At 63.0% G+C, this 57671-nt stretch carries 47 protein-coding genes, 1 tRNA gene and 4 pseudogenes (1 of these 52 running past the window's edge); 25 read left to right on the top strand and 27 right to left on the bottom strand.

The annotated features are described in order from the left end of the window. Positions 1-8: 8 nt before the first annotated feature. From ASE49_RS11675 to ASE49_RS11690, 4 genes are all read left to right on the top strand, one after another. Positions 9-85, top strand: a tRNA-Met gene (locus ASE49_RS11675). A 137-nt stretch (positions 86-222) separates the two neighbouring features. Continuing rightward, the gene (locus ASE49_RS11680) at positions 223-897 is read left to right on the top strand and encodes a TetR/AcrR family transcriptional regulator (RefSeq protein WP_235522963.1); all 675 of its coding nucleotides are present in this window, start codon (positions 223-225) and stop codon (positions 895-897) included. Between the two features lie 249 nt (positions 898-1146). Continuing rightward, the gene (locus ASE49_RS11685) at positions 1147-2382 is read left to right on the top strand and encodes an aromatic ring-hydroxylating dioxygenase subunit alpha (protein ID WP_235522964.1); all 1236 of its coding nucleotides are present in this window, start codon (positions 1147-1149) and stop codon (positions 2380-2382) included. 108 nt (positions 2383-2490) lie between these two features. After that, on the top strand, positions 2491-4770 hold the full coding sequence (locus ASE49_RS11690; protein WP_056772426.1) for a TonB-dependent receptor: 2280 nt from the start codon (positions 2491-2493) through the stop codon (positions 4768-4770). Between the two features lie 172 nt (positions 4771-4942). Here ASE49_RS11690 and ASE49_RS11695 read toward each other — a convergent pair whose 3' ends face one another. Next, positions 4943-5377 (bottom strand): nuclear transport factor 2 family protein, encoded by a 435-nt coding sequence (locus tag ASE49_RS11695; protein WP_056772430.1) that lies wholly within the window; start codon positions 5375-5377, stop codon positions 4943-4945. A 162-nt stretch (positions 5378-5539) separates the two neighbouring features. Here ASE49_RS11695 and ASE49_RS11700 point away from each other — a divergent pair, with 162 nt between their 5' ends. Continuing rightward, a complete protein-coding gene (locus ASE49_RS11700) occupies positions 5540-5830 on the top strand; it encodes a hypothetical protein (protein ID WP_156370288.1) in 291 nt (96 codons plus the stop codon). An 8-nt stretch (positions 5831-5838) separates the two neighbouring features. Here ASE49_RS11700 and ASE49_RS11705 read toward each other — a convergent pair whose 3' ends face one another. Beyond that, the gene (locus ASE49_RS11705) at positions 5839-6591 is read right to left on the bottom strand and encodes an SDR family NAD(P)-dependent oxidoreductase (protein ID WP_056772436.1); all 753 of its coding nucleotides are present in this window, start codon (positions 6589-6591) and stop codon (positions 5839-5841) included. A gap of 115 nt (positions 6592-6706) precedes the next feature. On the opposite strand from ASE49_RS11705, the gene ASE49_RS11710 reads away from it, so the two are divergent. Then, a complete protein-coding gene (locus ASE49_RS11710; RefSeq protein ID WP_056773182.1) occupies positions 6707-7615 on the top strand; it encodes a LysR substrate-binding domain-containing protein in 909 nt (302 codons plus the stop codon). Here the strand turns inward: ASE49_RS11710 and ASE49_RS11715 are convergent. Together ASE49_RS11715 and ASE49_RS11720 are read right to left on the bottom strand one after the other, a co-directional pair. After that, positions 7612-8190, bottom strand: coding sequence for a cytochrome b (locus ASE49_RS11715; RefSeq protein ID WP_056772437.1), 579 nt, complete (start codon positions 8188-8190; stop codon positions 7612-7614). The two genes, ASE49_RS11710 and ASE49_RS11715, sit on opposite strands and share 4 nt — an antisense overlap. Next, positions 8187-9266, bottom strand: a complete 1080-nt coding sequence (locus tag ASE49_RS11720; RefSeq protein WP_056772440.1) for a catalase family peroxidase — start codon at positions 9264-9266, stop codon at positions 8187-8189. The genes ASE49_RS11715 and ASE49_RS11720 overlap by 4 nt, the downstream gene beginning before the upstream one ends. A gap of 143 nt (positions 9267-9409) precedes the next feature. On the opposite strand from ASE49_RS11720, the gene ASE49_RS11725 reads away from it, so the two are divergent. Next, positions 9410-9946, top strand: coding sequence for a sigma-70 family RNA polymerase sigma factor (locus tag ASE49_RS11725; protein WP_200922029.1), 537 nt, complete (start codon positions 9410-9412; stop codon positions 9944-9946). Then, positions 9943-10716: an anti-sigma factor family protein gene (locus ASE49_RS11730; RefSeq protein WP_056772443.1), complete on the top strand. Its 774-nt coding sequence runs from the start codon at positions 9943-9945 to the stop codon at positions 10714-10716. Before ASE49_RS11725 ends, ASE49_RS11730 begins: the two co-directional genes overlap by 4 nt. Before the next feature lie 51 nt (positions 10717-10767). Here ASE49_RS11730 and poxB read toward each other — a convergent pair whose 3' ends face one another. Further along, complete coding sequence (poxB, locus tag ASE49_RS11735) at positions 10768-12516, bottom strand: ubiquinone-dependent pyruvate dehydrogenase (RefSeq protein WP_056772445.1); 1749 nt, start codon at positions 12514-12516, stop codon at positions 10768-10770. Positions 12517-13371: 855 nt separating this feature from the next. Here poxB and ASE49_RS11740 point away from each other — a divergent pair. From ASE49_RS11740 to ASE49_RS18970, 3 genes and pseudogenes are all read left to right on the top strand, one after another. Continuing rightward, positions 13372-14583 carry a hypothetical protein gene (locus tag ASE49_RS11740; RefSeq protein WP_056772448.1) on the top strand — a complete coding sequence of 404 codons (1212 nt, stop codon included), beginning with the start codon at positions 13372-13374 and terminating at the stop codon, positions 14581-14583. Between the two features lie 124 nt (positions 14584-14707). After that, positions 14708-15076 (top strand): annotated as a pseudogene (locus ASE49_RS18965) (ParB/Srx family N-terminal domain-containing protein); the annotation flags it as partial. Between the two features lie 650 nt (positions 15077-15726). Continuing rightward, positions 15727-15837, top strand: a pseudogene (locus ASE49_RS18970) (ParB/RepB/Spo0J family partition protein); the annotation flags it as partial. Positions 15838-15891: 54 nt separating this feature from the next. Here the strand turns inward: ASE49_RS18970 and ASE49_RS18765 are convergent. From ASE49_RS18765 to ASE49_RS11790, 10 genes and pseudogenes are all read right to left on the bottom strand, one after another. After that, positions 15892-16086: pseudogene (locus tag ASE49_RS18765) on the bottom strand (S26 family signal peptidase); the annotation flags it as partial. Between the two features lie 288 nt (positions 16087-16374). Continuing rightward, positions 16375-18465, bottom strand: a complete 2091-nt coding sequence (locus ASE49_RS11755) for an acetate--CoA ligase family protein (protein ID WP_056772454.1) — start codon at positions 18463-18465, stop codon at positions 16375-16377. Positions 18466-18570: 105 nt separating this feature from the next. Further along, a complete protein-coding gene (locus ASE49_RS11760; RefSeq protein WP_056772457.1) occupies positions 18571-19407 on the bottom strand; it encodes a p-hydroxycinnamoyl CoA hydratase/lyase in 837 nt (278 codons plus the stop codon). Positions 19408-19451: 44 nt separating this feature from the next. Then, entirely contained in the window at positions 19452-20891 is a 1440-nt protein-coding gene (locus tag ASE49_RS11765) for an aldehyde dehydrogenase (RefSeq protein ID WP_056772460.1), read from the bottom strand. Positions 20892-21175: 284 nt separating this feature from the next. Then, the gene (locus tag ASE49_RS11770; RefSeq protein WP_056772463.1) at positions 21176-22882 is read right to left on the bottom strand and encodes a CapA family protein; all 1707 of its coding nucleotides are present in this window, start codon (positions 22880-22882) and stop codon (positions 21176-21178) included. Positions 22883-22931: 49 nt separating this feature from the next. Then, complete coding sequence (locus ASE49_RS11775; protein ID WP_056772465.1) at positions 22932-24257, bottom strand: MFS transporter; 1326 nt, start codon at positions 24255-24257, stop codon at positions 22932-22934. After that, positions 24229-24420, bottom strand: coding sequence for a hypothetical protein (locus ASE49_RS18265; protein WP_156370289.1), 192 nt, complete (start codon positions 24418-24420; stop codon positions 24229-24231). The genes ASE49_RS11775 and ASE49_RS18265 overlap by 29 nt, the downstream gene beginning before the upstream one ends. An 80-nt stretch (positions 24421-24500) precedes the next feature. Further along, entirely contained in the window at positions 24501-25007 is a 507-nt protein-coding gene (locus ASE49_RS11780) for a DUF3237 domain-containing protein (RefSeq protein WP_082456438.1), read from the bottom strand. Between the two features lie 27 nt (positions 25008-25034). Further along, the gene (locus ASE49_RS11785) at positions 25035-26261 is read right to left on the bottom strand and encodes a spinster family MFS transporter (RefSeq protein ID WP_162234245.1); all 1227 of its coding nucleotides are present in this window, start codon (positions 26259-26261) and stop codon (positions 25035-25037) included. A gap of 380 nt (positions 26262-26641) precedes the next feature. Continuing rightward, the gene (locus tag ASE49_RS11790) at positions 26642-29542 is read right to left on the bottom strand and encodes a TonB-dependent receptor domain-containing protein (RefSeq protein WP_082456439.1); all 2901 of its coding nucleotides are present in this window, start codon (positions 29540-29542) and stop codon (positions 26642-26644) included. Between the two features lie 330 nt (positions 29543-29872). On the opposite strand from ASE49_RS11790, the gene ASE49_RS11795 reads away from it, so the two are divergent. The 4 genes from ASE49_RS11795 (at position 29873) to ASE49_RS11810 (ending at position 34483) form a co-directional block, all read left to right on the top strand. Then, on the top strand, positions 29873-31324 hold the full coding sequence (locus ASE49_RS11795; RefSeq protein WP_082456440.1) for an NAD-dependent succinate-semialdehyde dehydrogenase: 1452 nt from the start codon (positions 29873-29875) through the stop codon (positions 31322-31324). A 13-nt stretch (positions 31325-31337) separates the two neighbouring features. Next, on the top strand, positions 31338-32303 hold the full coding sequence (locus tag ASE49_RS11800; protein ID WP_082456441.1) for an amidohydrolase family protein: 966 nt from the start codon (positions 31338-31340) through the stop codon (positions 32301-32303). Between the two features lie 18 nt (positions 32304-32321). Beyond that, a complete protein-coding gene (locus ASE49_RS11805; RefSeq protein ID WP_082456442.1) occupies positions 32322-33806 on the top strand; it encodes a carotenoid oxygenase family protein in 1485 nt (494 codons plus the stop codon). A 71-nt stretch (positions 33807-33877) separates the two neighbouring features. Further along, positions 33878-34483 (top strand): TetR/AcrR family transcriptional regulator, encoded by a 606-nt coding sequence (locus ASE49_RS11810; protein ID WP_200922031.1) that lies wholly within the window; start codon positions 33878-33880, stop codon positions 34481-34483. A 237-nt stretch (positions 34484-34720) separates the two neighbouring features. On the opposite strand, the gene ASE49_RS11815 is transcribed toward ASE49_RS11810, so the two are convergent. The 7 genes and pseudogenes from ASE49_RS11815 to trmB all read right to left on the bottom strand — a co-directional run bounded on the left by ASE49_RS11815 (position 34721) and on the right by trmB (position 38784). Continuing rightward, the gene (locus ASE49_RS11815; protein WP_056772485.1) at positions 34721-35548 is read right to left on the bottom strand and encodes a zinc ribbon domain-containing protein; all 828 of its coding nucleotides are present in this window, start codon (positions 35546-35548) and stop codon (positions 34721-34723) included. Positions 35549-35696: 148 nt separating this feature from the next. Beyond that, positions 35697-35804, bottom strand: a pseudogene (locus ASE49_RS17830) (very short patch repair endonuclease); the annotation flags it as partial. 120 nt (positions 35805-35924) lie between these two features. Beyond that, complete coding sequence (locus ASE49_RS11820; RefSeq protein WP_082456443.1) at positions 35925-36299, bottom strand: XRE family transcriptional regulator; 375 nt, start codon at positions 36297-36299, stop codon at positions 35925-35927. Position 36300: 1 nt separating this feature from the next. Next, on the bottom strand, positions 36301-36669 hold the full coding sequence (locus ASE49_RS11825; RefSeq protein ID WP_056772489.1) for a type II toxin-antitoxin system RelE/ParE family toxin: 369 nt from the start codon (positions 36667-36669) through the stop codon (positions 36301-36303). Between the two features lie 17 nt (positions 36670-36686). After that, positions 36687-37694: a tyrosine-type recombinase/integrase gene (locus ASE49_RS11830; protein ID WP_235522965.1), complete on the bottom strand. Its 1008-nt coding sequence runs from the start codon at positions 37692-37694 to the stop codon at positions 36687-36689. Positions 37695-37735: 41 nt separating this feature from the next. Then, complete coding sequence (locus tag ASE49_RS18770; RefSeq protein ID WP_235522966.1) at positions 37736-37939, bottom strand: Arm DNA-binding domain-containing protein; 204 nt, start codon at positions 37937-37939, stop codon at positions 37736-37738. Between the two features lie 128 nt (positions 37940-38067). Beyond that, on the bottom strand, positions 38068-38784 hold the full coding sequence (gene trmB / locus ASE49_RS11835) for a tRNA (guanine(46)-N(7))-methyltransferase TrmB (RefSeq protein WP_056773198.1): 717 nt from the start codon (positions 38782-38784) through the stop codon (positions 38068-38070). Positions 38785-38899: 115 nt separating this feature from the next. Here trmB and ASE49_RS11840 point away from each other — a divergent pair, with 115 nt between their 5' ends. Both ASE49_RS11840 and ASE49_RS11845 read left to right on the top strand, forming a co-directional pair. Next, complete coding sequence (locus ASE49_RS11840; protein ID WP_056772492.1) at positions 38900-39256, top strand: CidA/LrgA family protein; 357 nt, start codon at positions 38900-38902, stop codon at positions 39254-39256. Beyond that, complete coding sequence (locus ASE49_RS11845; RefSeq protein ID WP_056772496.1) at positions 39253-39951, top strand: LrgB family protein; 699 nt, start codon at positions 39253-39255, stop codon at positions 39949-39951. The genes ASE49_RS11840 and ASE49_RS11845 overlap by 4 nt, the downstream gene beginning before the upstream one ends. Before the next feature lie 80 nt (positions 39952-40031). Here the strand turns inward: ASE49_RS11845 and ctrA are convergent, their stop codons facing one another. The 3 genes from ctrA to ASE49_RS11860 all read right to left on the bottom strand — a co-directional run bounded on the left by ctrA (position 40032) and on the right by ASE49_RS11860 (position 42543). Beyond that, the gene (ctrA, locus tag ASE49_RS11850; RefSeq protein WP_008832472.1) at positions 40032-40727 is read right to left on the bottom strand and encodes a response regulator transcription factor CtrA; all 696 of its coding nucleotides are present in this window, start codon (positions 40725-40727) and stop codon (positions 40032-40034) included. A 252-nt stretch (positions 40728-40979) separates the two neighbouring features. Further along, on the bottom strand, positions 40980-42341 hold the full coding sequence (locus ASE49_RS11855) for a putative O-glycosylation ligase, exosortase A system-associated (RefSeq protein WP_056772499.1): 1362 nt from the start codon (positions 42339-42341) through the stop codon (positions 40980-40982). Beyond that, a complete protein-coding gene (locus ASE49_RS11860; protein ID WP_056772502.1) occupies positions 42334-42543 on the bottom strand; it encodes a hypothetical protein in 210 nt (69 codons plus the stop codon). The genes ASE49_RS11855 and ASE49_RS11860 overlap by 8 nt, the downstream gene beginning before the upstream one ends. Positions 42544-42606: 63 nt before the next feature. On the opposite strand from ASE49_RS11860, the gene ASE49_RS11865 reads away from it, so the two are divergent. From ASE49_RS11865 to ASE49_RS11880, 4 genes are all read left to right on the top strand, one after another. Then, positions 42607-43848, top strand: coding sequence for a TIGR04063 family PEP-CTERM/XrtA system glycosyltransferase (locus tag ASE49_RS11865; protein ID WP_056772506.1), 1242 nt, complete (start codon positions 42607-42609; stop codon positions 43846-43848). Positions 43849-43894: 46 nt separating this feature from the next. Continuing rightward, entirely contained in the window at positions 43895-45613 is a 1719-nt protein-coding gene (locus ASE49_RS11870; protein ID WP_056772509.1) for a hypothetical protein, read from the top strand. A 264-nt stretch (positions 45614-45877) separates the two neighbouring features. After that, positions 45878-50515: a glutamate synthase large subunit gene (gltB, locus tag ASE49_RS11875; RefSeq protein ID WP_056772513.1), complete on the top strand. Its 4638-nt coding sequence runs from the start codon at positions 45878-45880 to the stop codon at positions 50513-50515. 19 nt (positions 50516-50534) lie between these two features. Further along, positions 50535-51968: a glutamate synthase subunit beta gene (locus ASE49_RS11880; protein ID WP_056772518.1), complete on the top strand. Its 1434-nt coding sequence runs from the start codon at positions 50535-50537 to the stop codon at positions 51966-51968. A 34-nt stretch (positions 51969-52002) separates the two neighbouring features. On the opposite strand, the gene ung is transcribed toward ASE49_RS11880, so the two are convergent. Then, entirely contained in the window at positions 52003-52692 is a 690-nt protein-coding gene (gene ung / locus ASE49_RS11885; protein ID WP_056772523.1) for a uracil-DNA glycosylase, read from the bottom strand. A 93-nt stretch (positions 52693-52785) separates the two neighbouring features. Here ung and ASE49_RS11890 point away from each other — a divergent pair, with 93 nt between their 5' ends. Genes ASE49_RS11890 through ASE49_RS11900 form a run of 3 tightly spaced genes read left to right on the top strand, consistent with a single transcriptional unit; the run spans position 52786 to position 54615 of the window. After that, positions 52786-53409 carry a ribonuclease D gene (locus ASE49_RS11890; protein WP_056772528.1) on the top strand — a complete coding sequence of 208 codons (624 nt, stop codon included), beginning with the start codon at positions 52786-52788 and terminating at the stop codon, positions 53407-53409. A gap of 28 nt (positions 53410-53437) precedes the next feature. Next, positions 53438-54085 carry an LPS export ABC transporter periplasmic protein LptC gene (lptC, locus tag ASE49_RS11895; RefSeq protein ID WP_056772530.1) on the top strand — a complete coding sequence of 216 codons (648 nt, stop codon included), beginning with the start codon at positions 53438-53440 and terminating at the stop codon, positions 54083-54085. Next, positions 54082-54615 (top strand): LptA/OstA family protein, encoded by a 534-nt coding sequence (locus ASE49_RS11900; protein WP_056772534.1) that lies wholly within the window; start codon positions 54082-54084, stop codon positions 54613-54615. Before lptC ends, ASE49_RS11900 begins: the two co-directional genes overlap by 4 nt. 41 nt (positions 54616-54656) lie before the next feature. Here ASE49_RS11900 and ASE49_RS11905 read toward each other — a convergent pair whose 3' ends face one another. After that, entirely contained in the window at positions 54657-56213 is a 1557-nt protein-coding gene (locus ASE49_RS11905; RefSeq protein WP_056772538.1) for a Na+/H+ antiporter, read from the bottom strand. Between the two features lie 457 nt (positions 56214-56670). Between ASE49_RS11905 and ASE49_RS11910 the strand changes: the two genes are divergently transcribed. Next, positions 56671-57671, top strand: the beginning of a protein-coding gene (locus ASE49_RS11910; RefSeq protein ID WP_162234246.1) for a TonB-dependent receptor. 1093 nt of this gene lie beyond the right edge of the window; the window shows 1001 of its 2094 coding nt (coding positions 1-1001); it begins with the start codon at positions 56671-56673; the stop codon falls past the right edge of the window.

The following is a 57671-nucleotide window of genomic DNA, read 5'->3' on the forward strand; positions in this document are numbered from 1 at the left end:
CATGGTGACGCGGGGTGGAGCAGCCCGGTAGCTCGTCAGGCTCATAACCTGAAGGTCGCAGGTTCAAATCCTGCCCCCGCAACCAATAAAACAAATATCAAACAAAATATATCTGACGCCGCCGGCATGATGTCTCCGACACACGCAGCCGACAGCGGCGTCGGCCATCGAGTTCTAAACCATCCTCTTGCGTGATCGCTCACGACGACCGACAAGCAGGCGATGGACATGCCACCAAGCGTTACGCCGGGGCCGCGGGGCCGAAAGGGCGACGTAACTCGAAACCAGATCCTTGATGCCTGCGAAATCTTGTTCGCCCGCTCCGGCTATCTGGGCACCTCTCTACGCGACATTGCCGCCGAAGCGGGGGTGCGGATGGGCGTGGTTCACTACCACTTCGGCAACAAGCATCTAATCATGGATGCCGCTGTAGAGCGCAAGCTTGACCTTCTGCGTCGCACTATCGTGGAAAGCTTCGACACGGCAAAACGCGGCGGGCAATCGTTGGACGCCAAAGACGCCATCACGGCGTTCATTTCCCCCTTTCTGCAGGCGGTGGCGGACAGGGAAGGGGCGTTGCAGAACTACATCGTCATGACATCGCACTTGATGAGCGGTTATCGGATACCGGAACTGCGGCCTGTCCTCTCGAAGCTGAGCGTCGTTTCACAAATCCTCATTGACCATCTGAAAGACGCGTTTCCTGGCGTATCAGACGAAGCGCTCTTGGCGGGTGTCTACTTCGTTGAGGCCGCCTTGATATTCATCGTGCAGGATCCAGGCTTTCTTGATGATCTGACTGGCGGGCATCACTCGGTGTTTCGGCTCGATGAACTGACCCGACGCGCCTTGCAGTTTTTTCATGGCGGGTTGTCCAGCGTGCTGACCAGCCCCTGACTGTTTCGATAGGTAGGGCGACCGACCAAATTTGTTATTCCTCCTTCATCGACATCGCCGGATGAGGGATGCGCATCACGAGAGGATCGACCGCACGCGGTCAGTGGCGCGCCCATCGTTCGGGAACGATCCCGAAGGGAAGAACGCATGGGCCGGCAGGATATCGAGGCGCTTACGCTGGACGGACGGGACGCGGCCAACCTCAGGGGCGATCCGATTACCGGCGATCGCTATACCTCCCCAGAGTTCATGAAGCGCGAGTGGGACAGGATGTGGACCCGCATCTGGCATGTGGCGGGGCGCACCGCCGAACTCGAGGCGGCCGGCGACTACATCGTCCACGATTTCATGAACGAGTCCGTATTTTGCGTGATGCAGGAAGATGGCTCGATCAAGGCATTTTACAACGCGTGCCGGCATCGAGGCCAGAGGCTGGTGTGGGACTCCAGCTCGCAGGATAGCTTTCAGTGCCCGTATCATGGCTGGGTCTGGGGGAAGAATGGAGTCCTGCAGCATGCGCAGGACGCAGACGATTTTCCACAAGGTAATCCATGCGGGAAGCTGACGCTGAAGGAACTGCGCTGCGCCACGTGGGGTGGTTTCGTGTGGTACACGATGGACGACGACGCGCCTGAACTGCTCGACTATCTGGCGCCGATGCCGGATCTGTATCGCAACTATCCGATGGATACCGCGGTCCGGGTGTTCTGGATGAAGATCGACCTGAACACCAACTGGAAGTTCGCCACGGACAACTTCTCGGAAAGCTATCACACGCGAACAGCGCATCCGCAGGTGCCGCCGTGGATCGACCAGGACGTGGATACCGCCCGGCACGAGATGTGGCCCAACGGGCACGGCCGAACCGTTCAACCGATGCGGCCGTCACTGTCGGACCGTTTGCCCGAAGGTGTCGACCATCCATTCGACAGCATCCTGCGCGCCTGGGACATCGACCCCGACAGCTACCCCGATTTCGAGACCAAGGCGATGCAAGGTTGGCTCGACCTCAAGGCGGCAAAAAAGCGGCTGTGGAGCGACCGCCTGCATCCGCATTACGAGCATATGGACGATGAGGAAATTACCGACAGCCCGCACACGGTGATCTTCCCGAACGTAACCATCAGCTTTTTGCCTGACAACCTGATTTTCTTCCGCACCGAGCCGCACCCCACCGACCCCAACAAATGCACCTTCGATCTTTGGTGCATGGCGTTTCCGATCGAAGGACAGACGGTGGTGGAATCGATCATGGCCGGACCCCAGCCACTACGCGAGGCCGCATTCCAGCATCGCGCTTTCGACAACGGGCGCGGTGTTCCCGAAATCAAGGACCAGATCGTCTATCAGGACATGCTCCTCGCCGAAGGACAGCAGCGCGGCATGCATTCGCGCGGTTATGACGATGCCTATCTTGCCGCGCAGGAAACGCGCGTGCGTTTCTTCCATGAGGTCTTGAACGACTACCTCGAGGGCCGGCGGTAGATTGCAGGGCTAATCCGGGCCTGCGCCGGTACCGGCTTCGTTTGCAGACCGGGGGCTTGCAGCGGCACGGTCGCGAAAAATCAAACATAAAAAAGGGGGAGAGCAGCAATGAAAGCGTGGATCATCGGAACATCGCGGATCGCCATCACGACAGCCGCGTTGATGGCATCGCAAACGGCCATTGCGCAAGACGACCCGCAAGGCGCTGCGACAACGCCGGAGACAGGGGGCATCGCCGAGATCGTAGTCACCGCCCAAAAGCGCGCCGAGAACCTTCAGGACGTGCCAATCTCGATCACCGCAGTCAGCGGCGAAGCGCTTGCCAACTCGCAAGGCACCTCCCTGCAGGCCCTGCAGGGCCAGATTCCCAACGTCCAGATCGATAACTTCGCGAATACCCCGCAAAGCGCTGTTTTCACCGTGCGCGGCATCGGCGTGATCGAACCGGACCCTTACGCAGGCAACACCGTCTCCATCGTGGTTGACGGGGTGCCGCAGTTCTTCTCGATGGGCGCGCTGCTCGACTTGTACGATGTTGATCGCATCGAGGTCCTGCGCGGTCCGCAAGGTACGCTGTTTGGTGCGAACACGACAGGCGGCGTGATCAACGTGGTGACCAAGCAGCCTACGGGCGAATTTGGTGGGCAGCTCAAGGGAGTCTACGGCAATTACAATCGCTTCGATGTGACCGGATCGATCGAGGCGCCGCTGGTCAAGGACGTGCTGTCTCTAAAGGTTGCGGGCATTCATACGCAACGCAAGGGCTGGGTGACCAACGTGGTCGACGGGTCCGACATGGGCAGCAAGAGCCTGGATGCGGTGCGCGCGTACTTGCGTTTTACGCCGTCCAGTGATTTCGACGCCACGCTTCAGGGCGAATACGTCAGGGCGCGCAACGGCTCGCCGATCATCGTCAACGGCGCCCGGCCTGGCGAAGCGCTTTATGTTCCACCCGGCACCCAGGGCATGTACGTAAGCCCTTGCGCGGGAACGGGATCCTGTGAGGCGCCGGACAAGTATTTCAGCGCCAACAACACCGTGCCGGACGAATCCAACATGGATACGTACTCGGGCACCCTGACGATGAACTGGCGGAACACGGCCCTTGGCGATCTGACGTCCATCACCGGCTACAAGCACTTCAAGCTGCGCGAATTTACCGATCAGGATGGCACGCCGCTGTTTCTCAACGATACCTATCGTCGCACGACGGGTTGGCAGTTCAGTCAGGAGCTGCGCACCAACATCGCCCTGACCGACACGCTCGATCTGATCGCCGGCGGTTTTTACCTGAAGGACAGTTACAGCCATATTCAGGCCTACCGGCTGCAGTTCGCGGCACCGGGCCTGCTGCAGACCAACTTGCAGGATCAGGACAATTACTCGGTCTCCGGCTTTGCGCAGGCTTACTGGAAGGCGACCGACAAGCTCAAGTTGCAGGCGGGCATCCGCTACAGCCATGAACGGACGGTATCCACGCCAAGCCTGATTACCAGCATCGGCAATCCGCTGGGTTCCAACTATACCGGCGAAGGCAATCTGGTAATCGGCTCTTTTACTACCGGCGGCCGCAAAAGCTGGAATAACATCGGATGGAAAGTCGGCGCAGACTACGAGATCGTGGACGACACGCTGCTGTATGCCAGCTGGGCGCGCGGCTTCAAGTCAGGCGGCTTCACCGCGCGCGTGGGTGTGCCGGCCGATGGCGCCAATCCGTTCAATCCGGAAAAGGTTGATACGTTCGAGGCGGGGGTGAAAACCGATCTGCTCGACCGGCATCTGCGCATCAACCTTGCCGCGTTCTATACCAACTATCGGGACATGCAGGTTGCCCAGATCTACTTCGACCGCGATACCAACACGCAAGGCAATCGCATCCTCAACGCCGGCAAGTCCGAGATCAAGGGCTTCGAACTTGAAGCAACGGCAGTGCCGGTAACGGGCATGACGCTGCGAGGTTCGCTTGCGTACCTTGACGCGAAGTACAAGGAATTCCTCTACAACGACCCTCTATCCGGCCAGACGATCGATCTGCGGGGATACCGGCTCCAGAACGCACCCAAGTGGAACGCGACGGTCGGTGCCAACTTCGTGGTGCCGCTGGGCAACGGAGCCGATCTGGTTGCGGACGTGAATTACACCTACACCGCGTCGAAATACTACACCGCGATCCTCGACACACCGCGATCGCGTATCCAGCCGACCCATCTGGTTGACGGCACGTTGACCTACCGTCCCGATGGCGCGGCCTGGTCGATCGGTTTGTGGGGCACGAACCTGCTGGACTCCCGCTACTTGTCGACTGTCTACGATTCGCCGGGCTATGCAGGCCTCGCGGGTTACGCACCGCCACGCCAGTACGGCGTGTCCGCCAGCGTCAACTTCTAGAGTTTGCCCTGCTGTTGGGCATCCGGCCCAAGGGTCGCTGATGCCCGACTGCTGGCGACAGAGGGCGCGACGGTTCTCAGCCGCCAGATCGCCCTCGCCTAGCTGGCGAAGCAAAGGCTTGCGCACAGCGCCATCGGGCGCGCGCCCGGGCCGCGTGGTTGAAATGGCATCTTCAGTCGGCGAAGACGGTTCGGTACGAGCGGCGTGTAAACAGCCACCGGCCATCGCGACGCTCAAGTTCATCATCGTAGCGGCCGGTTGCGTGAACCCGTTTGCCGGTGGCGGGGTCATCGAAAATCTCGATGGTATACGCCACGGCCTTGGCACGATCGCCCTCTACCTCGATAGAACCGGGCTGCATGAAATAGATCATGGGCTTGGTCATGTGATCGAGACCATAGTGCTTCATGGATTCGACCCAGCCCGCCACGATTGCGGCCTTACCCGAAAAACCGCCGAGATCGGGATATTCGGGTAATTCCCAAAGGGCATCGTCGGCCCATATCGATCCCCATAGCTGCGCGTCGAGCGTCATCACGCCGTGGGCATGGGTGTCCATCAATTCGCGAATGGCGATGCGATCGTCCAACGGTCCTGTGAAGGGCAAACGTTCTACTCCCAAGTATCGTCTGAATGCACATCCGCCGCAGGCGCCCGCCCACGGGAAGATAGATGAAACACAATTCGTGTTCATTCATAATCATATTCATCTGCCTGATAACGATAACTTATGCGCGTTGACCTTGTCGGCAAAAACGGGATCGGGTGCATGCTCGTCGCCCCGCAGGTTGTGCATGGGGGTGCCCGAGATCCCGAACGGGCCGCAACGATCTACCGGACCGCTGTGCCCGCCAGCGGATATAGCCACGCGGAGATCGTGCGTATTTTCAGGCTGCTGACTTTGTATGTCTATGGAAACGCCGGCTCGATAGGTCAGTTCGACCTGAAAACGATGCGCGCGGCCGAGGCCGAGCTCATCAAGCGCAATCTGGTGCAGCATTCCCGTCCGACGTCGACATTCTACACCAATGCGCTGACGCATCGTAATTATGTCCGCTGATCCTAAGCCTAGATCTGCGTCAGTCCGCCATCGACGAACAGTTCGGCACCGTTGATGAAGCTTGCATCGTCCGAAGCCAGGAACAGCGCGGCCTTGGCGATCTCCTCTGGCCTGCCTACCCGCCCGACCGGGATCTGGGAGGCGAGGAAGTCCTTGACGCCCTGCGCCTGCTCACCGCCGCCGAACACGTCGGTCAGGCCTACCGTGTCGATGGGTCCCGGGCTGACAACGTTCACGCGGATATGGCGATCCTTGAGGTCGAGAATCCAGCTGCGCGCGAGATTGCGTACCGCGGCCTTGCTGGCCCCATAGACGCTGAACGCAGGCGTCCCGGACGCGCCGGCGTTGGAACTGGTAAGCACGATCGACGCACCGTCCTTCAATAGCGGCAGCGCCTTTTGCACGGTGAAAATCGTGCCCTTCACGTTGGTGTCGAACGTGCGCTGGTAATGCTCTTCGGTTATCGCACCGAGCGGCAGCATGTCGCCGCCCCCGGCATTGGCGAACAGGACATCGATGTGCGGGTATTGCTGCTGGACTGCGTCATAGACCCGGTCGATGTCCGCGAGGTTGGACATGTCGGCGCGCACACCTGTAACCCGGCCGCCGATCTCCCTCACCGCAGCGTCCAGCACATCCTGGCGTCGGCCCGTGATGAACACCGCAGCCCCTTCTGCAACAAATGCCGTTGCCGTGGCGAGGCCAATGCCGCTGGTTCCGCCAGTGACGACAACCACTTTGTTGTTGAACCGCTCCGTCATTGTAAGTCTCCTTCAGCTTTGCGGCGCAACGCCGCCGCTCCCTGAAGATGCCTCCGGAACGATGTTGCCAGTAGATGGCAATTACGGCACGTAGCGTTCTGGATAAGGAACGATGATGCCCACTGACCTCAACGATCTGGCCTATTTTGCGCAAGTCGTGCGGCACGGTGGCTTCGCGGCTGCAGGCCGGGCGCTGCGGGAGCCGAAGTCCAAACTCAGCCGACGCGTTGCCGGGCTTGAGGCGCGCCTGGGACTTCGCTTGATCGAGCGATCCAGCCGGCGCTTCCGGGTGACGGAAACCGGCCAGGCGTTTTACGAGCGGTGCCGCGCGATGCTCGCCGAAGCCGAGCGGGCGGAAGCGCTGGTGATGGAGGCGCAGGCCGAACCTCATGGCCGCATCCGGTTCAGCTGCCCCACGGGCATGATCGCGCCGGTGGCTGACCTCGTCACGTCCTTCCTCGATCGCTATCCCAAGGTGCGGCTGCAACTGATCGCCGCCGACCGCGCTGTCGACCTTATCGACGAACGTATTGACCTGGCCCTGCGGGTCCGTGTGGAGATGACGACCGATGCGGAATTGACCGTCCGTTCTCTGGGGCAATCCGTCCGCGTCCTTGTCGCTGCCCCGAAGTTCGCAGGCCAGGTCGCATCGGTCGAGCAGCTCGCGAGCGAACCTACCCTGTCGACGAACGACGAGCATGATTTCGTGAACTGGGATCTGGAGACCGCAGACGGGCGCAAACAGTCGGTCCGGGTTGAGCCGCGCATGGGGTGTACGGATATGGATCAGCTCCTCAGCGCCGCCTTGGCGGGGCTGGGCATCGCTCTGCTGCCCGACCGCGTCTGCCGGCCTGCCTTGGATGCAGGACGGCTGGAGCGTGTGCTACCCGAGTGGCACGGCCAGATCGGGAACGTCCACCTGGTTTTCACGACCCGGCGCGGTCTGCCACCAGCCGTTCGCGCGTTGATCGACCACCTGGCCCGAAACTTCCCGCCTGCGCTCCTTGCGGGCGCGGCGCGCTAGTCGTCGGCAAGGTGCTGGTCCGGGGCGACATGCGCTCGACGATGACCCACCGTCATGCTGCGCAGCACACCGTCGCGGCGGATAAGGCCGTGCATCAGCGCCGCGGAAAGGTGCGCAAGGATCAGCGCAAAGAACAGCAGCGCCGCCGCCGTATGCGCCGCGCGCAGGGTAGCGTACAGCGCCAGGTCTCTTGGCAGGATCGCGGGAAGCACGATGCCCTTGGTCAAGAGCACGGGATAACCGCCAGCTGACAGCATGGCCCACCCGATAAGCGGCATGCCGGCCATCGCCAGGTAAAGCAGGATATGAGAAGCCAGGGCCGCCCGTTTCTGCAGGAGGGGCAGGTCGTCAGGCAATGCCGGCGCGCCGGTCATGATCCGAAGTGGCAGGCGCACAAGTACCAGCAGCAGGATCGCGATACCGAGCGGCCTGTGCAGCGCCAGCAGCGAGACGTAGGCGCTGCCGGTCGTCGACACCATGCCAACGCCGATGAACAGCATGGCGAGCACGGCGGCGGCCATCAGCCAGTGGATCGCGCGCAACGCGGGGTGGAAATCGGGCGAGGGGCGGCTCATCGTGCGCGCTCCTTTGCAAGGTCCTGACCGACGGCGCTGGGATGCGGGCCTTCCAGGGCGCGGCGAGTAAAGGAGGAGGAATAGGCCTTGGACCGCGCCGCCAGCAGCGGATCGTCGGACAGTGCGATGCCGGGCGGCAGTATGGTCGGATCGAAGTTCACATCCCGGCATGCACCGGACTCTTCGGATTGGACGGCATCGATCGCCAGCGTCCCTGCATCGATCGTGCGGTGCGGGCCGGCCCAGGCGATCGTTGCCTTGTCAGTCACGTCCGCAGGTTTGGCGACGACCAGCTTCAGGTGCCAGCGAGAGGGTCCTTTGGCGGTACGCGCGATCATTTCGCTGAACAGATAATCGCGGGGCAACTGCTCCAGATGCTTCTTGTCCAGGCCCGAACCGCTCGCCTCCGGTTCGAACTGCCAGCGAACGAAGCGGGTAACGTCGTTGCCGTCGGTGAAGCGAAAGGCATTGATGCTGTAGTACGTGGCGGTGGCGAAGCTGCCCGGCAGCACGGCCTTGGCCATGTAGTCCTGGAACGCCTTGACCTCGGGGTGAGCGGCAAGGAACGGCTTCATCACCGCAGAATCGGGTTTTCCGGTCGCCGGATCGGGCTTGCTGGCCCGTTGCAGGGCGATGAACGATGCAATGTCGGCAACGGGAAAGAACGGGGTGTGATCCATCGCCAGCCGCCACTCCTGACCGTCGGGCGACTTCAATACGAGCGCCATGGAGTGAAACACGTTGCGACCGTCACTTGCCAGGGGATTGCCGCCCGCCATGGAGAAGCGGCCGATCACGGGGTAGCGCCCCGGCTGCAACAGGCTCGCGCTGGAAAGCGCGCTTCCGGCGCCGTTCGCGGTGAAGCTGCCCGTAAAGCACAGCCCTTTGGCATGGGCGCGGCGATAGCCCGGCTTCTTGCCCCCGCCATTGTATTCCAAGGCCCGCGTCACGTCCCCGCCGCTGATCCTGCGCGGGCCGATCCATCCCGCCGCCCAGCCAAACGCGCCGACGAGCAGCACCACGATGGCGCCGATCAGTGCGAAAGCACCGACATTTCCGGGTTTTCTGAAAGGCATTGGTCACTTTCGCGATTGGCTTGTCGGGGTAGGACGTTGCGGGCGGCGCGTTATTCCGCCGACGATCAGATTTATTCCTGCCCGGCTGTCCTGCACAGGAATAATGGCGCGCCGCCTTCGTCTTATGCGATATGAGATCCGCCATGCCGCTCAGTGAAGAGATGATCACGCACGTGCAGCCGCTGATCCCGGCACTGCGCCGCTATGCGCACGCCATGCTGCGTCATCGCGATGATGCCGACGACCTCGTACAGGATGTGCTGGAGCGCGCCATCGGGGGCTGGCACAACCGCCGAAAAGGGGCGAGCCTGCGGTCCTGGCTCTTCACCATCCTGCATAACCTGGCCCTGGATCGGCTGCGACGACTGGCCCGGCGTGGTATCACCGCTCCGCTGGACGACGTGTCGGAGGTGCACCTCGCGACGCCAGCCTTTCAGGAGCAGGGCGTGGAAGCCCGCGACGTTCTCGCGCTCATCGCCCTGCTGCCGGCGGACCAGCGCAGCGTGCTGCTGCTCGTGGCGGTCGAGGACCTGAGCTATGCCGAAGCGGCTGCTGTGCTCGATGTGCCGCAAGGCACGGTCATGTCGCGCCTTGCGCGGGCGAGAGAACGATTGCGGCGAATGATGGAAGAACAGGCACAAGGCCGGATCGGGAAACCTACGCTGAGGATCGTCCCATGAATGACGGCCCCATCACCGAAGCGGACCTCCAGGCGCATGTCGACGGACGTCTTTCCCCCGGCCGCGCGCAGGACGTGGCGGCCTGGCTGGCGGCGCATCCGCAGGACGCCGCCCGGCTTGCCGCTTATCGTGCGCACGATGATGCTCTACGCCAAGCGCTCAACCCGATTGCGGATGAGCCCGTGCCCCCGGCGCTGGATCTGCGCCTGCGTCAACCAGCACGACCTGGCTGGGCCGTGGCGCCCGCTCTCAAAGTGGCGGGCATCGCGGCGGTTGCGCTGCTGAGCGGCCTTACGGGCTGGGGATTGCGGGGCTGGACCGCACCGCCCACCGTAGGGACTGCGGCGCTCGCTCGCGAGGCGGCATCGAGTTACGCTGTCTATGCAAGCGATGCCGCACGACCAGTGGAACTTGCCGCGTCTGATCGTTTCGCTCTCGACAGTTGGTTCTCGAAACGACTGTCGCGACCGATCCGGGCGCCCGACCTGCAGCAGGCCGGGCTGACCCTCATTGGCGGGCGGCTTGTCGCCACCTCGCATGGCCCCGGCGGCCTGTATCTGTACCGGGATCGTCAGGGTCGCAGGATCGCCCTTTACGTGCGCCCGATGGAGGTGGATGGTTCGGATCACATGAAGCCCCGCCTGGAGGACGGTGTCGCCGGCTGGACCTGGGCCGAAAAGGGGTTGGGCTTCGGCGTGTTCGGAACAGCGCCCGGCACCGACCTGCATAGTACCGCCGATCTGGTGCGATCGCAGTTCCTGCAAACCTGACCAAACCCCGGCGGGGCGGCACCTTCGTGTGGGATCAACTCTCCACGCCGCCTAAAGCAGCCGCCCCAGCAAGCCGGCGTTGGTTTTCCCAAGCTCGATCACCTCATCGCCGCGCCCGCTGATGATGGCCTTGGCCATGTACAAGGTGAAGCCCTTGATCTGCTCAAGTGTGATCTTGGGAGGCATCGACAGTTCCGTCCTGGCCGTGACCGCATCAAGCAAGGCGGGCCCGGGATGGGACAGGATTTCCCTGACGCCGTCCTCGACCTGGCCGGGATCGGTGACACGCACGCCGTGCATGCCGATCGCCCGCGCCATCGCCGCGAAATCGGGGTTGTCGAGCGATACGCCGGTTTCGATCAATCCGGCTGCCTTCATCTCCATCTCGACAAAACCCAATGTGCCGTTGTTGAAGACGACGACCTTCACCGGCAGGCCCAGTTGCCGGAGCGTCAACAGCTCGCCCATCAGCATCGCCAGTCCGCCGTCTCCGGACAAGGTCACCACCTGCCTGGCAGGGTACGCCGCCTGCGCCCCGATCGCCTGCGGCAGCGCGTTGGCCATCGAACCGTGATTGAACGACCCAATCAAACGGCGACGGCCGTTCATCGTCAGGTAGCGCGCCGCCCAGATCGTCGGCGTACCGACATCGCAGGCAAACACGGCGTCGTCAGCGGCCTGTTCGCTGATGACCCGCGCCATATGCTGCGGGTGAATGGTGCCGCTACCCGGCTTGCCATAGGCGAGATCGTCCAGACCCTTACGGGCATCGGCATAATTGGCGCGGGCTTTCTCCAAAAACACGCTGTCCCGGCCTTCGGTGAGCAGCGGCAGCAGCGCTTCTATCGTCGGCCCGATATCGCCGACCAGCCCAAGGTCGATGGCCGTGCGCCGCCCCAGGTTTTCGGGCCGCAGGTCGATCTGGGCGACTTTGGCTTTCGTGGGGTAAAATTGCCGGTAGGGAAAGTCCGTGCCCAGCATCAGCAGCGTGTCGCACCCCATGATCGCATCATAGCCGCTGGAAAAGCCGATCAGGCCGGTCATGCCGACGTCATAGGGGTTGTCGTATTCCACGAACTCCTTGCCGCCCAGTGCGTGGACGACCGGCGCCTGAAGGCGTTCGGCGATCTTGATCAGAGCGCCATGCGCCATGCGGCAGCCACGCCCGGCCAGAATGGTGACGTGCCCGGCACCGTTGAGCAGGCCGGCCAGCGCTTCGAGATCGTCCGATGAGGGGACGACCAGTGCGGGTTGCGGCAATAGCGCGCTCGCCGAACGGGCAAGCTGTCCGCCAGCCGGAAGCAGCGCGACATCGCCCGGGATCGAGACGACCGATACGCCGCGATGGCCAACCGCCGCGCGGATCGCCGTGTCCAGCGTTCGGGGCATCTGGTCACCATGCGAAATCGTCTCGCAATACACGCTGCATTCGCGGAACAGCGCCTCCGGCCGGGTTTCCTGGAAATAGTTGGAACCGATCTCCGCGCTCGGAACCTGCGCGGCAATGGCCAGCACGGGCGCGCGCGTGCGGTTGCAGTCATACAGCCCGTTGATGAGATGCATATTGCCCGGCCCGCACGAGCCGGCACAAACGGCCAGCTTCCCGGTCAATTGCGCCTCCGCGCCTGCAGCGAATGCGGCGGCCTCCTCGTTGCGCATATGCACCCATTCGATCTTACCCTGCCGTCGCAGACTGTCGGTCAGGCCATTGAGGCTGTCACCGACCACGCCATAGATACGCTCCACTCCGGCCAGGTGGAGGGTTTGCGCAAACAGATCTGCGATCGTGGTCTTGGGCATGCAATTTCTCCGAACGACGGCGGCATCGAGTGCCTGTCGAACGAAAACAGGCGGGAGACAAACGCGCTTTGCGCCGTTCGAGATGCACGGCGTGCAGCCAAGCCATCAAAATCTGGGCAATGGTGGAAACGCGCGCCGCATGAGCGCCAGAACCAACCCATGCGCGCCGGGTCATTCGCCTGACCAACCCTTCTTATTGAAGCTGGACAAAGACCAAGCAAGCACCGTCGCCGATATCGCGGGACATCGGCGCCGACGCTCCGCGCCGCCTAAGCCACTGCGCTAAATCCGCCGGTAACGGAAGTACCAGACCTTAGCTGCTGATACCGACTATCCTGCTGATAATACACAGAAAAAAACGAGAAAATGAGTTGGATTTTCGGGGCCTGTAATCACCGGGTAAGCACCGTCAAGCTAACAGCATCGCAGTCTCGCGTAGGTTCGCACGTTACAAAAGATCGTGCCCGATGGCGACACTGCGGCATTCCGACCTGTGCCTCCAAGTGCTTTTCTACATCCTTGGTAAGGCTGAGGTCGTGAGTTCAATCCTCACCGGCAGCACCAGCATTCTCCTGAATAAGTTAAATAAATTTCCCCGGAAGGGGTCCGATAGCGGATACGAGCTCTCGCGAAGCCCGCTTAGTGGGCAATTCGAATCCACAGTAAATAGCGCAAAAGAGTGGAAACGGCGGCCGGAGGGGAATGCTTTCCCCCTTCGCGCGCGCCCTTCGGTCGTGCTGCGCCCGCTTCTGCGGGGACACCCCGCAACGCCCCGAGAGGAAGAGGAGAGCGGCGATTGCCGTGACGGGTTGAGGTTGAGAGAGAGGCTCTCGGCGCCCGTCATGGAGATTTCCCATGGCGACTATCCTTTCCGATCCGCGTGCCTCCGGTGCGCCGCGCCCGGTCCAGCCCGGCGGGTACAAGGTCGACATCTCGCGCGGCGAACGAATCGGCCGCGTCTCGTCCGAGTGGTTCTCGCGTCCCGATGATGAGCGGTATCTATCGCTGTCGGCGCTCCACGACGCAGTCCTGCGCCGTGCCAAGCACGCGACCGCACGCACCGTGGAGACGCGGGAGGTCCGAGTCGCGGCGAGCCGCGACGATGTCGAGAACCTTGCGCTGGTCTTGCCGGGTCGGGACCAGCCTGTCGCGCCAACCCATTGGTCGTTCGGTCAGCTCTGCAGCCTGGTCGGCGCGCCATCGGGCTATCTGCGCCAACTGCCGGGACCGCTCGCCGGCATCAACATGCAGCATGGGCTGCTGTCCCACCGGGCAGAGCTTATGAAGACCCTGGAAACCGAAGATGGCCGTGTCGAACTGCGCGCGGTCACCGGTCCAGACTATGGCCGCATCTGGGATCACGAGCTGGTCGCGGCGGTGATGAAGATCGCTGGCAACGGGACCGGCGATACGCGCTGGAAGGTACCGGGCGTCCTCGACTGGTCGACGATGACGCACAATCCGTTCGTGGAGGTCACGAAGGACACGACGACGCTCTATGCATCCGACCGTGACGTCTTCCTATTCCTGGTCGACGATACCCATCCGATCGAGGCCGGCCGCCTGCCGAACGGCGACCCGGACCTGTATTTTCGCGGCTTCTACTGCTGGAACAGCGAGGTCGGATCGAAGACGCTCGGCATGGCCTCCTTCTATCTTCGCGCCGTCTGTATGAACCGGAATATCTGGGGCGCCGAAGGCTTCGAAGAGATCAGCATCCGCCACAGCAAGTTCGCCGCCAACCGCTTCGCGCACGAGGCGGCGCCTGCACTGGAGTCCTTCGCGACCTCTTCGCCGATGCCGTTCATCACGGGCATCAAGGCCGCCCGTGAGCGTGTCGTCGCACGCACCGATGAGGACCGCACAGGCTTCCTGCGCCAGCGCGGCTTCTCACGGCCCGAGACCGAGAAGATCATCGCGACCGTTCTCGACGAGGAAGGCCGGCCCCCGGCTTCCATTTTCGATTTCGTTCAGGGGATCACCGCACTGGCGCGGGACAAGCCGCATCAGGACGCTCGGCTCGAACTTGAGGGCAAGGCCGCCAAGCTGATGGCGGCCGCGCGCTGATCCGCTTCCGTCCCGCCTGAGTTGGCGCGGTTCTCCTCCTCTTAGAGGGAGAGGGCTGCGCCGGCTCCATGACGGGTTGAGGGTCGAGAGAGGGTCTCCCGGCCGCCCGTCATGGAGAAGTCCCATGACCAATCATGTGAAGATCGCGCTCAACGTTTCGCGCGACATCCCGTTCAGCCAGCTCGTGCTGAGCCAGGCCAACGTCCGGCGCGTGAAGGCCGGCGTGTCGATCGACACGCTCGCCGCCGACATCGCGCGCCGCGGCCTGCTTCAGAGCCTCAGCGTTCGCCCGCAGCGTGATGTCGAGGGCAACGAGACCGGGCTGTTCGAGGTCCCGGCCGGCGGCCGCCGTTTCCGAGCCCTTCAGCAACTCGTGAAGGGCAAGCGGATGGTGAAAACCCAGCCGGTCCCGTGCATCGTGCGCGACGATGCCGAGATCAGCGCCGAGGAAGACTCGCTCGCTGAAAACACCCACCGCGAGGCCCTGCAACCGCAGCGTACAGTCATTAGCATCGGTGGTGCGGCGGCATCCATGGTCGAGGAGGAGGATGAGCAGGAGGACTTGCTCAAACCGCTCCCGGACCGACTGGTGACTGAGCTCACCACCCACCGCACGCTGGCGCTTCGTGATGCCGTCGCGGCGCATCCCACGGTGGCGTTCGCGGCCGTCCTCCATGCCTTCGTGCTTGAGACCTTCTATCGCTACACGCAGGTCGAGAGCTGCATGGAGGTGTCGATCCGGGGCGGCAGCCTGTCGGTTCATGCCCCCAGCCTCAACGACAGCATCTCGGCACAGGCGATCGAGCGGCGGCACGATGCCTGGAAAGAGCGCCTGCCCGATGACGCCGAGCAGCTCTGGGATGCGCTCATCGCGTTCGATGGCGACGACCAGTCGGCGCTGTTCGCGCATTGCGCGTCGTTCGGCATCAATGCGGTGTGGGAGCCGGGCAATCGCTACAATGACGGCCGCGTCTCGCCGCATAAAATCGAGCGCCGGATCGCCAACAGCCATATCGTCGCGCGCGCTGCCGACCTCGACATGGTTGGCGCCGGCTGGAGCGCGGGCGTCAACAACTATCTGGGTCGTGTCACCAAGGCCCGGATCGTGGCGGCAGTCGAGGAGGCCAGTCGTCGAGGATACCCATGACCAAGCATGTGAAGATCGCGCTCAATGTCTCGCGCGACATCCCGTTCAGCCAGCTGGTGCTGAGCCAGGCGAACGTCCGGCGTGTGAAGGCCGGCGTCTCGATCGACCTTGCCCACAACCAATCCCCCTTCGGTCACACCGAAATAGCGCCCGTCGAAGGACGCGGGACTATGGGGCATGAGCAGGAAAAGCTGGCGACCGCGCAGCCGCATGCAGCCGCTCCATGCCGGCATGGAGCGCCCGCTGGCATCGGTCGCGCGCCGCTCGGCCAGCCGTTTGCCGTTGACGAAGATCTCGCGGCCAAGCGCGCAGACTTCGTCGCCTGCCGCCGCCGCGACGCGCTTCACCAGCGGCACATGGGGCAGGTTCGTCCGACGCTCGAACTTAGACGGAGGATAGGCACAGCGACGGATACGAGTAGTGCGGCAACCGACCCGCGGATGATAGCGTGATCAATCGTCGTCGATCAGGCGCCCGCTGCACACCCGCTAAGGTCAAAGCGACCGCTGGTGTCTTGACTAGCGAAGGAGTAAACTCGGCCAGCGTCTCGGCTGGCAGTCATGAGAGCGTACGTTTTCGAACATCCTCTCGCCGGTCCCCGATAAAGACCGTACGACGCCGCGGTGCTGCGGCTCGACCTATCCTTACGCTGCCAAGATCAGCGCATCCAACACCACCGCCCCCTGTCCGCGCGGATAGACGACCACTGGGTTCAGATCGATCTCGCGGATCGCCGGCGTCCCGAGCAATATGCGTCCCAGCGCGGTGATGATCGCCGCCACGGCGTCCACGTCGAGCGCCGCAGACCCGCGGAACCCGTCGAGCAGCGCACCGCTTTTCAGCAACCGCAATTCGGCGACGATCGCATCGTGTGTCAGGTCGGGCGCGAGCAGCCTGACGTCCTGCAGCAGTTCGGCCTGCACGCCGCCGAAGCCAACCAAGATCATCGGACCCCATTCGGGATCGCTGCGCGCGCCGACGATCAATTCCGCCCCGCGTGCACCCATTGCCTCGATCAATGCGCCGTCCAGCGAGATCGTCGCGTCATAGGCGGCGACGTTCGCGAATAGCCTGTCCCACGCGGTGTCGAGCGCCGCATCGTCGGCGATGTTCAACAGCACGCCGCCGGCATCGCTTTTGTGGCTCAGCGTGGCAGCCTGCGCCTTCAGCACGATCGGATAACCAACCTCCTCCGCCGCCGCCTTAGCCTCGCTTTTCGAAGACGCGAAGCGACTGCGCGGAAAGGGGACGCCCAGCGGTGCGAGCAATTCCTTCGCACGATATTCGGGGATGACGCCGGTCGGCAGGTCGATCGTCACCAATGCTTCGTCCGCCCTCGCGGTATCGCGCGCTGCCGCTGCCATCAGGCGGCTCAACGCGCGGAATGCGCGGTCCGGCGATGCGAAATACGGCACGCCCGCTGCGCGCAGTCCGGCGATATAGTCCGCGGGCACGGGTGCGCCATCGTCCAGCCCGGCGAAGATCACCGGCGTATCCGGCGCCAATCCGTTGACCGCATCAATGATCGGCGGGAACTTGCGCGTCGCGGTTGCCGGATCGGTCTGGATGATGCCCAGCACGACCGCAGCATAGTTTTCGTCAGCCAGCAGCGGCGCCAGTGTGCGGCGATACAGGTCCGGATCGACCAAGGCCTGCGCGGTCAGGTCCATCGGATTGGAAACAGGAATAAAATCGGGGATTGCTGCGCGCATCGCCGTAGCGGTGTCGCCGGTAATCGGCGGCAGCGACAGCCCGATCCGCTCGGCCAGATCGAGCGTCAACGCTTTGAACGCGCCGGACTCGGTCAGCACTGCCGTCCCGCCGTTTCGCACCGGCTTCGCGCGGAACGCGATGTCCAGCACATCGCCCAGTTCCTCCAGACTTTCGACCAGGACGACGCCTGCGCGTTCTACCTTGGTCTTCATCAACTGCCAGTCACCGGCCATCGCGCCGGTATGTGTCGCAGCGGATTCGCGCGCTGCACTTGACGTTCCGGGGTGCAGCAGGACGATCAGCTTGCCTGCCGCCCGCGCCGTCGCCACCAGCTTCAGGAAGCGAGCAGGCTGGCGAACTTGCTCGACGATCATCCCGATCACGCGCGTGTGCGGCGCGTCGATCAGATGTTCGACATAATCCTCGACGCCCGACGCGGCCTCATTGCCGGTCGATATCGAAATCGAAATGCCAAGATCCTTGGACATCAACGTCGTGCCCAGCACCACCGCCATCGCGCCCGATTGACTGACGATGCTGATGCCGGAATTGCCGTTTAGCCGCAACGCCGGCGTCGCGACGAAGGTCAGTGGCACGCCAGCGACATAGTTGGTCATGCCGAGACAGTTCGGGCCTTCGATCACCATTCCGCTGTCCGCCGCAATGCGCGCGATCTCGGCCTGTGCGGCAAGCCCTTCCTCGCCGCCTTCGGCGAACCCGGCGGCGAAGATGACCGCGGCACCAACGCCCCTGGTGGCTAGCGCACGCACAGTGTCCAGCACCGCTGGACCTGGGATCGCCAGCACCGCAGCATCGACGCCGTATGGCAGGTCGTCGATCGATTTCAGGCAAATGCGGCCGTCGATTGTCTCCCGCTTCGGGTTGATCAGGTGGATGTCACCGGAAAAGCCGTGCCGTTCCAAATTGTCGAGCACCGATTTACCTAGAGCGCCGGGGGTCGGGGAAGCGCCGACGATCACCACCGAACGTGGGGACAGCAAGCGGGAAAGATCCTTGAGCATCGTTCATCCTTGAATTCCCGCGCCTTAAAAAGGGCCGGGGAGCAACCGCATGACAGGGCAGGACTCCCTCCTTCCCGGAACCGGCCCGGAAAGGGGATCCGTCGATCAGCCCGAAGCCTTGTCCTTGTCGTACGCGCCCAGACCGGGCTTGTAGCTCTTCTCGTCGATGAACTGGCGGATGCCTTCCTTGCGACCATGGTTGTCGTAACTGTTGGCCGCCTCCTGCGCGCGGATCAGGTAATCCTCGGCATCGTCATAGCTCATCACCGAGACTCGGCGGACCGCGTCCTTGGTCGCCTTCAATGCGACGGGGTTCTTTGCCTGCAAGACCTTGGCGACCCCGATCACGCGATCCTTCAACTGCGCCAGCGGCAGTGCCTCGTTGACCAAGCCCCATTCGGCAGCGGTCTTGCCGTCGACATTCTCGCCCATCATGGCGTGGTACATCGCCTTGCGGAATGGCAACAGTTCGACCGCGACCTTTGTCGCGCCGCCGCCGGGCAGGATACCCCAGTTGATCTCGGACAGGCCGAACTGCGCTTCCTCTGCCGCGAATGCCAGGTCGCACCCGAACAGCGGGCCGTATCCGCCGCCGAAGCACCAGCCGTTGACCATCGCGATCGTCGGCTTCTGATACCAGCGCAGGCGCCGCCACCAGCCATAGCTTTCGCGCTGCGCCTGACGCGTTGCACCGAGGCCCCTCGACTCGGTCTCGCGGAAATACTCTTTCAAATCCATGCCAGCGGACCAGGCCGTGCCTTCGCCCGACAGGACCAGCACGCCGACATCGTCGCGAAATTCGAGCAGGTCTAGCACTTCCATCATGTCGCGGTTCAGCGTCGGCGACATACAGTTGCGCTTGTCCGGGCGGTTGAAGTTCACCCAGGCGATGCCATCGACGACATCGTAGCTCACGGTCTGGTTGCTGCTATATTCGGTCATAGGAACGTTGATCCTGTCTGTGGAAGGCAATGATTGGACGGAGATCAGATCGGATAATGGCCGGGCTGGGTCTCGATCGTGATCCAGCGCAACTCCGTGAAGGACTCGATGCCTGCCTTCCCGCCGAACCGGCCGTAGCCGGACGATTTCACGCCGCCGAAGGGCATTTGCGCCTCGTCGTGCACGGTCGGGCCGTTGATGTGACAGATGCCGGATTTAATCTGGCGCGCGACGCGCAAGCCACGCGCGGTGTCGCGGGTAAAGACCGCGGCGGACAGGCCGTATTCCGTGTCGTTGGCCAATTCGATCGCGTGAGCTTCGTCGCGCGCGCGGATGACGCCGACGACGGGGCCGAAGCTTTCGTCGCGGAACAGCTTCATGTCTGGCGTGACCTTGTCGATCACGTGCGCCGGCATCAGCACGCCGTCGCTCGCACCGCCATTTACCTGTACCGCGCCCGAAGATAGCGCATCGGCGACCAGCGACGACACGTGATCGACCGTCTTCTGATCGATCACCGCGCCCAGCGGAGTCGATCCCTGCCGCGGATCGCCGACCGGCATGGTGCTGACTTTGGCCGCGAACTTCTCGACAAAGGCATTGGCGATACTGTCGACCACGATGATCCGTTCGGTCGACATGCAGATCTGGCCCGAATTCATGAATGCGCCGAACGCCGCGGCCTTCACCGCTTCGTTCAGATCGGCATCGTCCAGCACGATCAGTGGCGCCTTGCCACCCAGTTCGAGCAGCACCGGCTTAAGGTGCCCGGCGGCACGCTGGGCGATAATGCGACCGACGTGCGTAGATCCGGTGAAGTTGATCCGCTTGATTTCCGGGTGGTCGATCAGCGCGCTGACGATCTCGCCGGCATCGGCGGGAGCGTTGGTGACGATGCTCACGGCACCTTCCGGCAATCCGGCCTCCGCGAAGGCTTCGGCTATCAGCGAGTGAGTGCGCGGGCATTGCTCGCTCGCCTTCAGCACGACGGTGTTGCCGCAGGCGAGCGGCACGGCGATTGCGCGCACGCCAAGAATGATCGGGGCATTCCAAGGTGCGATACCCAGCAGAACGCCAACCGGTTCGCGCAGCGCCATCGCAATGCAGCCGGGCTTGTCGGAGGGAATAACCTCGCCCGCGATCTGCGTCGTTAGCGACGCCGCCTCGCGTACCATGCCGACCGCAAGCATCAGGTTGAAGCGCACCCAACCCTCGGTCGCGCCAGTCTCGCCCATCATCGCATCCACGAACTGATCTGCCTTTGCCGCCAACGCGTCCGCGGCCTTAGTGAGCGCAGCCCGACGCACATTGGGACCCAGCGCTGACCAAATGGAGAATGCGGCGGCGGCAGCATCGACTGCGGCATTGGCGTCGGCGACCGTTGCGGCGCGGGCGGTGGTGGCGACCAGGCCGGTGACGGGGTTCAGGCGGTCGAATGTCGTACTGCTGCCGACATTGCTACGTGGTTCTACCAAAATGACCATAGTTCCTCTCCGAATTGGTGTTGTATAACATAGCTAATAAGCCGAATGTGCAACCCGGTAGTTGTTTAGAAAAACAATATCGGACTCGACCGGAATGTCGGATGTTAAGCTGCCCCGCATCGACATCAAGTCGAATACAGCTACGGTCGATCTCAACGCATCAGAAGCAAATCGCTGGGCAGTCCGTACTCCGCCGCAAACAATATTACCGCCAGTTTTAGGGCGAGAGCCGATCCACCTCGGCCTATCCCGATGATGAACCCCGTGATGCTCACCTAATCTTATCAAAATTTGATTACGCCTATCCCGTTTTCGATAGCGATATGCGTGCCGAACGGCTTTGAATACTCAATGATCTCAGCCAGGATTTTCGCCGCCACCGTGGGTGTCGGAACGCGGGGGATACCCACCTGTGATCCAGGACGAGGCGTCTGCCCAAGATCGACCGGATGGAGCCGCACTTCAACCAGCCGCCCATGATCGAAGCGCGTCTCGGCGAGGATCGCTTCCAAATTGGCTTTGAGCTGCCAAAAGCCCTGTACTTCATGTTCGCCGACGATGGCGTTCTCGTCGGCCACGGCGGATTTGCCGCGTTCGTCGCCCACCGACAAACCCCCACCCCGCCGCCGTCGCTCGACCCGGTCCTCGACGCCAGGCACACTCGGCAGCTTGCCTTTGCTTTCGGGCATGATCGCCGACTGGAAAATGAAGTTGGACAAGCCATAGAAGATTGGCTTGCCCTTGTAGATTTCGATTCCCTTGATCGTGTGTACGCCTTGCGCGGCAAAGACATCGACGCCTTGATCGATCGCGTCATGGGCAAACGCGATTTCGAAGTCGGCAGGAAAATGGTCGTGAGAATAGGCCTGGAAATCGTACCGGTTCTGATGCCAGTGCGCGTTCAGGATCAGAAGGTCTGAAGCCTGCTTTGCGGTGCGGACCTGAACGAGGATGTCCTTGAGGTCCTTGGTATCCATGTCGAAGCTGTGTTCACCAGGCCGGTCCATCAGGCGGAATCGCGTACCGAATGCTTCGAGGTCGCCGCTTCCGACGACACCGGCAATGCTGCGCAGCACCGCCATCTGCGCGGCGGTTACGCCGTGAAACAGGGTCAGATGGAGCGAGTTCTTATAAGCGTCCTGCGGGCCGGGGGCGACCTCGCGATACGCGGCCTCTGCTGCGGAGGGAGGAGCCGTTTCACCTTCTACGCCGGGTAGACGGAAGGTTACACCGAACACCGACACGCTGCCCTCCGGCTCGGCGGGAGGGTTGCGGGCAGGTACGTCCACCTCGTTACGCCGCGCCAGAATTGAGTCGCGGATTCCACGAACGGCCGTGAGCTGGGCCGGGGTAACGCGGACGATCTGGCCACCGCCGCAGCACATGTCCAACCCGCCATCGGCCGATACACCGATCTCGCCCACCAGTCCCTTAGGGGTCGCGAAGTAGCGCGCCATGCGGGCTTCGGGGAGGCTACGGGCGACGCCCGTATGGATGATGCCGACGCGCTCGACCTGATGAAAGTTCTCCCAGATGCCGGGAGCGCGGTTCGACTTGTTGTTGGCGCGGCTGACCATGTCGATGCCCATGAGCGCCCAATCGTCGGCCACTTCCTTGGTCGCAAGATTGCCGCCGGCATGCCCGAAATTATCGAAATCCATGATCTCGTTCTCGAAATCGCCGACGGCAACATCGGCTTTCCGCAAAACGTCCAATAGCGATTGGGTTCGCGGATCGGCGGTATTCGCGAAGGGCTGGAATTGTAGCAGATCGCCAACGGCGGCCACTGTGAATGGCGCTTCGATCTTGAGTGCCAGCTCCTGCTTTTGATCGGGATGAGTCGGGACGCCGCGGCCCGGATCGGCGACTTTCGCACCGTAGCCGACGTTCGTCGCAACGCGCTGCGCCTGCGCATTGCCTGCCCCCAGCAAAGCGGCGGCCGTGAGCATCAGCGCGCAGCGGCGCGACTGCAAATACCGGGTCGTCTTCATGGCATTCCTCCAAACAAGATTGGGGTGTTGGCAACGAAAGGTGGCAGCATCATTTCAGCTTGCCGTCGCGCTTTTCCGAGCCCAACGGCAACGGCCGATCCCGGAAAGCTTTCTGCTTTGATCTTGCGAGCAACAGCGTAGCGGCCACGCTGATGACCGCTGCGAACGACAGCCAGACACCGGGCATCGCGGGATTGCCGGAACGGGCGATCAGGTAGGTCGAGAGGGCCGGCGTGAAGCCGCCGAAAATCGCCGTCGCCAAGCTGTAGGCTAGCGAAAATCCGGCGGTGCGCGCGCGCGCCGGCATAACCTCGGCGAGGTGGACGACCATCGCGCCATTATATGCGGCGTAGACCAGGGCGAGCCATAGTTCGACACCAAGCAGTCGACCGAAGCTGGGATCACTCGTCAGCCAGGCGAGCGCTGGATAGCCGGTCATTATGGCCAGCAGTGCCGAGCCAATCAGCAGCGGCGTACGCCCGATGCGATCCGACAATGCCCCCATCGTCGGCAGCATCGCAAAGTTGAGAAGCCCGACGCACAAGGTAACGGTCATCGCGCTTGGCGCCGACAATTTCAACACGCTGTTCCCGTAGGTCGGCGTGTAGGCGGTGATCATGTAGAAGAAGACGGTCGTCATGACCGCCATCAAGGCACCGAGCGTAATGACGCCTGCATGGTCTGCGACCGTCGCGAGTATCGCCTTCATGTCGGGACGGCTTTCCTCCAATGCGCTCACATCTTCCTGCAGCATACCGCGGATGACGAACAGGAAGGGAAGCAGCGCAGATCCGATGAAGAAGGGTATCCGCCAGCCCCAGGACGCGATCTCCGTCGGCGGCAGCATATAGCTCAGCGCCAATCCGATCAGCGCGGCGAACACCACGGCGACCTGTTGAGACGCGGATTGCCATGCCACGTAGAAGCCACGGTTGTTCGGCGACGCCAGTTCCGCCAGGTACACCGATACCCCGCCGACCTCTACGCCCGCAGACAGCCCCTGGATGAGACGTCCCGCCAGGATGAGCAGCGGCGCGAATATGCCAATTTGCTCATAGGACGGCATGCAGGCGATCGACAAAGTGCCGACGCCCATCAGGGCCAGCGTCAGCAGAAGTCCGCGCCGCCGCCCATGCCGATCCATATACGCTCCGAGAACCAATGCGCCGACCGGGCGCATCAGGAAGCCCGCCCCGAAGGTCATCAGCGAAAGGAGGATTGACGCGGATTCGTTCTGTGCCGGAAAGAACGTCGCGCCGATCGCCTTGGCGTAATAGCCAAAGACCATGAAATCATACATTTCCAGGAAGTTGCCGCTGGAGACGATGAATATCGACTTCAGTGGGCTAGCCTTGGCGCTGCTCGGTCGGGTCATCCGCTTTACTCTTGGCAAGGAAAATTGGGGTTCCGGCGGCCTGCAGTCGATCAGAACCGTTCTCCGGCCACGGCTTGACCATGTGCGCGGCTTGATCACACAGATTGACGGCCGTCGGCAGAAGGGACGAAGCGCTAGTGATCGCGTCGAAGACAAAGTTCATCTACGACGACCTGTCGGGGCGGGGCGGACCTGCTCTCGCGCTTCGGCGAGAACGCTGCTCAGTCCGCAGCAAAACCGCCATTACAGTAACATGAAGTAGCGCAGGAACAGCACCTCGGGGTGCCGCTCGCCAATGCCGACGAACACGTGCTTGGACAACCACTCATACTTGCCCAGCGGCGCTTCGAAGCGGGTATATGTCCGTAGATAGTAGCCGTTGGGATCGGCCACTGCGCGCTTGGCGTCGAGCACCGCCAACGTTTCCGGCGGCGCGTGGCGGTATCCGGTATTGATGATGTTGATATAGACGCCATCGTCCGTCTCGAAGGTATAGCGCGCGTCGACGATACCGACACCATCGGGGCGCAGCAGAGGCCAGTCACCACCGCCGGGAAGGATCTTTCCGCGCAATTTCGGCCCCTCGAAGTCGCCGCCCAGAATTTCCAGCATCTTGCGGTCACCGGATCCGCCGACGTTCCCCAGCACCCGGAGTTTTGGGTTCACCAGCACACGGGTCTGCATGACGAACTCGAACCCAGGCTCACTGACTCGGGTGGGTTGGATATCGGGCGTAAGGTCAATAGGCATGACAGATCCTTCAGTACCAAGGATGGTTTAGGAGACGGCGTTTTCGGCGCGTTCGATATCGTGGGCGACGTACCGCGCGCCGAAGGCATAGAGCAGGCAGGCCAGCAGCGCGCCGGCCGCCGGGATCAGGAGCGCGTAGCGCAACGCAGCCTCGCCATGGCTGGCATGCAGCGCATCGCTGGTCGCGCCGATCGCCAGTGCGCCAAGGCCCATGCCGAACAGCTGCGTAAGTGACACGAAGAGCGCGGCCGCAAGCGCTCGACTCCGGATCGGCGAGACCGTCTGTACCAACGAGAAGACCGGCCCGAGTTGCGCCCCGATGGTCATGTTGACCAATCCGAGGCAGACGATGGCGACTGCAAGGCTTGGCGCAAAGAGGAAGGCGAGGAGTGCCAGCCCCGATACACCGCAGATGCAGGCCGGAAACAGCATGAACCACCGCTGCCCGTAGCGACGGACGCACCAGGTAGCGATCGACCCACCGGCAACCGCGCCCGTCACGCTCAGGCCGGCGCGCAGGAGGGCGATGGTCGTCCCGACGGATGCGGTATCCAACGCATAGATGCGGCGAAGATAGCTCGGGCTCCAGACCTGGATTCCGAAGATGTTGAGGCCCATCGCCATGCTGGCCAGTACCGCGATCACGAAACTGGGTCGCTGCGCCAATTCGGCCAGTGCCACACCAATCGGGGGAACCGCCAGGCGGTCGACGGTCTCTTCTCGCGCCGGCTCCTTAAGCGTCAAGTGCATGACCACGGCAAGGACGATGCCGGGCAGGCCCGCGACGAAGAACGCGGCCCGCCAACCCCAGATGTGGCTGACCCAGCCGCCAACGAGAAAGGCTAGGATCACCCCGATCTCACCCCCCGAACCCATGATGGAAAACGCGCGTGGACGTTCGGCTTTCTCGAAATTGCTGGACAACAGCGCGTGAGCGGGACCGGTCAGGCACGCCTCGCCGACGCCGACGCCCATGCGGGCAATCGCGAGCAGGATCGCGCTCGTCGCAAGCCCGCTGAGGCCGGTCATCACGCTCCACATCAGAAGTCCGGCGGTCAGGACGGTCACCCGGCGGGAGGTATCCGCCAGGCGCGCAAGCGGGATACCCAGCAGTGTCTGGAACGCGGTGAAACCGAACCCGGTGATCAAGCCCATGATCGTGTCGGACAGCTGATACTCGTGCTTGATCGGATCAAGCAGCAAGTTGATGACGTTTCGGTCGGCGTAGCCCAAGGCATAGACGGCGGTGAGCAACGCAAGTGTGTAACGCGCGTCGCGAGGGGCAACGCTCATGCTGATGTCTCCAGATGGACGGGGCGTGCTTGAAGGAAGCGAAACCGCTCTCTCCTATCCACCACGGCTGTCATCTGCCTTCTCCTTGATAAGCTTTCGAGAATGACGAACGCGGTCGATGCGGTCGCCGCTACTGAAGTCAAACATTGGCGTTGACCACATTCGCGAAATCGCACCCTGTTTGCAGGGTCAGACATGGGGTTGCCCCATCGAAGTCTGGCTCGATGGCCTTAGAGTTCCGCAGGAGGAGTGGCGCCAGTCCGAGCGTACCAATGGAGTTGTCACCGCAAGTGCTCCAATGAGTACGACTGTGGTCATTGCACGCCCCTCCGCCTGCAACTTCAGTACCGAACCCGCGCACCGAAGCGGAATCGTCTACCGGCAACATCGTAATAGCTGGCAGCGGTTCCACGATTGAAATACTGATACGGAATTTCGCTTGGCGGATCAGTGTTGAAGACGTTGTCGATACCACCGAAGAACTGAAACTGTCCCCGGGTCGATGTCGGCACCGTCCACTCGGCCGAAAGGTTCAGATAGGCAATGGCCGGAACCTTGTTGGGTCCCACTAACTTCCCCGCCGGGGCGAATTTATCGAGGACGGAACTGCCGGTATACCGGATATTCGCCAGGATGTTCAAATGGTTCACGTTGTAGTTGACATTGGCAGACCCCGTCCAATGCGGCGTGTCATCGCCGGGGAAAAAGAATCCTCCGCTGATTTCACCGGCACGATTGAAGGTTCCGAGGGCGTCACTTGTAGTGAACTTATCGACGTAGGTGGCATAGGTGCTCAGGTCAAACCGACCCCCTAAAGCCCAAAAACCGTAAGCCAATTCAAAGTCCAACCCGCTCGTGCGAATGCTGTTCAGATTCGCTGGCGAACTGTCGATAAGCGGAACACCGTTGACGACGCTGATTCGTGAACAATAGTCCGCCAGACCTTGCTGTTGACAGCCGTTGATGAGCGCTTGCGAGGCCACCGTCGCGATCGCTCCCCGCAACCGAATGTCGTAATAGTCGACACTGAAACGGAAACCGCGCAGAAAGGTAGGCGAGAGGACAAATCCGAAGCTCAGCGTGTCGGCCCGCTCCGGTTTCAGGTTCGGATTGCCGGTCGTCCTAGTATTCGCCAACGTCGAAACGCCGTTGTAGATGACGGCGTTCTGGGACGTCGTAAGCGGCTGGAAAAGCTCGGACAGGTTCGGTGCCCGGATGTCGCGCGAGCGCGTGCCACGGAAACGTAGGCTGTCGTTCACTTCCCAGGTCAGACCGCCCTTCCATGTGGTGACGTTGCCCGCCTGCGAGTAGTGCGTCTGTCGTACGGCACCGTTCGCCTCGAGGCTTTGAAAGAATGGGACGTCCCGCAGAAGGGGAACACCGACTTCGCCATAGCCTTCGTAAACGGTGGTGGATCCGGCGATCGGTTGGGTGTTCCCGAGATTGAACGCGCGTGCCAACGAGCCCGCATCGACAGTGACGTCCTGACTGTCGCGCCGATACTCGGCTCCGACCGCTACCGACACCTCACCCGCCCAGGTCGCGAACGGACTGCCAGCGATGTTGGCAGCCGCCGAAGTTCGCTCGGTGATTTGACTGACGTGCTGCGTGCCGACAAGCCAGGCTTGTTGGGCGGCCGTCAGGGACGGATTTTCGCCAAAGATGTTGAATGGGGCGCATCCGGGCGATGTTACCGTCACCTGATTGACGCGGCAGACAATTTGCCCAGCTGAATTGGTCACCGCATCGATGGCGTTCAGGAATCGGCGGGTTCCGGCGGGATCACCGGGCAGGGCGCCATCGATCCGCGTGGTCAAGTCGTAGTCGATCTTGTTACGACCGTAGCCAACATAGGCGTCGTACTTCCAGCCGCCTCCCAGCGCACCGTCTACTCCAACGCTGCCGCGCCACAAGGTGTTGTTGTCGGAATAGACATAAGGACCGAGATCGCGGGAGATTCGACCCACGGTAATGGTGCTGACGCCGGCCGTTGCCATCTGCGCTCGCACCGACTGCGGCAGAAACGCGTTGTCGCTCCGGATCGAGAGTGCGGCGTCGCGAGCGTACAGGAGCGTGTGAGGAGCGCCTGAATTGGCGTAGTTGACCGTCGCATGCAGGTTGAACGCGGGACTGAACTCATAGTCTACGCGGGCAAGTGCGGTGTACCGCTTGTAAGGCATGGAAATTTGCGCTGCGTCGTAATTGAAGCTGCGCGGATTTCCGCCACCTTGCTGGGTAGTGGATGAGGCATTGCCGAAGGTGTTACCATAGGTAAAGCTGTACGGCACGCTGCCTGGGCCAAACGCAGTGCCGCGAAGCGGGCCGCTGTTGATGATGCCGCCGTAAGTCTGATTGTTGATCTGGAGGTCGTTCACCAAATATTGAACGCCATTGGCACCGGCCACGATTCCGCCGGCGCGGCGCGACCAGTCGCGGGCCTCCAGAGTGCCTATCCCGGCGCTTTCCGCATAGTCGCCACCGAGCAACACATGCCCGCCCGTACCGAAGTTAAAGCCGCCGATAATACCGGCGCGATATGTCTGGTTATCGCCATACTGGGTGACGCCGGTTTGTCCTTCCGCCTGAAGACCGACGAACTTCTTCTTGAGGATGAGATTGACCACGCCAGCCACCGCATCGGAACCGTACGCAGCCGATGCCCCCCCCGTAACGACTTCGACGCGATCGAGCATGATCGACGGAATGATGTTGAGATCAAGGGTGCCGGTCGTAGTCGTAGGCACGACTCGTTCGCTATCGATGAGCACAAGCGTGCGCGTAACGCCGAGACCGCGAAGGTTGACGAAGTTGCCGCCAGCCCCACCGCGGAAAGACGTGGCGGTTGACGTAGAGGACGTTGCCGACGAACGGACCGCCGGAATTTGATTGATGAATTCAGCGACATTGGACTGCCCTTGCCGCTCAAGCAGGGCCGAACCAAGGACGGTGGTCGGCGATGGTGCGGTGAAGCCTGTCGTTGAAAGGCGCGAACCGGTAACGACGATATCGTCAGTACTGGCCGAGGAATCAGCGGTTGCGACATCGGCCGTGCTCGTTGCGGGCGCCTGCGCGGGCGGCAAGGTGCCGGGAACAGCGGCTGGGCTTTGAAGCGCAGGCTGTGCCGGTGCATTTTGCGCCTGGGCCTGGGCCTGGGCCTGGGCCATCATGGCTGTGGCGATCACAATCGCGCTGGCTGTGCGCTGAAGGGCTGCCGCGCCGAAAATCTTCATTGTGTGCTTCATGCTCTCGTCTCCTCGCTGTCGCGGCTCTTCTGGCTCGTTGACGTGATTTTGCCGTTTGAGTGACAAGTGTCAACCTTCAATTTATGTCATTCAACCGGTTGCGCTTATTTAAATGACAGGTTACGGTTATTAACACTCAAGCTCTGTCATCCATCCGACGGGGAAATTGGAGAGGCGTGAGGTTTGGGATTGGAGGGCGTTGCCGTGTTGCTCGATCATCGTTGCAGGCTGTTCCGCGCCTTCTGAACCCTGTCGGGCGCACCCGGCAAGTTGCCTGAGAACAATGTTCATTCCCAATAGCTGAACGGCTTGCAACGCCGGTGGAGGATCATGCAGAATTACAAAACGCCCTTTCTCTGGATCGACGGCGAGCGGCTGGGTCCGGATCATCGTGCCACGATGCCGGTAGTGAACCCTTCGACGGGGGAGACGCTCGCCAAGCTGCCGCTGGCCGATGCGGAGGACCTCGACCGAGCCGTTGCCGCGGCGCAGCGAGGTTTTCATATCTGGCGCGCAACGTCCGCGTATGATCGGGCCAAGATCCTCCGGCGGGCCGCCGAACTTCTGCGCGAGCGCAGTGATGAGATCGCAGTTCAGATGACCCTGGAGCAGGGAAAGCCGCTCCACGAGGCCAAAGGCGAGATCGCCGGCACGCCCGACTTCCTGGACTGGGACGCGGACGAAGGGCGGCGCATCTACGGGCGCCTGATCCCGTCGCGCGTACCCCATCAGCGACAGATGGTGATGAAGACGCCGATCGGTCCGGTCGCGACCTTCACGCCGTGGAATTATCCGTTCATGATTCCGGTGCGCAAGATCTCGTCTGTCTTGGCCGCAGGCTGTTCGTGTATCATCAAGCCCGCCGAGGAAACGCCAAACTCGACGCTTGCGATCGCGGAGGCATTTGAGGATGCAGGCTTGCCGAAGGGCGTGCTCCAGGTGGTATTCGGCGTACCCGCCCAGGTTTCTCAGCACCTGCTGACGCACGCCGGGGTCAAGGGCTTTGCCTTCACTGGATCGACCGCGATCGGGGCCGATCTGGCGAGTCTTGCCGCACGGCAGGTCAAGCGATCGGTCATGGAACTCGGCGGTCATGCGCCGATCCTGATCTTCGACGATGCGGATATCGAGGATGTTGCGCAGCTGACCTACGCGCGCAAGTTCCGCAACGGCGGGCAGGGGTGCATTTCGCCGTCTCGGTTCTATGTGCAGGCGCGTAGCTACGACCGGTTCTGCGACCGGGTGGCCGAACTGGTCGGATCGATCAAGGTCGGCGACGGCTTTGCACCGGATACGCAGATGGGGCCGTTGGCGCATGAGCGCCGCGTGCCGTGGATCGAGGCGCTGATCGCCGACGCGGTGAGCAAGGGCGCCCGGCTGCTGTGCGGTGGAAAGCGTGTCGGTGAGATCGGCCACTTTATCACGCCGGCGGTCCTGGCCGACGTGCCTGATGATGCAAGGGTGATGCATGAGGAGCCATTCGGGCCGTTGATCGCCTTGAACAGCTTCACCGACACCGACGATGCGATCGCCAAGGCCAACGCCACCGAGTTCGGCCTCTCGGCCTATTGCTTCACCCGCGACAACGCGACCGCCATCCGCGTCGCCGATGAGATCGAGGCGGGCATGATCGGCATCAACAGCTTTGCGGTAGGCGCGCCTACCTCCATCGCTTCGCCCGAAACGCCGTTTGGGGGCATGAAGGCGTCGGGCTATGGTTCAGAGGGGGGCATCGAGGGTCTCGAACCCTATCTCGACACCAAGTTCGTCAGCCAGTTCTAGGGAGTAAGAGCCGGTGCGGATAGACGTTCACGGACACTATACGGCGCGACCCTTTTACGAGGCGCTGGAAGCCTTGCCGGGTGTGACGGTGGAGAGGCGCCCCGCCGGGGTTCACTTCCTGAAGCGCAACGGGTCGAACTGGCTGCCGTTCTGGGATCGGATGTTCGATCCCGACGATCTGTTGCGCGATATGGACGCCAAGCAGATCGACCGGCGCATCCTGTCGCTCTCGACCCCCAGTGTCTATGAATTTTCACCGGAAGTTCGCATCGCGCTGTGTCGGGCGGAGAACGACCGGATCATCGCGCGGATTGCCGCCGATCCCGATCGGTTGAGCGCGGTTATCACTCTTCCGCTGCCCGACGTCGAAGCTGCCTTGGCGGAGCTGGAGCGGGTGCGGACGGCGCCTGGCGTCGTAGGGCTTTCGCTCGGTTCCAATCTCGATGGCGTCCCTCTTAGCGATATCCGCCTGGAACCGCTCTGGGCGCGACTGAACGAGCTTCGTTTTCCGGTCGTCGAACACCCGATGGTCCCGACCTTCGCTGGCGCGATGGACGAGTTCGCCTTGGGTGTAAGGGTGGGCTTTCTCTACGACACCAGCCTGGCCATGGCACGTCTGATCTATGCTGGCGTCTTTGAGCGTTATCCGGACTTCCCGTTCGTGGTCGCGCATACCGGTGCGGCTTTTGTCGACCTGCTCGAACGACTCGACAACGGATATCGGAACTATGCCGATTGTCGCGCGCACATCACCCAGCTGCCCAGTAGTTTCGCCAAGCGTTTCTGGTACGATACATGCTCCTTCTACCCGCCGTTCATCGAGATGGTGGGCGGGATCGTCGGTTGGGACCGCATATTGTTCGGGACCGATTATCCGTTTGTCGACCTGGGTGCCGAGCACGTCGCGGGGTTGAACATCGATGATGCCACCCGCGCTGCGGTGCTGGGCGGCAATGCGCAAAAGCTTTGGGCGTTCTAGGCACAAGAGGAGGTCGTTATGGCCACACTGTTTCCCAATGAGTTCGTCTATTCCGGTTTCATGAAGCCGAATCGGTTCGAAGGAGACATCTTCGAGCTGGAGGTCGAGGGCGAGGTCCCGGCCCATCTCGATGGTACCTTCTACCGCGTCGGTCCCGATCCTGCGTTTCCCGCCAAATCAGGCAAGGACATCGCCTTCAACGGCGACGGCATGGTCACCACCTTCACGTTTCGCGACGGCCATGTCGACTTCAAGTCGAAATACGCGTTGACCGATAAGCTTAAGCTGGAGCGTGCGGCACGCCGTTCTCTGTTCGGCGCCTACCGCAATCCCTTCGACGACGATCCTTCCGTCCAGGGTCAGATCCGTGGGACCGCCAACACCGGTATCCAGCTGCACGGCGGTCGCCTGCTTGCAATGAAGGAGGACAGTCCGCCATTGGAGATGGACCCGATCACCCTCGATACGGTCGGCTACACCAATTTCAGCGGCAAGCTGATGTCGAAGACGTTTACCGCGCATCCCAAAGTCGACCCGAAGACGGGCGAGATGTTCGCGATAGGCTATGCCGCCAAGGGCGAAGCGACGCGCGACCTTGCCTATTATGTCATCAGTCCGGATGGCGAGATCATCCACGAGGCGTGGCTGGAGGCACCATATTCGGGAATGATCCACGAATTCGTCATCGGCGAGGATTATGTCGCCTTTCCGCTGACCGCGGTAACCAGCGACATCGAGCGGCTCAAGAAGATGGACGTCCACTTCCGCTTCGACCCGTCGAAGGACAGCTATGTCGGCGTTTTGCCGCGTTATGGCCGCGGCGACGAGGTGCGCTGGTTCAGCGGGCCGAACCGCTTCGCCCAGCATTTCGCCAACGGCTTTCAGGAAGGCCGGCGGCTGCATTTGGATGCGCCAGTCGCGCACGGCAATGCCTTTCCCTTCTTTCCCGACATCAATGGCGCACCGTTCGATGAGGAGAAGTCGCTGTGCCGGCTGACCCGCTGGACCGTCGATCTGGATGACAATGAGAGCAAGATCGTCGAGACGGTGCTGTCGCCGGCCACCGGCGAGTTCCCGATCGTCGACGACCGCTGGCAGGGGCGGGCGTATCGTACCCACTTCATGATGGTACAGACGCCGGGGCAGGCCTTCGCGCAGGGCAAGAAGATGATCTTCCGGACCATCGCGAAGATCGACGTGACCAACGGCGAAACCATCTATCACACCGGCCCGGACGAGGTGATCTTTCAAGAGCCGATCTTCATCCCGCGGTCGCCAGCGGCGCCTGAAGCCGATGGCTATCTTGCCTTCCTCATCACTCACATCACGGGGCAGCAACTCTCCGAGCTGTGGCTGGTCGATACCGCGGACTTCGCAGCGCCGCCCATCGCGAAGGTCAAGCTGCCGATTCGGCTGCGTCCCGGCCTGCATGGCGAGTGGTATGAGCGCTCGTTCATCGAACAGCAGGTCCGGATTGGCCGGGCTCGCGCTGGTGAGCGCTAGCGGGATAGCCGTGCTTGAGCCATCGCGTATCGGCTTCTACACCGTTGTCGTGCGCTTAATGGGAATTGAATTTGGCTGAACCTTCGACACCAGTTTCCGAGATACCGGATATGCGAGAGCGCATTCTGCAGGCGGCAGAAGACCTTTTGCGTCGGCATGGTCCCGCGAAGACCAAGGTCGTCGATGTGGCACGACATCTGGGGATGAGCCACGCTAATGTGTACCGACATTTTAACAGCAAAGCTGACATTCAAGACCTAGTCGCCGCGCGCTGGCTGCGCGGCATCGCCGAACCACTTTACAGGTTTGTATCACAGGATGGTTCGTCCGATACCCGTCTTCGCGGGTGGGTCCATGGGCTTATAGCAGTCAAGTTGGATAAACTGGCGAGTGATCCGGAGTTGTTCGCTACCTACAATGCGTTGGCCGAAGCCTCCCGCGATGTGATCGCAGAGCACGTTTCGCATCTGCGCGAACAGGTTGCGGCTATTATCGCAGACGGCGTTAAGAGCGGTGAGTTCAAAGTGAATGACATATCACGTGCGGCTCGCGCGATTCATGAGGGGACGAGTCGCTTTCAGCACCCTTATTTTGTCACTCGCGGCGACGCTCGGCCCGACGGCGTCGAAGCGGTTATGGACTTGCTCATTGCGGGGTTGAAGTCCGGGGTGGTTTAAAGTTGACGTTCTCCCTGTCTTTTCATCCAGGAAGCTGTGCTGGCGCAGGGCGATAGCGGATGCGCCACGCGAACGACGCGCCTAGAACGGCCATGCGCTCCCAATCCCGCTTCAATGTTCGATGCGTCGCGGTCCGGATGGGGAGGACTATCGCCATCGCCACCCGGACAGCCTGTATCCGATCTGCTGGCACTACCACTATGCTATCCACATCCGCGCCGTTCGTGAGGGGCGTATTCAGGCCATAGCTCCGAACAATCCGGGAAACCGGGACGGGCAGGGCAGAGCGTCTGCAAATTGCTGCTTAACGTCCGACTGCAAGTTAAGATGGAAGCGTGTCCCCGCAACCATTTTCGACGACACTCCTAGCCCCGCAGCTCCCGCTGTGGGGCTGTCGTCGTTTCTGCGACCTGCACTTGCGCCCAGCCATTGCAGGATCGCGCCGAACTCGCCGTGCAGCATGATGTTGACCTCGCCGCGCTTCGCGCCCGGCGTCAGAGTCACGCGCTCGATCAGCGAGCGGATCGCCTCTGCAGCTTCGTCGCGATCTTCCGGAAGGTTGAGTGCCTCGGCCAGCCGTTCGACCTTCTTTGCGTATATACCGGCGATGTTCGGATGGATATCGGGCGTATCTGCCGGCATCTCTGCCATCGCTGCCTTCATAGTCTTCTCGTTCGCTTCGAGGTGGAGCAGCCGATCCATCAGTGTCTCGCTATAGCGCCCGTTCTCGATCGCATCGACGATGTCCGCTTTGGCGCGCGCGATCTTCGCGAGCGTGGCGACCGCTGCACCCTGCGCCGCGCGGCGCTCGTGGTTCAGGCGGTTCGTCTCCTCGACATAGCCGCGGATCGCTTCGTCGACCATGTTCGGCGCCATCAACCGATCCTTCAGGCCATCGACGACGCGCTCTTCCACCGCGATACGCGTGATGGTGTGGCCGTTGTCGCAGGCGCGGGTGTCGTTGTGGGTCGAGCAGGCGAACCTGCCCTGACCGCGCAGCGTATAGGGGCCATCGCAGACGTCGCAGTGGAGCAGGTGTGAATAAGCATCGAAGCCGGATCCCATCTGTTTGCAACACAAACACTTGAAAACGCGAATGAGTACAACTTTTTCGGGGGTCCCAATCGGCGCCGATCGCGACCCCTCTAAGGTCTCAGTTTTGTTCGCTTTTACAATGCCCTATTTGGATTCTGGCGGAGTCACGCTTCGACACCTATCCACAATCCGGAGTTCCGGGGAGGTCACGGCGATGCAGTCTGAACCGCAGTCCGACTCGATGGGCCGCCTGACGAACGATCCGCTCGGGCTTGGTGTTTGTTTCCCGGACCTTTTGCCATCACCCGGCTGCGGGCCGTAACCGTCAGCCGATCCATCCGTGGTCCTCTCGATATTGAGCGTGATGCTCACAACGTGCGGCCATGCATTTCATGTGCAACTGGCGTCAGGACGCAGCAGCAACTCTTCGGCGGGATTTGGTTCGGACAGCGACGGCACTTTGCTCCAGGATCTCACCAAGGTTGTGAAGGTGCAGTTCCGGCCTCTCGGGAAGCTTGACGACCAATTCCAGCTTGCCGCCGACCGCCTCGACATAGTTTCGCAACGTCGACAGATACATGTCCGTCTGCTTTTCGATTTTGGACACCGACGGCTGCTTGATATTCAGGGCGGTCGCCATATCGGCCTGGGCCTTGCCCGCGATCTGCCGCAGCTCGCGCAATCCCTCAACTTCCTGGCGCAGTTCCTGATAGCGGGCTTCGACGCGCTCCTGTCGCTCGACCGGAAGGTCGGCAATGACATCGTTCAGGTTTCGGCCCATCTTATTTTCCCTTCTGCGTGGCCTTCAATCTTTCCGCATGTGCGGAAAATCGAAGGTCGGCCTTCGCGATGAGTTGCTTGTAGAAGCGCTTCTCGCTGCCGCCGGACTTATCGCCGGCGACAAGAATGATCGCCTTGCGTTTCGGATCGAACGCGAAGGCAGCTCGCCATTCGCCGTCGCCGCCCTCGAAACGCAGCTCCTTCATGTTGGCATGCTTCGACCCTTTAAGGGTATCCGCATGGGGGCGCCCAAGCTGTGGGCCATAGTCGATCAGGAGCTTGGCAGCCGCCAGCAAGGCGTCCTGGACATCCTCGGCAAGCGCCTCGAACTCATCCTCGAACAGATCATCGAACTCAACATTCCAAGGCACTAAATATAGCTCCTAAGCTATGTTGTCAATGATTGGTGCGGACGAGCCGGTGTGGCTCGGTCGGCCGCATCGGCTTTGGCAAGGAGCTTGGATATATGGCCGCTCCAGATATTCAGCGCGTCCCGCTTTTCATTCCTCCAATCATGGCGCTGATAGACCCCCGCCACGCCCGAACGCGATCCGCCGACGTGGTTCAGCACGGCTTCCGTCACCTCGAACCGGACGCCCAGTCGTTGGAAGCCGGTCGCCAGCGTTCGCCGCAGGTCATGGAGGCGCCACTGCGGCAGAGGGTCGCCTCCGTCCTCGGCGATGAGCTTGTCGAGCTTGTTTTTGCCCTTCGAATAGGCGGTGAAGCCAGCACCGCTCGACGTCGGAAAAACGCGTCCCCGACGTGGCCATCGATCGCCCTTCGCGACCTCATCCAACTCCGCGATCGCGAGGCCGTTGAGCGGTACGGTGCTTGGCTCTCCGTTCTTGGTGCGCTCACCCGGCAGACGCCACTCGCGCTCCGTTCGATCCAGTTCTTCCCATTGCAGGCCGGCTACCTCTTCGCGCCGTTGGCCGGTCACGATCAGCAGGCGAACGATCGGGCCGAAGCAGCGGTGGCACTTCGGGGCCTGGTTCCAGATTCTTTTGAGCTCCGCGTCGCTAAGCCATCGATCGCGTGGCTTGACCGGCGGGGGCGTCTCCATCCCCTCCATCGGGCTGTTCTGAAGATCGCCCCGGCTCACGGCCCATTTGAAGAGGCGCCGGAGCACCGCAAACACGTTCCGCCGATTGGCGGCCTGCTCGTCGGGCATGCGATCAAACACCGATACGACATCGGCGCGCCTGATCGTCGGCAACGGTTTGTCGCGGAGAACCGGCTGCACATGGAGCCGCAATGATCGTTGGACGAGCGTCTTCCAACCACGTCCCTTGCACGCTTTGCCGAAGTGATCGGCGTAGTTTGAAAAGGCGAGATCGACAGCCTCCCGACGCCGCTGCTTGTCGGCTTCAACAGGATCGATGCCCTGGCCGACCAACAATAGCAGCCGCCCTGCCTCTGCACGGGCTGTCGCCGGCGTCACGGCGAACCATGGCCTCCGATGGTATAACGGCGAGTCTTCGATTCGCGGCCGCCCATTCGATATTGCAGCACATACGAGGCCGATCCGGAGGACGTCGTCCTTAAGCCGAAGCCCTTCAGATCCTCATCCCACAGAAAGCCTTCGACCTCGCCGGTTTGGAGCGCGTCTAGGGTCCTCTTGGTGATTTTTCCGGTGGCCATAGCGATACCTCAGGTACCAAAAATGTAATCACCGTGCAATCACCGTGACGGATATGGCCGGATATCGCTTCGCACGATAGCGTAGCTAACATACTTGAAATACATCGTTTTTGTGAAACGACCTCGCTCTAAATCCGCCGATATCGGAAGTACCAGACCTCATGCCCGTACACGGTGCGTGCCTTGGTTTCGTAGCGAGTCTCGGGCCAGCCGCCGGGGCGGACCTGGAAGTCACGCGGGTGCTGGGCCAGCCATGCGAACTGATGGGTGTGGCGTTGCATGACCATCAGCGCGTGGCGCAGGTACACGGCATGATCGGTGCCGAACCGGAACTCGCCGCCGGGCTTGAGTTTCGCTGCAAACATATCCACCGGACCATCGTTCACCATCCGCCGCTTGGCATGGCGCGCCTTGGGCCAGGGGTCCGGGTGCAGCAGGTACAGGAAGGACAGCGCGCCGTCCGGGATTCGCGCCAGCACTTCCAGCGCATCGCCGTGATGAATGCGCACGTTGCCGATCGGCGGATGGGCGCCATTGTCACCGCTCACGTGCGTAAGCGCCTGGGCAACGCCGTTAAGGAACGGCTCCGCGCCGATGAAGCCGTGATCGGGCAGCATGTCGGCTCGTGCGGCCATGTGTTCGCCGCCGCCGAAGCCGATTTCGAAGTGGAGCGGGCGGTCGTCTCCGAACAGGGCTCTGGCGGTGATCGGGCCCTCCGCCGGCATCGCAATCCTGGGCAGCAGGGTATCGACCAACCCTTGCTGGGCTGCGCGCAGGGGCTTGCCCTTGGCGCGCCCGTAAAGGCGATTCAGCGTGGTCGGATCGCCGGATTTGTATGCAGTCATGACGGCGGCCACTGGCATTGCGCCGCGCGCCGGTCAATGCACGGCACGCACGCTGCGCCTTGGCAACGCGAAAGGCGATTGCCAGCCACGCCCATGCCCTGCTTAAGCGTCAACCATGCTGAACGCCATTTTCCTGCTGCTTGCCTGCCAGCTTTCCGGTGAGGCCTTGCACCGCCTGACCGGCGTGCCGCTGCCGGGCGCGGTGGTCGGCATGGTCCTGCTGCTGATCTGGCTGTCCGTACGCCGCCGCGAACGCCCGGCGTTGACGGTAGTGACCGCGTGGTTGACCGCGCATCTGACGCTGATGTTCGTGCCGGCTGCGGTTGGCGTGATGGAGCAGGGCGCGGTGCTGTCGCGCTATGGACTGGCGCTGGTGGCCGCGACGGTGGTATCCACGGCGCTGACCATGATAGTTACGGCGCTGGTGTTTCGCTGGGCCGTGCGGCGCTTTTCCGAAGAAGACGTGGCATGAGCGGCGCACCGTTGCTTACCACGCCGTTGCTGTGGCTTGCCGCGACGGTGGGCGTGTTCGCAGGCTTCGATGTGCTGTCCAGACGCTCTGGCCGCCATCCGCTGTGCCATCCGGTACTGTGGTCGACGCCCGTGCTGATCGCCCTGCTGCTGGTGAGCGGCACGCCTTATGCGACCTATCGAGCAGCGACCGTGCCGCTCAGCTTCCTGCTGGGCCCGGCGGTTGTGGGGCTGGCGGTGCCGATCTGGCGCGAACGGGCCCGCATTCGCCACTTGGCCGTGCCGGTCACCCTTGCGCTGGGGGCCGGCGCTATCACCTCGATCGTCAGCGCGGTGGGCATCATGGCGCTGCTGGGTGCGCCGCGCCCCATTCTGGCCTCCATCGCGCCGCGCGCTACCACGACGCCGGTGGCGATGGACATCGCCGGGCAGATCGGCGGCATACCCTCGCTGGCAGCAGTGATCGTGTTGTTTGCCGGCGTGATCGGGGCAATGATCGCAACGCCGCTGCTGAACGCGGTGGGCGTGCGCGACTATCGGGCCCGCGGGTTCGCGGTGGGCGTGGCCGCCCACGGGGTGGGGGCAGCGCGCGCGTTCCAGGTGGACGAGACGGCCGGTGCGATGGCGAGCCTGGGCATGGCGCTTAACGCGGTGCTGACGGCGGCGCTGCTTTCGATCCTGGCCCTGCTGGTCTAGTGCAGCCCAAGCAAAACGGCCCGCCCACAGGGGGCAGGCCGTCATGATCCTGCAAGGGGTGCAGGGTGTTTTCAGCCAGATCAGGCGGCTTCGGCGGCCTCGTCCGGATCGCGCAGAACGTAGCCGCGGCCCCACACCGTTTCGATATAGTTGGCGCCGCCGCAGGCATGAGCCAGCTTCTTGCGCAGCTTGCAGATGAACACGTCGATGATCTTGAGTTCCGGTTCGTCCATCCCGCCGTACAGGTGGTTGAGGAACATTTCCTTGGTGAGCGTGGTGCCCTTGCGCAAGCTGAGCAGTTCCAGCATCGCGTATTCCTTGCCGGTCAGGTGGACGCGGGCGCCATCGACTTCGACCGTCTTGGCATCAAGGTTGGTGACCAGCTTGCCGGTGCGGATGACCGACTGGGAATGGCCCTTGGACCGGCGCACCACGGCGTGGATGCGGGCGATCAGTTCTTCGCGATGGAAGGGCTTGGTGACGTAATCGTCAGCGCCGAAGCCGAATGAGCGGACCTTGCTGTCCATTTCCGAAATACCGGACAGGATCAGCACCGGCGTCTGCACTTTGGCGACGCGCAGCTTCTTGAGCACGTCATAACCGTGCATGTCGGGCAGGTTGAGGTCCAGCAGGATGATATCGTAATCGTACAGCTTGCCCAGATCGAGGCCCTCTTCGCCCAGATCGGTGGAGTAGACATTGAAGCCTTCCGCCGTCAGCATGAGCTCGATAGCCCGGGCCGTGGTCGGTTCGTCCTCGATCAGCAGCACTCGCATGGGTCAGTATCCTTCTTTCCCCGTGCCCGCAGCGCTCTCGCCACCATGCGGACCTTGCCGTGTATTAACCATATGACCAATGAAGGTTAAAGGTTAATTTGCCGTAAACGCAGGAAATTCCCGTAATAATTCTTGCGAGTATTCAAGCGTGACGGCACGCGAACCGCGCCGTCTGCAATCAGAACGGGGGCAGCTGGTTAATGTTAAGGATGCCCGCAAACAAAGCGCAAACCATTTGCGACCAGCTGAAGTTCAGCGTGCGGGCGCGGCCTGCATGGTGCGCAAGGCCTTACGCGGCGCGCGGGTTGGGGCGGAAATGCGCTTGAGGTAGCTCCACAATCCGCACTGCAGGCCGATCAGCATGAGGATGAAAGGCTGGAAGGCGATGCCCACGAACAGCGAGCCGACCAGATAGACCACTTGCGCCAGTTGCAGCGATACCGCCAGCGGCGCCACCCAGGCCTCGTCCGGCCCAGTGCGGGCCTTCCAGCGGCGGCGAATCATTTCCATCTGGACCAGGCCCGATCCCTGAAGCAGCAGCCACAAGGCAAGGCCCGGATAGCCTTGTTCGCCCAGCATCTCGAAATAGCTGGAATGGAACGCGCGGCCTTCCTCCACCACGTTGGTGCGGGTGACGATCGTGTTGCTGCCGGCGGTCTGCGTCGCCACCGTATCGTAGTTGACTTTGCTGGATAGATAGACTTCGAAGCCGCCGCCGAAGGGGTGTTCCTTCGCGTAGCCCATCGTCCATTTCCACACGCCGATGCGGGTGCCGGCGGACTTGTCGCCCTGGTGGTCCTCGATCGTGTTCATCCGCGCCAGATAGGAGGCGGGCAGGAACGGCACCGCGATCAGTATGGCAAGGGGCGCGCCGATCGCGATCAGGAGGCGGTGCCTGGAGGTGCGCAGATACAGCGCGCACAGCAGGGCAAGGCAGATCAGGCCGGTGCGCGCCTGGGTGCCGACCGGGATCAGCGAGCAGGCGAAGATCAGCGCGATGGTGAACGTCCACACGCGCCAGTCGGCCGGGAAGATCGTACCGTATTTCGCCAGCCACAGTGCCACCGGGATCAGCGCGATCGCCACGCAGGACAGGATCGAGCCTTCGTACAGTCCGGTGTTGTTCTCCACGAAGATGATCAGCGAGCCGTAGCCACCGCCGCCCATCGCGGTCTTGAGGCCACCATCGATGATCAGCGCGCTGGCGGACAGCACCATGAACAGCGCCACCGCCTCGATGCGCAGGCGGGTGCGCAAGGTGAAGGGCAGGAAGATCGCAAAGACCAGCGCTTTCCACACCCAGGACCACTTCGTCAGCGCCTCAACCGGATAATCGGCGAGCAGGGTCGTGATCGCACAATAGCCCAGCAGAACTGCCAGCAGCCCTTGGCGCCAGGTGAAGCGCGAATCGCGTTTGTCATCGAACATCAGCCAGCCCAGAAACGCGGCGGCGAAGGCAATCAGCGACGTGGGGATCTGGGTAAGAAATCCCCAGGACAGGATCTGCGGCGCGACGATATCGACGTACAGGTAGCACAGTACCCACAGGAACGGGCGTTTGAGGCCCAGCAGGATCAGCGCCACGAAGAACGCGGTGAGCGCCAGGTTAATCATCGCGGCGCGGGTCCGTATCGGAAGCGGGCGAATCGCTTTGCTGTTCCTGCCCGGTGCGCATGGCCGTACCTATACCGCGCCGCACCTTGCGCGGTTCGGCGGCGGTTGCACCTTCCACGTCCAGTTCCGGCCGCCACAGCAGTCGCCACGCCGCGATCAGCAGCAAGGCATGCGATATGGCAAGGGCAAGGATATCGACCATCGAGCCCTGCGCTATAGCAGCGGGGTTGACGGCGCGTTAAGCCTTGCCGGGTTAGGAAAATCCATGACCCGCATTCTTCACGTGCTCGACCATTCGCTGCCGATCCACAGCGGCTACACCTTTCGCACGCGCGCGATCCTCAAGGCGCAGCAGGCGCTGGGCCTGGACGTGCGCGCGGTGACCGGGCCGCGCTACAACGAGGGCGACGGCGTGGTCGAGGAGCATGACGGCCTGCTTTTCCACCGCGCGGGCGGCAAGGCATCAGGGCCGCCGGGCCTGCGCGAATGGCGCGAGATCGGCGTGTTCGCGGCCGGTATCGACAAAGTCGTGGCGCAGTGGCGACCCGATGTCATCCACGCCCATTCCCCGGTGCTGTGCGGGCAGGCGGCGCTGCGCGTTGCTCGGCGGTACGGCATTCCGCTGGTGTACGAAATCCGCGCGTTCTGGGAGGATGCGGCGGTAGGCAACGGCACCGGCACCGAAAACTCGCTGAAATATCGCCTCACCCGGCTGCTGGAAACGCACGTGGTGCGCAAGGCTGATGCTGTCGTCACCATCTGCGAGGGGTTGCGCGCCGATCTGGCCACCCGGGGCATTCCTGAAAGCAAGATCACGGTAACGCCCAACGGTGTCGATCTGGCGCTGTTCGGCGCGCCCTTGCCGCGTGACGCGGCGCTGGCTGCGCAACTTGGCTTCGTCGATGCGGACGGCCCGTGTCCCGTCATCGGCTTCATCGGCAGCTTCTACGATTACGAGGGGCTGGACGTGCTGATCGCGGCAATGCCCGCACTGATTGCACGCCAGCCACGCGCGCGCCTGCTGATGGTGGGTGGCGGCCCGAAGGAAGATGCTTTGCGCGCGCAGGCGGCGGCATCGCCGGTGGCGGCGGCGATTCGCTTCGTGGGCCGCGTGCCGCATCACGAGGTCGATCGGTATTATGCACTGTGCGACGTGATGGCGTACCCCCGCAAGAAAAGCCGCCTGACTGATCTGGTGACGCCGCTCAAGCCGTTGGAGGCGATGGCGCAGGGCAAGCTGGTCGCCGCCAGCGATGTGGGCGGGCACCGTGAATTGATCACCGACGGGCTGACCGGCGTGTTGTTCGCGCCGGACGATCCGGCAGCCTGCGCCGAATCGCTTGCCCGGTTGCTCGAATCGCGCGCACAGTGGCCTGCATACCGGGACGCGGGCCGCAAACACGTGGAAAACGGCCACGATTGGGCGCACAATGCCCGTCGTTATCCAGTCGTTTACCAAATGCTGGCAGCACCGGCAGATCAAGGACAGCTTGGAGCCGCCGCGTAAGGCTGCTCCCGCCCGAGTCCGCCAAGGCTAATACGGGGTACCTTCAGTGGCCGAGACCAAGCGCAACGGCGCAGACCAGCCGATCACCCGCCATCCCCTGTTCCCCGCGATCGCGGCGCTGTGGTGTGGCGCCCTGCTGGGGCTTGCCAGCCTGGCGATCGGCCCTGCCGTCGTCGAGCGGCTGGTGCTGGCGACCGGCCTGCACAAGGTCATCCCGATGGCAGCGCCGCCGCTGGGCACGACCACGCGCATCCTGATGGCCCTGCTGGCAACCGGGCTGGGCGCGGCGATCGGCGCCGTTCTGGCGCGCCGCTTGTCCGGCCGGACCAAGGTGGTGGCAGATGAAGCCACGCTCATCGACACCGACGTTGTCGCCGTGGCCGAGCCGGAAGCCCCGCGCCGTCGCCGCGGCCTGACAGCCAGGGTCGAGGATGTCGCTCCCGATTATGCCGAGCCCGTGCCCTTGCCCGGCACTGCGCCGCAGATCCTCGACGTTGCCGAGTTCGACATCAACAGCTTCGATGCCGCGCCCGTAGACGAATCGCCGTTTCGTCCGCGCCCTGCTGCACATGACTTTTCCGAAGATGCGGACGATGACGTAACGCTGCCAGCCTGGCTGGATGCCGAAACCGCGTGGCATGAACCAGCGCACGAGCCTGCCATAGTGACGTTCAACACCCAGCCGCCCAGCGGCGCGCAGGTCTTTAAGTCCGCGCTTGACGATGCCACGCGTGATCAGGCCGAGCCGGCCCACGATGAGAACGACGTTGAGCCCGCGCAGGAGTCCGTGCAGGAGTCCGTGCAGGAGTCCGTGCAGTCTGGCCCAAGCCGCCTGTTCGCAGCCTATGCGCGCATTGCCGGTTCGGCTGGCGACCAAGAGGATCGCGCCCAGCCTGCTGAGCGCGCTGCACGAGACGCCAACGAGCCAGGCTTCCGCCTCCTGCCGCGTCTGCCGCGCGGTGACCACGCCGGGCCCGTATCCGAACCCGTGGCCGAGACGCCGCACCTGGCTGAGCAGCCTTTCGTGCCGGAGACGACGGACCCGAAAGCTGCCGAGGGTGAGGCCCTGGCCTTTCCTGCAGATCATGCTGACGACGCGCCGGCTGCCAGCAATACCGGTCGCCGCATCGCCGAGGCCGATCTGGACGATCTGTCGCCGGTGGAATTGCTGGAGCGCCTTGCGTTGGCGATGGCTCAGCGCCGTGAGGCATCCAGGCGCGCCGCAGACGCCCGGTCGGCGGAAGCGACGTTCGCGCCGCCCCCACCCGCGGTGCCATCTGCGCTGCGCTCTATCCCCACCGACGATGGCCAGGGCGAGGGCGGTAGTTCCTTCGCCGCGCAGGCCGCGCCGCGCCATATCGGCCTGGCTGCGATCCCGCGCGACACCCCCACCGATGCCATCGCCTTCCCCAGCAGCCCGTTTTCGCGCAATGCCGCGTTTGCCGCAGCGGCATGGCCCGAGGACGAGGCTGATGAAGTACCGGCTGAAGCGGGCGAGACGCTCGACCAGGGCTACGCATCGCTCCTCAACTTGTCCCGCAACGCCGGGCCGCGCGCTTCCGTCCTGCGTTTCGAGACACCGGACGAGAACGACGCCGCTCCGCCAGAGACCGCCGCCGCTGATGACGACGTGACCCCTGATGATCCGGCTGCAACGTTGCAGACCCGCCCCTTCGATGCGCCCGAACGGCCCGATACTGGCGATACTGAGAGCGCGCTGCGCGCTGCGCTCGCTACCCTGCAGCGCATGAGCGGCGCTGCCTGACGGTCAGACGGTTTTGCCCCGATAATCTGAAAACCCCGCTCGGCCTGGTCGAGCGGGGTTTTTCTATAATAAAATTGCCTGAAGCGGCGCTCCGGCCGTCACCATCCTGCGCCGATAGGCCGCTTCGCCATTGCAAAAACGTCTCACAATCGTCATGGGGACCTTTGGGGTCACTAAAACGCGTGGGGTTTGCGCACGATTCGTGCGCGATCCGCAGGCGCGCCGGTAGGCCCCGGTAAAAAGATGACAGGATGGGTTCTATCGATGGGATTTCCTAAGCCCCAAGGCCTTTATGATGCGCGTAATGAACACGATGCCTGCGGCGTGGGCTTCGTTGCCCATATCAAGGGCCAGAAAAACCATGCGATCATTACCCAGGCCCTGGAGATTTTGAAAAACATCGACCACCGTGGTGCGGTGGGCGCCGACCCGTTGCTGGGCGATGGCGCGGGTATCCTGACGCAGCTGCCGGACCAGCTTTTCCGCACCTGGGCTGCGGAGACCGGCGTGCAGCTGCCGCCGCCGGGCGATTATGCGGTGGCGATGTGCTTCCTGCCGCAGGACGATGCCGCGCGCGATGTGATCGTGGCAATCTTCGAAAAGTTCATCAAGAAGGAAGGACAGGCCCTCATCGGCTGGCGCGATGTGCCCGTCACGCTCGATGGTTTGGGCAAGACCGTGCTGGAATCCATGCCGGTCATCCGCCAGTGCTTCGTGGGCCGGGGCGAGAATTGCGCCGATCAGGATGCGTTCGAGCGCAAGATCCTGGCGATCCGCAAGCAGACCCAGAACCCGCTGGCCGCGCTGGCGCAAAAGCATGACATGCCCGGCCTGACCGAGCTGTACATGCCCAGCTTTTCCAGCCGCACGATCGTGTACAAGGGGCTGTTGCTGGCAACGCAGGTCGGCTCGTTCTACGACGATTTGCGCAACCCGGAATTCGTGTCGGCGCTCGGCCTTGTTCACCAGCGTTTTTCGACCAACACGTTCCCCAGCTGGAAGCTGGCGCACCCGTTCCGTTTCATGGCGCACAACGGCGAGATCAACACCGTTCGCGGCAACGTGAACTGGATGAACGCGCGCCGCCGCACCATGGAATCCGAGCTGCTGGGCGCCGATCTCGACAAGATGTGGCCGCTGATCCCGCACGGCCAGTCGGATACTGCCTGCCTTGATAACGCGCTCGAACTGCTGATCGCGGGCGGGTACAGCCTCGTGCACGCGATGATGATCCTCATCCCGGAAGCATGGTCGGGCAATCCGCTGATGACGCCCGAACGCCGGGCGTTCTACGAATACCACGCCGCCTTGATGGAGCCGTGGGACGGCCCTGCCGCCGTGGCGTTCACCGATGGCCGCCAGATCGGCGCCACGCTGGACCGCAACGGCCTGCGCCCTGCGCGCTTCCTGGTTACCGACGACGACTTGTGCGTCATGGCATCGGAAAGCGGGGTGCTGCCGATCAAGGAAGACAACATCGTGCGCAAGTGGCGTCTGCAGCCCGGCCGCATGCTGCTGATCGACTTCGAGGAAGGTCGCATCATCGAGGACGAAGAGATCAAGACCAAGCTGGCGCAGGCTGAGCCTTACGAAAAGTGGCTCGATCAGGCGCAGTACAAGCTGGCCGATCTCGACGTGATCGAACCGGAACTGGCCGAACTGCCAACGCCCACCGGCACGCTGCTCGATCGCCAGCAAGCGTTCGGCTATACCCAGGAAGACATCACCCGCTTCCTGGAGCCGATGGCGCTCAACGCCGACGATCCGCTGGGGTCGATGGGCACCGACACGCCGATCCCGGTGCTGTCGTCCAAGTCGCGCCTGCTGTACGACTATTTCAAGCAGAACTTCGCCCAGGTCACTAACCCGCCGATCGACCCGATCCGCGAGGAACTGGTGATGAGTCTGGTCACCATGGTCGGCCCGCGCCCCAACCTGCTGGGTCATGACGCGGGCACGCACAAGCGCCTGGAAGTCAGCCAGCCGATCCTGACCGACCTTGGCCTTGCCAAGATCCGCTCGGTGGAAGCCGCGCTGGACGGGGCGTTCCGCACCGGCACGATCGACATCACCTGGGACGCAGGCAGCGGCGCGGCCGGGCTGGAAATGGCGATCAAAGAAATGTGCTGGGCCGCCACCGAAGCGGTGCTGGCCGACAAGAACATCCTGATCCTGTCCGACCGGGCGCAAGGGCCTGACCGGATCGCGATGCCCGCGCTGCTGGCGACGGCGGCGGTGCACCAGCATCTGGTGCGCCAAGGCTTGCGGATGCAGACCGGCCTGGTGGTGGAAACCGGCGAAGCGCGCGAAGTGCATCACTTCTGCGCGCTTGCGGGCTATGGCGCGGAAGCGATCAACCCCTACCTGGCGCTGGAGACGATCGAGGCGCTGCGGGTGCGCAAGAACCTGCCGGTCACCGCCGAGCAGGCCGCCAAGAACTATGTCTATGCGATCGGCAAGGGCATTCGCAAGGTGATGTCCAAGATGGGCATCTCCACCTACCAGTCGTACTGCGGCGCGCAGATCTTCGATGCGGTGGGCTTGTCGACCGCGTTCGTGGACTCCTACTTTGGCGGCACCGCAACCACGATCGAAGGCGCAGGTCTTGCCGAGATCGCCGAGGAAACGGTGCGCCGCCATGCCGCCGCGTACGGCGATGACCCGGTCTATGCCAACATGCTCGACGTGGGCGGCATCTACGGCGCGCGCGTGCGCGGCGAGGAACACGCCTGGACCAGCACCAACATCGGCCTGCTGCAGCACGCCGTGCGCGGCAACATCCCTGAAAAGTACCGCGAATTCGCGCAGACCATCAACGACCAGTCGGAGCGCATGCTCACGATCCGGGGCCTGATGGAATTCGTGCCCGGCAAGTCGATCCCGCTGGACGAGGTCGAGCCGGCTAGCGAAATCGTCAAGCGTTTCGCTACCGGCGCGATGAGCTATGGCTCGATCAGCTGGGAGGCGCACACCACGCTGGCGCTGGCGATGAACCGGATCGGCGGCAAGTCCAACACGGGCGAAGGCGGCGAGGATCCGCGCCGCTTCACGCCGCTGGAAAACGGCGATTCGATGCGCTCGTCGATCAAGCAGGTGGCCTCCGGGCGCTTTGGCGTGACGACAGAGTATCTGGTCAACGCGGACGACATCCAGATCAAGATGGCGCAGGGCGCGAAGCCCGGCGAAGGCGGCCAGCTGCCCGGCGACAAGGTGGACCGGACGATTGGCGCGACCCGGCATTCGACGCCGGGCGTGGGCCTCATCAGCCCGCCCCCGCACCATGACATCTATTCAATCGAAGACATCGCCCAGCTCATCCACGACCTCAAGAACGTGAACCCCAAGGCGCGCGTTTCGGTCAAGCTGGTGTCCGAAGTGGGCGTGGGTACCGTGGCTGCCGGCGTTTCCAAGGCGCGGGCGGACCATATCACCATCGCCGGCTACGAAGGCGGGACCGGCGCATCGCCGCTCACCTCGCTGACGCACGCCGGCAGTCCGTGGGAAATCGGCCTAGCCGAAACCCAGCAGACGCTGCTGCTCAACAACCTGCGCAGCCGCGTAGTGGTGCAGGCAGACGGCGGCCTGCGCACCGGGCGCGACGTGGCCGTGGCGGCATTGCTGGGCGCGGACGAGTTCGGCTTCGCCACCGCGCCGCTGATCGCAGCCGGGTGCATTATGATGCGCAAGTGCCACTTGAACACCTGCCCGGTCGGCGTCGCCACGCAGGACCCGGTGCTGCGCTCGCGCTTCACCGGCCAGCCCGAACACGTGATCAACTACTTCTTCTTCGTGGCGGAAGAACTGCGCGCGATCATGGCCGAGCTGGGCTTCCGCACCATTCCCGAAATGGTGGGACGGGTCGATCGCCTGAACATGAAGAAGGCCGTCCAGCACTGGAAGGCCAAGGGCGTCGATCTGTCCAAGGTGCTGTACCAGGCGCCGCTGGGCGACAGCCCTTCGCTCAACTGGAGCGAAACGCAGGACCACGGGCTGGAAAACGCGCTCGATAACGAACTGATCGCAGCAGCGTCAGACGCGCTGGAAAGCCGCCAGCCGGTGCGCATCGAAAAGAGCGTCATCAACGTCAACCGCACGGTGGGTGCGATGCTGTCGGGCGAAGTGGCGCGTCGGTACGGCCACGCCGGCCTGCCGGACAACACGATCAACGTGAAGCTGACCGGTGTTGCCGGGCAAAGCTTCGGCGCCTGGCTTGCCCACGGCGTCACGCTCGACCTGACGGGCGATGCCAACGACTACGTCGGCAAGGGCCTGTCAGGTGGACGGGTGATCGTGCGCCAGCCGGGCCACGTCAATCGTGACCCGCTGCAGAACATCATCGTGGGCAACACCGTGCTGTATGGCGCGATTTCCGGCGAGGCGTTCTTCAACGGCGTGGGCGGGGAGCGATTCGCGGTGCGCAACTCGGGCGCGATCGCGGTTGTCGAAGGGTGCGGCGATCATGGCTGCGAATACATGACCGGCGGCGTCGTGACGGTGCTGGGCAAGACCGGGCGCAACTTTGCGGCCGGAATGTCCGGCGGCATCGCCTATGTCTATGACGAGGACGGCGAGTTCACGAAGCTGGTCAACCCGGCGATGGTGGACCTGTTGCCGATCGCGGCCGAGAAGGACGAGGAGGACGGCACCGGCCGGCCGCAGCAGCGCACCGTGTCGGTCACCGACCTTGGCATGGGCGACCCGCTGCGTCACGACGCAGACCGCCTGCGCATCCTGCTCGAACGTCATCACCTGCACACCGGCTCGAAGCGGGCCCGGGCGCTGCTGGACGACTGGACCAATACCTTGGGCCGGTTCGTGAAAGTGATGCCGCGCGATTACGCCAAGGCCTTGCGCCAGCAGGAGGCCGAGCGCCTCGAAGCCGCGTCTGTCGCGGCGGAATAAGATTTAGGATCGTATCATCATGGGCAAGGAAACCGGCTTCCTCGAACTCGACCGTCAGGACCGCACGTACGGTCCGGTCGAGGATCGGCTGAAGACCTACAAAGAATTCGTCGTCCCGCTTTCCAAGGAGACGCTGCAGGGCCAGGCCTCGCGCTGCATGAACTGCGGCGTGCCGCATTGCCACACCGGCTGTCCGGTCAACAACCTGATCCCGGACTGGAATCACCTCGTCTACGAGGACGATTTCCGCAACGCGCTGGACATGCTGCACCAGACCAACAACTTCCCCGAGTTTACCGGTCGGATCTGCCCCGCTCCGTGCGAGGCGGCGTGCACGCTCAACATCATCGATGCACCCGTCACCATCAAGTCGGTGGAATGCGCGATCATCGACAAGGGGTGGCAGGAAGGCTGGGTAACCCCCCAGCCCGCCAAGCAGCGCACCGGCAAGTCGGTGGCTGTCGTCGGTTCCGGGCCTGCCGGCATGGCTTGCGCGCAGCAGCTGGCGCGCGCCGGCCATGCAGTCACCGTGTTCGAGAAGAACGACCGCGTGGGCGGCCTGATGCGTTACGGCATCCCGGACTTCAAGCTGGAGAAGCACCTCATCAATCGCCGGATGGTGCAGATGATGGCCGAAGGCGTCGAATTCCGCACCTCGGTCGAAGTCGGCGTGACGGTATCGGTTGCCTCGCTGAAGGAAAACTTCGATGCGGTGGTGTTCGCCGGCGGTGCAGAAGACCCGCGCCCGCTGGACATCCCCGGCTTCGAATTGCCTGGCGTGCGCTTCGCGATGGAATTCCTGACCCAGCAGAACAAGCGCAATGCGGGCGACGATGAACTGCGCGCCGCACCGCGCGGCACGCTGAGCGCTGCGGGCAAGCATGTCATCGTCATTGGCGGCGGCGATACCGGATCGGACTGCGTGGGCACCTCCAACCGCCAGGGCGCGGCCTCCGTCACCCAGCTGGAAATCATGCCGCGTCCGCCCGAAAAGGAAGACAAGGCGCTGTCCTGGCCGTTCTGGCCGCTCAAGCTGCGTACGTCCTCCAGCCACGAGGAAGGCGCCGAGCGCGACTGGGCGGTGCTGACCAAGCGCGTGGTGGGCGACAACGACGTCAAGGGCCTGGAATGTGTGCGGGTCGAATGGAAAGACGGCCGCATGCACGAAGTGCCCGGCAGCGAATTCACGCTCAAGGCCGACATGATCTTCCTGGCGATGGGCTTCATGGGCCCGCGCAAGGCCGGCATGATCGACCAGTCGGGCGTGGATCTGGATGCACGCGGCAACGTCAAGGCCGATGTGCTGCGCTACCAGACGAGCGACGAGAAGATCTGGTCGTGCGGGGATATGCGGCGCGGCCAGTCACTGGTGGTCTGGGCGATCCGTGAGGGGCGCCAGTGCGCCCGCTCTGTGGATGAAGCGCTGATGGGCGCCAGCCTGCTGCCGCGCTGATCGCGGGGGTAAGGGCTGGGGGCGTTCCCCGCCCTTACCAGTCGATCGTGCCGCGCCCGTGCTTGGCCAGGAACGCATTGGCCTTGCTGAAATGCCGGCTGCCGAAAAAGCCCCGGTGCGCCGATAGCGGACTGGGGTGCGGCGCGCTCAGCACCAGGTGATGGCTGTGGGCAAGGCCCGGCACGCTCATCGCCTTTTTCTGGGCGTGGCTGCCCCATAACAGGAACACGCAAGGCTCGGGCTTGGCGGCGACGGTGGCGATCGCCGCATCGGTGATCGCTTCCCAGCCGCGGTTCTGGTGCGAACCGGCCTGCCCGTCCTCCACGGTCAGCGCGTTGTTGAGCAGCAGCACGCCCTGGCGCGCCCAGTGTTCCAGATTGCCGTGTGGAGGAGCGACGACGCCGCAATCGGTGGCAAGCTCCTTGTAGATGTTCACCAACGATGGCGGCACCCGCACGCCGTGCTGCACCGAAAACGCCAGGCCATGCGCCTGGCCCGCGCCGTGATACGGATCCTGCCCCAGGATCACCACCCGCACGTCCTCCAGCGCGGTCAGTTCCAGTGCGCGCAGGCGGCTGCCGCGCGGGGGGTAGATGCGCTTGCCCGCCGCTTCCTCCGCCTTGAGCCAGCCGCCCAGCTGGCGCGCTTGAGGACTGGCGAGCGCGTCTTTCAGGGCGCCCGCCCAACTGGCGGGAACCGGCTGGTCCTGCGGTGTTGCCGTCATGCCGTCCTCTTTTGCAAAATTGCGCTAAAACCGAAGGCGCAAACGCGCACGCCATTGCGGAATATCCAGCCAGTCCCTAAGCATTTTCAGATCATGGCTGTCCATCTCCACGAAGAAGATCTTCCCGCCGGCGTGCTCGCCCCGGGCCCCGTCGCAATCGACACCGAGACGATGGGCCTCATCACCCCGCGTGACCGGCTGTGCCTGGTGCAGATATCGGATGGCAGGGGGGACGAACATCTCGTCCGCTTCGCGCCCGGTAGCAGCTATGGCGCGCCCAACCTGAAGGCGGTGCTGGCCGATCCCGCGCGGCTCAAGCTGTATCATTTTGCGCGCTTCGATCTGGCCGCGATAGAACATTACCTTGGCGTCACCGCCGGGCCGGTGTTCTGCACCAAGATCGCCAGCAAGCTGGTGCGCACGTATACCGATCGTCATGGCCTGAAGGATCTGGTGCGCGAACTGCTGGGCAAGGAAGTGTCCAAGCAGCAGCAGTCGAGCGACTGGGGCGCGAAGGAACTCACCGACGCGCAGAAGGATTACGCCGCATCCGACGTGCGCTATCTGCATGCGATGCACACCATTCTGGTTGACCGTCTGGCTCGCGAACAGCGCACCGCGCTGGCGCAGGCCTGCTTCGATTTCCTGCCCGCGCGCGCGCGGCTCGACCTGGCCGGGTGGCCCGACCACGACATTTTCAGCCACGCGGCAGCCTGATCGCGATCACCGGAGTTTCCCAGCCACCATGTCCAGCAATGCCCAACAGATCCGTGACCGCCGCCGGCACTTCGCCGCGCCCGGCGGCTCGCACGATCGGCTGGTGGCGGTGCTGGGCAAGCTGCTGCCGATGGGAATCGGGCTTGTAGCCGCGATCATGATCCTGGTGCCGCTGTCACCGCGCGGCGAAGTGAGCTTCCTGCTTGACCGCAAGAAAGTGGCGATCACCAACGAACGGCTGCGGGCTGACGATGCGGCCTATCGCGGCAAGGACAATGACAACCGGGATTTCACGGTAACCGCCGGCACCGCCGTGCAGCAGACTGCGGCCACACCGATCGTCCAGATGATCGGCCTCAAGGCGCAGATGAACCTGAACGACGGTCCGGCCAACCTGGTCGCGCCAAACGGTGCCTATAACTACGATACGGACCAGATCGCCATAAACGGCCCTGTCAATTTCAGCGCACCGGACGGGTATCGCATGATCACCCGCAACGTGCAGATCGACGTCAAGAAGAAGACGGCGGTGGGCGAAGGCGGTGTGAACGGCACGGTTCCGACCGGCACGTTCAGTGCGAACTCCATGCACGCGGACCTTGAAAACCGCACCGTGATCCTGGATGGGAGAGCGCATCTGCGCATGACGCCCGGCCAGATGAGGATACCCAAATGACGCGCCTTGCCCACAAACTTACCTTGCGTGCCGCCATCACTGTTCCGGTGCTGGGCCTGGCCGCGTTTGCGGCGCTGCCCCAAGGCGAGGCGCAGGCGATCAGCGGCCACAATTCCAATGCGCCGGTTGATTACTCGGCTGACCGAATCGAACTGCAGGACAAGCAGGATCGGGTGATCCTGTCCGGAAACGTCGATGTGAAGCAGGCCGAACTGCGCCTGCAGGCGGCGCGCACGGTGGTGAACTTTACCAACCAGGGCCAGATGCAGATCCAGCGCATCACCGCCAGCGGCGGCGTTTCTGTCACCCGGCCCGGCGAAACCGCTGCCGGTGATGTGGGGGTGTACGATTTCAACAAGCGGATCATCACCATGACGGGCAATGCCACCGTCAAGCGCGCTAATGGCGACACGCTGCGCGGCGGCCGGCTGGTGGTGGATTTGAACAGCGGCATTTCCTCCGCCTCCAGCGGACCGGGCGGGCGGGTCTCGGGCACCTTCAGCGTGCCCAAGCAGAACACCAACAAGTAACCTCAGTCCTCAGCCGCAAACGGCACGCGTGCAAGGCCGGCTCAAACCGGCGTCTGCACGCTGTCGCCCATCGCCAGCCGGACCTGCTCCTCCTCCAGATCGAGCTCGCGAATCAGGGTGGCCAGCGTTTCGCCATCAAGCTCGCCGCGGTGTTCGCGCAGCTTGGTTCGCGCCGCGTCCAGCGCCGCCAGCCGCTCGTCCACAATGGCGCGCAGACGCTGCTGATCGAACACGTGCCCTTCGCGCGCGGCATGAGCTTCTGATCGCCTGATGCCGGCCAGCACGTCGTGAGTCGTCCCTTCGTTCTGCGTGCCTATGCCGGCAATGGCCGCCGCCACGATGGCGCGCGCTTCCACCAGAGCCGGGCTGGCGGCCGCGATATCCGGATCGCGCAAGTCGAACCAGCCGATCAGCAGCTTCAAGGTGGTGCCCTGCAGAACCAGCGTTGACAGGATCGAACAGAAAGCAAGGAACACGATCAGGTCCCGCGCTTCGAACGTACTGGGCAGCGCCAGTGCGGCGGCCAGGCTGACGACACCGCGCATACCGGTCCAGGAAATGATCGTGGGATAGCTGAGCGGCGGCGTGAACTTGCCCCCGCGCAGCACCGCGACGACCGCGTTGGCGGGATAGAAGGTGGCGAAGACCCACACGAACCGCGAAACGATCAACGTGACCGCCAGCGCAAGGCCCAAGGTGGCGAGATGGGCCGCGCTGTAGTCTTCTAGGCGGGACAGGATGCCATGCAGTTGCAGGCCGACCAGCAGGAACACCAGGCTTGCCAGCACGAACTCGATGAGCTGCCAGGCGCTGGCGCTTTCCAGCCGGGTGGTTGCCGTCAACTTCACCTGCGCGCGTCCGATCAGGCCGCCGCACGCCACCGCCGCCAGCACGCCCGAGCCTTCTATGCGCTCGGCGAGCAGATAAGCGGCGAACGCAGCCAGAAACGATACCACGATTTCAAGATGCTTGTCCTTGAGGCGGCGCATCAGCCAGTTGGCGCCCAGCCCGACAAGGACACCGACCAGCGTGCCTACTACTGCGATCAGCGCAAAGCTGCCCAATGCCGAGCCCACGCTTGCAACTGAGGCCGCCGTCGCGCCGATGGCGAAGCGGTATAGCACCAGCGCGGACGCATCGTTGATCAGGCTTTCGCCTTCCAGCACCGCAACAATCCGTTTGGGCAGCTTGAAGCGCTTGAGCACCGATGCGGCTGCGACGGCATCAGGCGGGGCGACGATGGCACCCAGCGCGATCGCAGCCGTCCAGCTTAAGCCCGGGATCAGCTGGCGGGCCACCAGCGCCACCGCGCCGGCAGTGAACAGCACGGCCCCGAAGGCCAGCAGGACGATGAAGACGATGTTGGTCTTGAACATCGTCCAGTCGGTGCGCAGCGCGCTGGCTTGCAACAGGGGCGGCAGGAACAAGGCCAGCGCCAGCTCCGGCTTCAAGGGAACGTGAAAGATGCCCGGCACGAACGCCAGGACCATCCCGCCCAGGATCAGCATCACCGCTGACGGAACCTCCAGCTGGCGCGCCAGCAGCGTCAAAGCCAGCGCGACCGCCAGCAGGATCAGTATCGCCTGGAGGATGTTCACGCGGCTGGCGCACCTGTCCTTGCCCAAAGCACGCGCAGATGCCCGTAAATTGCGCATGAGCGACGGCCCGCCGCGTTCAAGGTGGTGTATTCTCCCATTGTCCTTCTCCGGGCCGGCTGATCCACGATCAAGGCCCGGCCCCTGCTTTGGTTCCCCCAAAAGCTGGCCTCAAAGCGGGGGGATGGACGGAAGATGGCGCGGTTAATTTGCGCCAGCGACAATGAAAGCGGGCTGCCGAGCGTATTGATCGCCCGCCCGCTAAGTGGAAGCATCGCAGAGCAAGATGGCGCGATCGCCGGCACCCGCCGGTGATGCAGGCCGAACGGCGAGCTTCAAAGCCAGATCACAGAACCGGGCCGGTACGAGCGCGGCACACACATACACCAGGAGGATAACGCGGGGCCCGCATGCTCATGGCAGCGCAGCTCCGGTTTTTCAGCGCATGGGGGTTAAGTCTATGACGAGACAATTTCTGACTGCTTTCACAACCAAGGCCTTGCTTTCCTCCGTCCTGGCAACGGGCACGCTGATCGGGCTTTCCGATCGGGCACTGGCGCAGGTTGCCGACGAAACGGCGCAGGCGCCCAACGAAATCACCGTGACCGCCCGCAAGCGCAACGAAACCGCGCAGACTGTGGCCGATCCGATCAGCGTGGTGACGCAGGCCAAGATCGGCAATGCGGACTTGCGCACGCTGCAGGATGCCGTGCGGCTTACCCCCAACCTCGTCGTGCTGGACGGGCTTTATCCCGGCTACAAGACGGTGTCGTTCCGCGGCTTCACCACGCTGGGCCGTGACGGCGAGTTTCCGTTTGCCACGGTCGTGGACGGCGTGGTTCAGCCCGGGCAGATGTTCTTCCAGCAGGATCTGGTGAACGTCCAGCAGATCGAGATCCTGCGCGGACCGCAAGGTACGCTGTACGGCGGCGGCGCGATCGCGGGCGCCATCAACATCGTGACGCGCAAGCCGACCAACGAGTTCACCGGCAGCGCGGCGGTCCAGTATCTGAAAGGCAACGAAAAGCGCGCCACGGCCAGTCTTTCGGGTCCGATCATCAAGGACAAGCTGTTTTTCACTGTCGGCGCCTCGGCCTATGACACCGACGGTCTGATCAAGAACCTTGCCAATCCCAAGAACGTGGACTTCGGCAAGGGCCTGACCACACGCTCGCAGCTGTTGTTCACGCCCACGGAAAACCTCAGCTTTGCGCTGAGCGCGACGACGACGGACAGCAAGACCGGTGGTCTGTGGCTGGCGCCTGTGCCGGACGCGGATTTTCGTGACACGATCCCGCAGCCCAGCGAGAATCAGGCCGGTATCGTGAAGACCAAGCTGCGCGGCTACGCGCTCAAGAGCGACTGGGCGCTGGGCGGCGCAACCCTGACGGCGGTGACCGCCTATTCACGCGGGCGGGACTATACCACCGCCGATGGCGATTTCACGGCTGCGGACAATTA

The sequence above is a fragment of the Novosphingobium sp. Leaf2 genome (assembly GCF_001421325.1).
Taxonomy (GTDB): domain Bacteria; phylum Pseudomonadota; class Alphaproteobacteria; order Sphingomonadales; family Sphingomonadaceae; genus Novosphingobium.

Coding starts and splice junctions, on each gene's coding strand:
- ASE49_RS11680 (WP_235522963.1), top strand. CDS start 223: ATGGACATGCCACCAAGCGTTACGCCGGGGCCGCGGGGCCGAAAGGGC.
- ASE49_RS11685 (WP_235522964.1), top strand. CDS start 1,147: ATGAAGCGCGAGTGGGACAGGATGTGGACCCGCATCTGGCATGTGGCG.
- ASE49_RS11690 (WP_056772426.1), top strand. CDS start 2,491: ATGAAAGCGTGGATCATCGGAACATCGCGGATCGCCATCACGACAGCC.
- ASE49_RS11700 (WP_156370288.1), top strand. CDS start 5,540: ATGCTCGTCGCCCCGCAGGTTGTGCATGGGGGTGCCCGAGATCCCGAA.
- ASE49_RS11705 (WP_056772436.1), bottom strand. CDS start 6,591: ATGACGGAGCGGTTCAACAACAAAGTGGTTGTCGTCACTGGCGGAACC.
- ASE49_RS11710 (WP_056773182.1), top strand. CDS start 6,707: ATGCCCACTGACCTCAACGATCTGGCCTATTTTGCGCAAGTCGTGCGG.
- ASE49_RS11715 (WP_056772437.1), bottom strand. CDS start 8,190: ATGAGCCGCCCCTCGCCCGATTTCCACCCCGCGTTGCGCGCGATCCAC.
- ASE49_RS11720 (WP_056772440.1), bottom strand. CDS start 9,266: ATGCCTTTCAGAAAACCCGGAAATGTCGGTGCTTTCGCACTGATCGGC.
- ASE49_RS11725 (WP_200922029.1), top strand. CDS start 9,410: ATGCCGCTCAGTGAAGAGATGATCACGCACGTGCAGCCGCTGATCCCG.
- ASE49_RS11730 (WP_056772443.1), top strand. CDS start 9,943: ATGAATGACGGCCCCATCACCGAAGCGGACCTCCAGGCGCATGTCGAC.
- poxB (WP_056772445.1), bottom strand. CDS start 12,516: ATGCCCAAGACCACGATCGCAGATCTGTTTGCGCAAACCCTCCACCTG.
- ASE49_RS11740 (WP_056772448.1), top strand. CDS start 13,372: ATGGCGACTATCCTTTCCGATCCGCGTGCCTCCGGTGCGCCGCGCCCG.
- ASE49_RS11755 (WP_056772454.1), bottom strand. CDS start 18,465: ATGCTCAAGGATCTTTCCCGCTTGCTGTCCCCACGTTCGGTGGTGATC.
- ASE49_RS11760 (WP_056772457.1), bottom strand. CDS start 19,407: ATGACCGAATATAGCAGCAACCAGACCGTGAGCTACGATGTCGTCGAT.
- ASE49_RS11765 (WP_056772460.1), bottom strand. CDS start 20,891: ATGGTCATTTTGGTAGAACCACGTAGCAATGTCGGCAGCAGTACGACA.
- ASE49_RS11770 (WP_056772463.1), bottom strand. CDS start 22,882: ATGAAGACGACCCGGTATTTGCAGTCGCGCCGCTGCGCGCTGATGCTC.
- ASE49_RS11775 (WP_056772465.1), bottom strand. CDS start 24,257: ATGACCCGACCGAGCAGCGCCAAGGCTAGCCCACTGAAGTCGATATTC.
- ASE49_RS18265 (WP_156370289.1), bottom strand. CDS start 24,420: ATGAACTTTGTCTTCGACGCGATCACTAGCGCTTCGTCCCTTCTGCCG.
- ASE49_RS11780 (WP_082456438.1), bottom strand. CDS start 25,007: ATGCCTATTGACCTTACGCCCGATATCCAACCCACCCGAGTCAGTGAG.
- ASE49_RS11790 (WP_082456439.1), bottom strand. CDS start 29,542: ATGAAGCACACAATGAAGATTTTCGGCGCGGCAGCCCTTCAGCGCACA.
- ASE49_RS11795 (WP_082456440.1), top strand. CDS start 29,873: ATGCAGAATTACAAAACGCCCTTTCTCTGGATCGACGGCGAGCGGCTG.
- ASE49_RS11805 (WP_082456442.1), top strand. CDS start 32,322: ATGGCCACACTGTTTCCCAATGAGTTCGTCTATTCCGGTTTCATGAAG.
- ASE49_RS11815 (WP_056772485.1), bottom strand. CDS start 35,548: ATGGGATCCGGCTTCGATGCTTATTCACACCTGCTCCACTGCGACGTC.
- ASE49_RS11820 (WP_082456443.1), bottom strand. CDS start 36,299: ATGGGCCGAAACCTGAACGATGTCATTGCCGACCTTCCGGTCGAGCGA.
- ASE49_RS18770 (WP_235522966.1), bottom strand. CDS start 37,939: ATGGCCACCGGAAAAATCACCAAGAGGACCCTAGACGCGCTCCAAACC.
- trmB (WP_056773198.1), bottom strand. CDS start 38,784: ATGACTGCATACAAATCCGGCGATCCGACCACGCTGAATCGCCTTTAC.
- ASE49_RS11840 (WP_056772492.1), top strand. CDS start 38,900: ATGCTGAACGCCATTTTCCTGCTGCTTGCCTGCCAGCTTTCCGGTGAG.
- ASE49_RS11845 (WP_056772496.1), top strand. CDS start 39,253: ATGAGCGGCGCACCGTTGCTTACCACGCCGTTGCTGTGGCTTGCCGCG.
- ctrA (WP_008832472.1), bottom strand. CDS start 40,727: ATGCGAGTGCTGCTGATCGAGGACGAACCGACCACGGCCCGGGCTATC.
- ASE49_RS11855 (WP_056772499.1), bottom strand. CDS start 42,341: ATGATTAACCTGGCGCTCACCGCGTTCTTCGTGGCGCTGATCCTGCTG.
- ASE49_RS11860 (WP_056772502.1), bottom strand. CDS start 42,543: ATGGTCGATATCCTTGCCCTTGCCATATCGCATGCCTTGCTGCTGATC.
- ASE49_RS11865 (WP_056772506.1), top strand. CDS start 42,607: ATGACCCGCATTCTTCACGTGCTCGACCATTCGCTGCCGATCCACAGC.
- gltB (WP_056772513.1), top strand. CDS start 45,878: ATGGGATTTCCTAAGCCCCAAGGCCTTTATGATGCGCGTAATGAACAC.
- ASE49_RS11880 (WP_056772518.1), top strand. CDS start 50,535: ATGGGCAAGGAAACCGGCTTCCTCGAACTCGACCGTCAGGACCGCACG.
- ung (WP_056772523.1), bottom strand. CDS start 52,692: ATGACGGCAACACCGCAGGACCAGCCGGTTCCCGCCAGTTGGGCGGGC.
- ASE49_RS11890 (WP_056772528.1), top strand. CDS start 52,786: ATGGCTGTCCATCTCCACGAAGAAGATCTTCCCGCCGGCGTGCTCGCC.
- lptC (WP_056772530.1), top strand. CDS start 53,438: ATGTCCAGCAATGCCCAACAGATCCGTGACCGCCGCCGGCACTTCGCC.
- ASE49_RS11900 (WP_056772534.1), top strand. CDS start 54,082: ATGACGCGCCTTGCCCACAAACTTACCTTGCGTGCCGCCATCACTGTT.